The following is a 43775-nucleotide window of genomic DNA, read 5'->3' on the forward strand; positions in this document are numbered from 1 at the left end:
CCTGTTCTCATCCTGTGATGATGTCCTGATGTAAAGGATGTAATACGAGCCCAAAACTATGCGTTACTCCCTAAGGCAGCTGGAAGTCTTTCTGGCTGCGGCCCACTTTGAAAATATCACACGTGCCGCGGAGCACCTTGCCATGTCTCAGTCAGCGGCCAGCAGTTCGCTGAGGGATTTGGAGCAACAATTCGATATACAGCTGTTTGACCGGGTTGGTAAGCGTCTGCAGCTGAATGAATTGGGCAGGGTGCTGCGTCCCAAAGCCGAAGCCTTACTGGATCGGGCGCAGGCGTTTGAGCGGGACTTGAGTCAGCATCAGGATCTGGGGCTGCTGAAAGTGGGGGCCACTCTGACCATAGGTAATTATCTGGCCGTGGAAATGATGGCGAGTTTTATGAGCGATCATGAAGGCGCCGATGTCCAGCTCAAAGTGGCCAACACCGAAGCCATTGCCCGAATGGTGGAAAACTACGAGTTGGATATAGGGCTGATCGAAGGGGAGTTGCAGCACCCGGATCTGGATGTGATTCAGTGGCGGGAGGACGACCTGGCGGTATTTTGTGCTCCAACTCATCCATGGGCGAGTAAGACAGAACTGTCGGATGAAGATTTACTGGAAGCTCAGTGGGTTGTCCGGGAATCGGGGTCAGGCACGCGTCAGGCGTTCGACAGGGCAATGCAAGGGCTGTTAGGTGATTTGCACTTGCGGCATGAGCTGCAGCATACGGAAGCGATAAAAAGGGCGGTGGAAGCCGGCTTGGGTATTGGTTGTCTGTCTGAAATTGCATTGAGGGACGCGTTCAAGCGAGGCAGTCTGGTACCTCTGAGCGTTCCTCAGAGAAACTTCCATCGCCGGTTTTACATCATTTTGCACAAACAGAAATATCGCGGCCCGGGTATCGATCTGTGGCTAGAGCACTGCGAGTCTTATACCGAGGGCTGAATCAGCCCAGCTCAACCTTGCGCTGATTGTAGAACGTAATCAGGTCGTCGATGGCGGTTTGGTCGTATGGCTTCAGACCGCTGAGTACCATGCGCTTTTCACCGTGGCCGATAACCGTATTACCCTCTTTAAAATCGAACTTGAGGCAGGCGTTGCCGCGCTTGCCGTTCACATCCAGCTGGGAGTGGGTCAGCTCAAGGGTCGGATTTTGAAATTCCAGTGTTTCCAGTTCCAGAGACATGGATTGATAGATCACCAGAGGGCGGGCAGGGTTTACCATCACGCCTTCTTTTTCCCACATCGGAACCAGTACGTGGGGAAAGGTTTTGCCTGAAAACGCCACATACTCTTCGGTCAGACGGGAAATAATGGTTTTATCCACGCATTTCTCACCTTCTGACCAGATAGACAAATAGGTTTTGTCGTTGGTGTCACGGATATCGATATGCCCATCAGGGTTGTCGGCATAGTGCAGATTAACGCCATCACTGACCATATCTGAAAAAGTGATGTGCATTTTCTGGGACAGGCCCAGTTGGTGCAGGCCGACGGCAAAGAGCAGGTCGCCAGGTACGCAGAAGCGTGAGGCGTCTTCATCGTGAATTGGGTTGAAATCGTCAGCGATTTGCTTGGCAAAGGTACAGGCCTGGCTACGGCTGAAGCTGAATTCATTTTGTGAAGGGGTAAAAAACTGCTCTAATTGCATAAGGTCTGTTCGCGGCCTGTTTCGACGGGGGCGGATTCTAGCAGGGAACTGCAGAAAACTGAATTGATATTGCAGAACATGGGATACATCCTGGGCTCGGGGTAATGTCGGAAAGACCGCTTTGTGAAGTGGGTTTGGGGCCAGAATGGTGGTACCTTAGCCGCCGGTCATAAGGCAGATCAGTGTGATTGGGAGCCTATGTGGCCGAAGTTACTATCCATTGGAACAGAATTATGAAAGATATCGAGATATACATCCGCGAGCCGGTGTTGAAACGGGTGTTGGGCTGGATTAAAAGTGTCCTGGGCCCTCTGGAAGAGTTGCCGGTGGATAAGAGCCAAAAAGGGGTCAGGATGTTTCGTGCGACAGAGTGTCAGCCGGTGATGCCTATCATGATTCAGACGGGCATTGAGGGCGGTCCCTATGTGGGCATTTGGTTTGACTCCGGGGAAACACCCTGGGGCAGTGATGTCGACTGTGCGAGAGCTGCGTTTGAGGCGTTTGGTTTACCGGTGCAGTGTGATCCTGGGCCTGAATACGATAATCAGGACGACTTTTTCCGTATCGATGACAAGGGCGAGAGTATTGTGCGTCTGAAAGATGGTTTGCTGGGTGTTAAGTAACAGGGTGAGATAAGTTGAATGGATGATTTAATTGAAGAGCTGCACACCGTGGCGGAAGAGGTTCCTGTACCGCTGGAACTGCCGGAACACGATCAGGTCGTCGACGCACAGGAGCAAATTCTGATGCCTCTGCCGCGTGATTTTCGCGAGTTTCTGATGACCTGCAGCGACGTGGTTTACGGTACGCTGGAGCCTGTGACGGTGGCAGATCCATCCTCACACACCTATTTGCCAGAAGTGACATCGACGGCTTGGTCGATGGGGATGCCGCGTGAAATGGTGGCCGTCTGTGAATCCCGGGATGGGTACTTTTGTGTTGCCCAGGATGGTGAAATCAAGCTCTGGTCTGAACAGGGATTTGATGAAGAGGTGTGGGAGAATATTTGGTACTGGGTACGGGACGTCTGGCTGGAAAGTTGAGAGTCTGGATCAGGCATTAAAAAAGGCAGCCAATGGCTGCCTTTTTTGTGACTTAAATTTTAATCGCTACTGAAACTATCAGTCAGTCACCACCGCCACGCGAATCGCATCCAGCCGTAACTGAGCGCTTTGCAGGTACTGCAGACTGGCATCCTTCAGGTTTTGCAGGTGCTGAATTTCTTCCTTGCGAATGTTTGGATTCACTTTTGCCAGCGCTGTTAAGCGCGACAATTCGTGATCGTAATGTTGTGACATCCGCTGGCAAGCTTTCTCAATCATCTCGGCTTGCAGTTCTTCGGCTTTACCTTCCAGATGGTTAACGATCTGATCAATGTTTTCACGAGCGTGTTGTACCAGCTGCTTGGCTACAGGCTTTTTAACGCTTTGCCCCAATTTGTTGAAATGCTCTGAGGTGATGATGCCTTCCAGAGCTTTGAAATTATTGTCGGCGACAAAACGGGTGCAGCTGCTGTCGAGAAAGCGTTGCAGCTGCAAAGATTTCGGGCCGGGGCAGCTGAACTGGAACAGACTTTCCACCAACAGACTGCCGGGTTTCAGCGGTGGCAATCTGAGCGTACAGATGGCGGTGTTGCCGCGTTCGCTGCTGAGTACCATGTCCATCACGCCGCTGACCATCGGGTGTTCCCAGGTCAGGTATTGCATGTCTTCACGGCTTAGAGCTTGCTGACGGTTGTAGGTGGCAGTAATGCCTTCGTCAGGCAGCCCGGGAAAGTGCTGAGTTTGCATATGATCCGATGGGTGGGCGACAAAGGCTGCTTCGCTATGACGCTCATGATCGACACCGAAGATATCAAACACATTGTCCATGTATTGGGGCAGGCGGTTATCGTCGTCCAAATCTTGCAGCTCTTCGACCAGCTTGCGAGACACATCGATTTTGCAGGAGTTGAGTTCCAGTAAGCGATCACGGCCTTGTTTGAGCTCATCCAGTAGCGCTTGGGCGCGCTCGCGGGTGGCTTCGATCAACGGTTCGATATCCTTGGAGGCGAACAGTACCTGATCCAGTTGATCGGCAAACTCTTCGTAAACGGTCTGGCCGATGGGGCAGACCTGTTCAAAACAGTTCAATCCCTCGTGATACCAGCGCAGCAGGGTGTTTTCACGGCTGCCTTCTTTGTAGGGAACGTGAATCTCAACAGTCTCCGTTTGACCGATACGATCCAGGCGGCCAATACGTTGCTCGATCAGGTCCGGATTCAGTGGCAGATCAAACATCACCAGATGATGCGCGAACTGGAAGTTGCGGCCTTCACTGCCGATTTCCGAGCACACCAGTACCTGAGCGCCATCTTCCATGTCAGCAAAATAGGCGGCGGCACGATCTCGCTCCAGCAGGCTTAGGCCTTCATAGAAGGCTGCGCTGCGAACACCGCCGCGCAGGTTCAGGTGTGTTTCAAGATCCAGTGCGGTTTCGGCGGTGGAGCAAATGATCAGTACTTTCTCGCGGCGGTGTTGTTTTAACCATTGCACCAGCCATTGCACGCGTTCGGCGTCGGCAAAGCCCAGCGAGGGCTCGCCGCTGTCTTCCAGGGCGTGAGCGTGCAATTGTCGTTCAGGGAAGCCACTGACGGCCGCACGGGTATTGCGGAAAAGAACGCGCCCAGTGCCGTGACGATCCAGCAACTGATTGACCAGATGCGTACGTGAGTCGGCAGTATCTTCCCGAAGGGTGTCAAGGCTATCAGCACCCAGACGTTGCTCCAGTTGTTCTGTGAGGGCTTTGTCTTCCAGCAGACTGTCTGTCTTCTCAAAAGACAGCAGTTTTTGCACCAGTTGATTCACTGGCTGCAATTGTTGCTGTTCCTGCTTGAAAGTTTCCAGATCGTAATAGCGATCCGGATCCAGCAGGCGCAGTCGTGCAAAGTGACTATCAATGCCCAGTTGTTCGGGGGTTGCCGTCAGCAGGAGCAGGCCGCGGGTGATCCGAGCCAGCTGTTCAATGCTGTCGTAGGCTGGACATTGGCTGTCAGGGTGCCACTGAAGGTGGTGAGCTTCATCCACCACCAGCAGATCCCAGTCACAGCTCAGCGCCTGCTGCAGACGAGTTTCGTTCTCGGTGAGCAGGGGCAGGCTGCAAAGGATCAGTTGAGCCGTTTCAAATGGGTTTTCCATCTCAGGAAGATCCATTTCGAAGGGATCTTCATCCAGAAAATCTTCGTCCCCGAAAGATTCCAAAGCCTGACAGCGCTCTTCGTCCAGCAAGGTGAATGACAGGTTGAAGCGTCGCAGCATCTCGACCAGCCATTGGTGGGTGAGGGATTCAGGTACGGCAATCAAGACCCGCTGACTCAGACCCTTGATCAGCTGTTGATGGATGATCAGGCCGGCTTCGATGGTTTTCCCCAGACCGACTTCGTCTGCCAACAGGACGCGGGGTGCAAAGCGTTGACCCACTTCATCGGCGATGTAGAGTTGATGGTCAAGCAGTTGAACCCGGGGGCCGATCAGTCCGGTGGTATTCAATGATGCGAGATGTTGCTGGTGCAGCAGGGTGTCGTTTCGCAGCCTGAAATCGCGGATGCGGTCAATTTGTCCAGCGAACAGACGATCCTGAGGTTTGTTAAATTGCACAAAGCAATCCAGCTCTATCTCGCCCCAGGAGATAGGCTCCTGTTCTGCACTCAGGCCATGGTACGAGAGGTAGCCCGCGTCTTCGCTGATGCTTTCAATCAGCAGGGTGTTACCGTCGAGGTCTTTGATGTTCTCGCCAATACGGTATTGAACCCGGGTCAGGGGCGCATTGTTTTTGGCGTAAATACGTTGTTCGCCTGCGGCAGGAAAACTCAGGGTGACATATCGATGATCGGTTTCACTGACAATGCCCAGCCCCAGTTCGGGCTCGGTGTTGCTGATCCAGCGCTGTCCGGTAATAAAATTCCCTGTGATTAAATCTGACAAAAGTAGACCTCGTTGACGTCGTCGATGTTGGCTGTGTAAGTGTTGATTATCTTCTGGTGATAACATTTCTGGCGAAAGGCGCGCGGCTTAAGTTTAGCGGATTACGCTGAACCGGGACGGTTTGTTCATTAGCCGTCTTGCTGCGAATGCAATATTAAGCTGTTAGCGGCTCACAACGGCGCCTTTGCCCATCCCCTCATAGGCTTTGACCGTGATTTTGTCATCGGGGTGTTGTTGCTTCAGTTGATCCGCCAGGTGGTCGGCAATTAATTCTACGGTGGTATCTGTGTCAATCAGATAACAGCAGGCTTCCGGCATGATGAGTTCAAAGGCACCCTGGGATGTGCTGTAGGCAAAGCGAATTCGCAGGCTATCCTGCTCGATGATGTCTTCCCGAGTGCCGATGTAGATGTCGTTAAAGCGTTGCGCCCATTGGGCTTCGAGATCCTGAGCGGGCTGGTCGTTGCGCCATATTCGAATCTGGGAGCGATGTCCGTGGGCGATGCGCTGACAATTACCATCGTGCTTTTTCAAGCCGTGGCTGTAGTGGTAAAAGTCACCGGCGATGGTTTCGTGCTGAAAATCCAGGGCCAGGCTTTCCAGAGAGTCAGGCAGTAGCGATCGCAGTTGAGCTTTACTCCACTCGCTAACGGATTCAGGCGTGATTTCCTCGGCATCGACCAAAGCAATGGCCTGGCGCGGCGAAGAGCATGTCAGGGTTTGATCGCCAAACTGCCAACTGAGCTCAATCTGATCGCCATTCTCCCGCAACTCCAGGTTTGGGGAGTTAACTGGCACCGCCAGACGGTGGTCGATTTCGTCATCCAACCAGTTGCGCAGTGTCTTTTTCACGACCCCAAAATCACAGACCATGCCCTGTTGATCGAGGCTGCCTTCCAGTTGAGTACTGGCCAGCCAGGTTTCACCGAGCAGCCCCCGTTGAGGGTGTAGGTAGCTGAAATCTACATTGGTGAGGTTGTCGACGAATAGATGCATGGTGTCGTGTGCTTGTGCTGCTGAGTAAGAACGGGGCATTTTACCTGAGCATTGGCTGGCAAGCTAATGAGATTCAGGGGTTGTGGTTGGAGCTCTTCGAGTAACCGTTCTCGGAAAGCTCTTCGTGTTAGTATGGCCGTTTTTCAGCAAGCCGTATGTGCAAAAGCAGGTTCACAAGGTGATGGATAGCGCAAAAATTCAATTGGAGCCGAGTTGGTTGGCGGTGTTGGGTGACGAGTTTCAGTTGCCGTATATGCAAACCCTGAAGCAGTTTCTGGTGCAGGCGAAGCAGTCGGGGAAGGTGATTTTCCCGGCGGGTGGGCAAATTTTTAATGCGTTGAATACAACGCCTTTTGATGCTGTGAAAGTGGTGATTCTGGGGCAGGATCCTTACCACGGTCCGGGGCAGGCTCACGGTTTGAGCTTTTCGGTACCGCCGGGCGTGAAAACTCCTCCGTCACTGCGCAATATCTACAAAGAAATTGAGCGGGATCTGGGGTTGCCGATTCCGGCGCATGGTTGTCTGCAAAGCTGGGCGGAGCAGGGGGTGCTGTTGCTCAATGCAACCTTGACGGTAGAGCAGGCGCAGGCCGGTTCTCATCAGAAGCGTGGTTGGGAGCAGTTTACCGATCGGGTTGTTCAATCGCTGAGCGAGCAGCGATCCGGATTGGTGTTTTTGCTGTGGGGCAGTTACGCACAGAAAAAAGGGCGAGTGATAGATCGTTCAAAACACTGTGTGCTTGAGTCGGTCCACCCATCCCCCTTGTCGGCCCATCGGGGTTTTCTCGGATGTGGCCATTTCTCCAGTGCCAATCACTACCTGCAGCAGCAGGGGCTAGCGCCGATTGATTGGTCCGTCCCGCCGCTCTGAGGGTTCCTGGACAGCAGTCCGTGTCTCGCCTGTTGGTGGAGGCGGAATTGTGGGGGCGGAATTTAAGACATAAGTTGAACGGCAGCTTCGACTTCCTCGCTCAAATCTTCAATCTGTTCATCTTGCACATCCGGGTTCAGCCCCAGCCGTGCAAAGGAGGTTACCTTGGAGTAATCCACCTGGCCCATTGGATGGCTGGTGCCCATATAGCTCTGCAGCATGGCCACGGTAACGACGTCGGCGTAGTCAGTGGATTCCAGTTGGCGGTCAAATTGTTTGTATTGGCTCGGAATTTTGCGCAACGGCTCCGGGAACTCCCACTTTTCCAGAATCTGATCGCCAATGCGTGAATGCAGGGCTTCAATCACCTTATCCAAAGTAAAGCTGTCTCGTAACAGGCTAGGGTTTTCTTCCGCGTAGGTGAGAATGGGCAACACACCGATGCGGTGTATCAAACCAGCCAATGTGGCCTGATCCGGGCGTAAGTTGGTGAAGTGTTTACAGAGCACGTGGGAGATGCCAGCAATTTCGCCGGAGCGGCTCCAGGTGTCACGAAGGCGTTTGTCGACGATATCCGACGTGGCCTGAAACATCTGTTCCATGGCCAGACCTGTGGCGATATTGCAGGTGTATTCGATGCCAAGACGCATAAGCGCCATTTTCAGATCTTCGATTTTCTTGGGGGCTCGCAGTAGGGGACTGTTAGCGATTTTGATGATCCGCGCTGTCATGCCCGCGTCGTTAACTATGACCGCTGCCAGTTGATCGAGGTCGGCCTCAGGGTCTTCGGCAATTTCGCGGATTTGCAGGGCCACTTCAGGCAGTGTCGGCAGGACCAGACTGTCTGATTTGATGGCTTCCAGCAGACCCTGGAGTACGGTATTGGCGATCTGATTCATAAACACTTCCTTGGGCAAATTCAATTCGCATACCCGCAGGTATCGGGTATGTAAATGGTGTTGAGGGGAAGTGCGATGGGCCCTGCAGTGAAGCTGGGCCATATGGTCGAGTCGTCGCGGGTGGACTTATTCGACCGAGTACGGTTGCGGTAGAGGCTCCAGGTCATCTTCCGAACCGGATGGATCCCGTTCCAGTGACAGATTGCCAGCTTCAAAGGCTTCCTGTGTGATTACGGCCAGCAGGTAGGTGCGTCCTTCCGATATTACGGCGTTGACGACGTTACCGACACTTTGCTTTTCACCATCGCGTATTTTATCCCCAGAGTAGACATCGACACCGGGAGCGATTTCTTGAGAAGAATTTGACGCCAGCAGGTACATATGGCGTTTGAGCTTGCCCTTGTAATGCATCCTGGCCACAATTTCCTGACCGGTATAGCAGCCTTTCTTGAAGTTGACCCCGTCAATGGTGGGAGCTTGCAGGTTTAGCAGTTGTGGCAAAAATTCCTCGACGGTACTTTCTCTGACCCAGCCGCGACCTGACTGGATGTCTTCCAGTTGCCAGAGACTGGTATCGTCGCTGACACTGACGTCGGCAAAGGGGGAGGGTAATTCTGTCTCTGCAAGCAGCCAGCACTCAACGCGGTCGTCGTTGAGTTTCAGAAAGATACCGTGGCTGTTCTGAATCACGGTCTGCTCTGCGGAAAAAGACAGCCCGAGGTGTTGTTTCAGCCAATCCTCAGAACCTTTGCCTTGTACACCAATGCATGAGTATTGGTCGCTGATGTCCGCCAGCTTGGTCTTGGAGAAGACGATGTATTTCCCCAGAGATGCCTGCAGAGGCGCCTGAGTGTCTTTGGGCAGGCGTATTAGCAGGGTTTCTCCATCCACTCGTACGGTGTCGAAATTCGCAACCATGCGCCCTTTGGGCGTGCAGTGGGCGTTGTGCTGCCAGGTTTGCGGCGTGCAGCCGTTGACATCATTGGTGACCTGGCCCTGCAAAAACTTATTGGTGTCCGGCCCCTGAAGTTGCAACAGGCTGGTTTGAGGTAAGGCGATAAAAATGGGTGTTTCCGAGTTCATAAAGATTCTTATAAAGAATAGGGAAATTTGCGCAAGCTTATCACAAGAAAGAGTGAGTTCTAGGGTGTCATGATCGCGACATGGCAGCGAATCGGGCTTTGTGGCTCGCATGCGGTCCCTGTCTGGCGGTATAATCCGCCTCCAATTTCTGAACATCGATGTAAGTGGGTTATTTCATGGACAAAAATCGTCTGTTTTGGGCCAGCCGCCGTGGCATGCTGGAGTTGGATCTGGTGCTGCAGCCATTTCTGGAGAATGTCTATGATAGCCTGCCGCAAGAAGACAAAGAGCGTTACTGGGCACTGATGGATTGCGAAGATCAGGATATGTTTAACTGGTTTATCCATCGTCACCAGCCCGAAGACCCTGAAATACAACGGATTGTGGGTATTGTGCGTGCAAACACCGGAATGCAGGTCGACTCTTAACCATACGGTTCAAGTCTCATCCAATAAGGCTCAGATGTTGCCTGTAGGCGCTGGGCCTGTCTCTTCTTTTTACTTCACCACTGGGCGGTCAAGATTAGCGTTAATCTTGACCGCCCTGGCGTCATTGTTGGCTCTGGTGAGTGTCAGTTTGTCTTCTTTGTCGATGCCTTGGCTGGGTTTATGGTTGGCCGGGCTTCTGGTAATCAGTGTGCTTGGCTATCTTTCCTTCAAATCTCAGCCGAACTTGCATTGGCAGGTGGTTCGGGGGCAGTGTTTTTTACTGGATGGGCAGGGGCTAGAGGGGAGTGGTGCGAGTGGTGTAGGTGCCAGCCGTCATCCAGTGATATTGGAGCGTGGCTGGCAGCTGTCCCCTTGGCTGGTGCAATTGCGCTATCGCAGACAGGGGCAAAAGCGATGGCACTGGCAGTTAGTGTGGCCGGACAGTGCAACGCCTGAGACCAGGCGTTTGCTGCGTTCGCATGAGGCATTTGGTAGAGCGGGAACAGATTTCCACGACGAGTCGTCCTAGACCAGTGCTCTTAGCAGGCAAGCCATCTTGTTAAACCGGCCATCTTGGTCGACAGGCAACCTCAGCTGCGTACGAAGATTTCCTGACCTGCAAAATTGGTGGGAACCAGTATGGTATCCCGTGCCACTGACGAGGTATCCGGGTAATCCAGTGAGTAGTGCAGTCCGCGGCTTTCCTTTCGCTGCATGGCCGAACGGATGATCAGCTCGGCTACCATGGCCAGATTACGCAGCTCAATCAGGTCGTTACCCACCTGATAGTTGCTGTAATACTCCTGAATTTCTTTCTGCAGCAGTTTGATCCGATGAGTCGCTCGCTCCAGACGCTTGCGGGTGCGGACGATGCCCACGTAATCCCACATAAAGCGGCGCAACTCATCCCAGTTGTGAGAGATCACCACGTCTTCGTCGGAGTTGGTCACCCGGGTGGAATCCCAGGGCTTAGCCGGTTCTGGGAGTGGTATGCTGTCCAGGGTGCCACGAATATGTTCCGCGGTGGCCTGGGCGTAAACAATGCACTCCAGCAGGGAATTACTCGCCATGCGGTTTGCGCCGTGCAGGCCAGTGAACGAGGTCTCGCCAATGGCGTACAGCTGATCGAGATCCGTTTGGCCGTGGTTGTTCACCACTACGCCACCACAGGTGTAATGCGCAGCTGGAACCACAGGGATTGCCTGCTTGGTGATGTCGATACCAAAGTCCAGACAGCGGGCTTTCACGGTCGGGAAATGCTCACCGATAAAGTCGGCGGGTTTGTGGCTGATGTCCAGATACAGGCAGTCGCTACCCAGCCGCTTCATCTCGTGGTCGATGGCGCGGGCTACGATGTCCCTTGGAGCCAGTTCGCCTCTGGAATCGAAGCGATCCATGAATCTTTCGCCGCTGGGCAGTTTCAGGTGAGCGCCTTCGCCTCGCAAGGCCTCAGTAACCAGAAAAGAGCCCGCTTTGGGGTGGTACAGGCAAGTAGGGTGGAACTGGTTAAATTCCATGTTGCCGATGCGGCAACCTGCGCGCCAGGCCATGGCAATGCCATCACCGCTGGCACTGTCAGGGTTGCTTGAGTACAAATAGACCTTGCTGGCGCCGCCAGTGGCCAAAATAACGGCTCTGGCCTGGAATAGGTCGACGCAGTCTTGCTGGCGGTTGTAGACATAAGCGCCGCTGCAGCGAACCTTGCCGGTGGAGGTGTCTGGTTGTGTAATCAGATCGACGGCAATGTGGTGCTCGAATACGTCCAGATTCTCATTCGCGGTAACCCGATCAATCAGGGTGCTGTGTACGGCTTTACCGGTGGCGTCAGCGCTGTGAATGATGCGACGGTGGGTGTGGCCGCCTTCCTGTGTCAGGTGGTAATCAGAGCTTGAGCCATCCTGCAGCTTGGTGAAGGAAACCCCTTGGTCGATCAGCCATTCAATGGCGGCTTTGCCGCGCTCGACGGTAAACCGAACGCTGTCTTCGTGGCAGAGACCAGCCCCGGCATTCAGGGTGTCGGCTACGTGGGCCTCGGTGGTGTCGTTATCGTCCAAAACCGCGGCGATACCACCCTGGGCAAACCAGGTGGAGCCCTCATTAAGAGCGCCTTTGCTGAGAACGGCTACTTTAGCGTTTTCGGCCAGACTGAGAGCCAAAGTGAGACCCGCAGCTCCGCTGCCAATAATCAAAACATCATGTTGGTGGTGACGACTACGCATAATTACAGCCTGAGACCTGAGCTTGCTTGGAAAAGGCGGGTAGTATATACAGGCATGACGCGAGGTGGTATTGCCTTTTATGCCGCATAAAGCGGCATAAAGTACGGTATACTTGCCCGAACTGAGTTAAATATGAACATAGTGTATCTTATTTGAATGTTTGACAGGTTGTCGTGTAATTCTTTATTAGATTTGATGTGAACTTCTGGCAGGCGTTGTAGTCTGCTTTCCATCAGTCTTCTTATTCTTTCGGTCTGTGGCTGTTGGTAATGATAGATTAAGGTAATGATAGATAAGATATCGTCAACTAACCGCAGACTGGTATATCAAGATCAACGAACTGGGTGTCTCGACGTTGTTGCCCCGCTGAAAGTGATTAGAACGCCAATTTTGGCGTTCATCTACAGAATGGATGTTCATCTACAGAGTAGTTGTCGTTCATGATGAGTTCAGGACGATAGGTCACAATCGGCGAAAATGAGAGGTATTGGAGAACGGAATGACAGCGCAACGTGCGCCAGAAACAGATCAGCAGTTGGTGGAACGGGTTCAAAAGGGCGATAAGCGAGCTTTCGATTTATTGGTCCTGAAATACCAGCACAAAATGATATCGGTGGTGGGGCGTTATATTCACGACTCTCACGAAGTTTATGATGTGGTGCAGGAGGCATTTATTAAGGCCTACCGCGCATTGGGGAACTTCCGTGGCGATAGCCAGTTTTATACCTGGCTGTATCGTATCGCCATTAATACCGCAAAAAACTATTTGGTATCCCGCGGCCGCCGGCCGCCGGCGACCGATGTGGATGTTGGCGACGCAGAATATTATTCCGGCAGTGATTTGCTGAAAGATGTGGACACCCCGGAAAATAATCTGTTTCGCGATGAGCTCAAGGCTGAAGTGGACCGTGCCATCAGAGAATTACCGGAGGATTTGCGCACAGCGGTGACTCTGCGTGAGCTTGAAGGCCTCAGCTACGAAGAGATTGCCGATGTGATGGGGTGTCCTGTCGGGACTGTCCGTTCGCGAATCTTCCGCGCGCGGGATGCCATTGATAAATGCATTGATCCGCTGATTGACAAAAATTAGTCAAATTTACCGCGTAAAAGATGAATGAAGTGTGAACTTTCTCCGGATCGATGAGTCATAGAGCCGTGACCATTGAAAAGATTACAACGTATTTTGTAATCTGAGCTTCCAAATTCGGAAGTGGTCTGGAAAAGTTTAGACAAAGCTCGGTGGTTTAGGGCTTTGTTTTTGTTAGCGGTATAAGACTTAGGTTGTGGTTTTTAAGACCTATTAGGTTGTGGTTTTTAAGACCTAGTAGAATTAAGACCTAGTCGTATGAAGTAATTGGTTCCTTTTGAGTGTCATCTGCCTCCGCAGGTGACGTGGTGAAAGTACGAATTAAGAGTGAAATGATCAACATGGCAGAACACTTGAATCATAAACAGCGTGCAGCAGGCATGCCAGAGTCCGTATCGGCACTGGTCGATGGGGAAGTCTCTGAAATGGAGCTTCACCGAGTTTTGAAAGCCTCTGAAACCGATGAGGGTGTTCGTGACACCTGGAGTCGATACCAGTTGATCAGCGCTTCCCTGCGTAATGACACCCCCTCGAATCCCATGATTGATCTGTCTGCCGCCATTCGTGAATCGATTGACGCAGAAGAGACTCATCAGCCCGTAGCTCAGCCAGTATCCGGATCTTCCTGGATTCGCAGAGTGGGTCAGAATGTCGGCAAACTTGGCGTGGCGGCCTCTGTTGCAGCGGTCATGGTTGTCACGTCTCAAATGGTTGATCTCTCCGGTAATCCCGGTTCTCAGGTGGCCGAGGTGGCTGATAACACTTCTTCGGCAGTTAAGACCTCCGAGGATCTATTGACTCCAAACCCTTCGCTACCTGCCGGATTTGGCGGCCCGTCTCTCGGTGCCAGAACTGTCAGCTCTCACCCTCAAATGCCAGTTCAACAGGCTGAAACCCATTACTATCCGGTAGTGAAACGTGCTCAGGGCGCTTACTCTGATAATCCTGCTCCGGAAGTGCAAGCCTACCTGCAGCGAGTTATGGAAGTTCATGCTGCCCACGCAGCGCTGAACAGCAGCCGTGGAATGCTCCCGTATGCTCGAGTGCCCGCTGAAATTAGCGAGTAACCTCGCTGAACGTGAACATGGCAGTCTCGGCCATGTTCTGGATGCAGTGCTCTGATTCTGGTTTCTGGATATAGTGATGTAAAAGTGGGGTGGTGTTGCCAGGTATTCATGTTTCATTGATACTTGGCTCCCTCACTTATTTACCCTTATCACCTTATTAGGAGGCATAAAGTCAGTGTCTGACCGGTTGTTAACGATGCGTCCCCGTTTGTTTGTGCCTGTATTGCTTCCTCGAATCCTTTCTTTTTTGCTATTGACGTCTTTTGTGGCGATCTCCGTGGTTTCCCCGCGGGTAGGTGCCGCGCAGGAGTCTGTGGCAGTTTCAGGCCTTTTGTCAGAAATGTCCCGCGCCCTGCGGGAGATGGATTACCGCGGTCTGTTCACTTATGAATTTGGTGGGGCGCTACAGACGTTACGTGTCACTCACCGGGTGATGGACGGAGAAGAGTACGAAAACGTCGAGTTTTTGAATGGTCCTTCCCGTCGGGTAGAGCGTAACGGTCGTCAGGTGGAGTGCTTGTCTCCTGCAGATGAGGTTCTGCGAGGCTTACTGCCGTCGCTTAACAGTGAGCTGACCCAAAACTATGAAGGGCTGCAGCAACACTATCAGTTTTATATCCGCGACGATGAGCGTATCGCAGGACGTCTGGCCACAGTGCTTCAGATTGTGCCTCGCGATGATTATCGTTACGGCTACACGCTATCCATTGATAAAAAAACCTCTCTGCCACTGGGCTCAATGACTTTCACGTCGAGACGTAAAGTGCTGGAGCGATTGCAGTTTGCCAGTCTCGATCTGGATGTAGACGACAGCTGGGTGGGGGCTGTGGGTGCAACAACGGACATTCAGCGTCCCGAAATTGAGCCCTGCGACACGGAGCAGCAACAAATGCCGTGGACCTTAGGCTGGCTGCCTGCGGGCTTTGTCTCTGCGGGGAATTCGACTCTGCCAGATGTCGGAGATGTGCAGCTGTACACCGATGGTTTGTCAGCGTTTTCCGTGTTTCTGGAGCCGATGGGCAAAAATGTCGCTGCCCAGGGCAAGGCGCAGCGGGGCGCAACCGTTGCTTACATGCAGCAACATGTTTTTAATGGCAAGCCGTACACCGTGACAGTCGTTGGTGAGATTCCTGCCGTTACTGCTCAGCGAATAGCGGGGTCGTTACGCTGGGGGCAATCTGAGCCTCTGCAAACACTCCCAACTCAACAACCACCTTCGTAACTCTTCACAGGAAAGCCAGGTGATTACTGAAACCGGCCGTATTGTGGCCATCGATAAACAATGTTTATGGGTTGAAACGATTCAGCGTTCAACGTGTGAATCCTGTTCGGCTGAAAAAGGCTGTGGGCAAAGTTTAGTGGCCAAGTGGGGGGGTAAAACAAGTTTTATCCGGGTGTTGCTGGAAGGGCGCGATCCGTCTGTTTATCAATTGCATGATGAAATTACTGTGGGTATTCCTGAGGCCGTCGTGGCTAACGGGTCGCTGTTGGTGTATTTGACACCTCTGGTCGCGATGATGGCTGCTGTGTTTTTCGCTGAGTTTGCAGGCTTGCCGGAAGTTGGCGTGATTGGTTTGGCTGCATTGGGGCTTTTGCTGGGCGGTGGTGCAGTGCGTTGGCACAGTTATCGGTATCGTAATGATCGTCGGGTTCAGCCGGTATTGATGGATGACGTTGAACCGGTACAGTGGTCACCGGAAGCTTCTCGAAAAGAGGGCTGATAACGCGACTAGACAGTTTAGCGTGGCCACAAGACGATTTAGAACTGTGAAAAGACAATTTATAACAATAATACCCTTCAGGGTGCGAAAGTTTGGCTGTGTCGACTCCGGATATTATCCGGGCGGTGATGCAGCTTAATAAGATCTTGGTTCTTCTGATAAAGGAAATTGTTGATGAAGTTATTACGCTTTTGCATGCCAGTTATGTTGCTGGTGATGAGTGTTGGAACTCAGGCTCTCAGTGGTTTACCTGAATTTACCGACTTGATTGAATCTGCCTCACCGGCAGTCGTTAAAATTAATACCGTTGAGCGAATCAACAGCCGTCGAGGTCAGTTGGTGTTGCCTCAGGGGCGGCAAGATATTCCCGACATATTTCGCCATCTGTTCGAGCAACAGAATCGTCCTCAGCGCAACGTGCAGTCGATGGGTTCAGGTTTTATTGTCTCGGAAGATGGTTATATCCTGACCAACAATCATGTTATTGATGGGGCTGATGAGATTCAGGTACGCCTGAGTGATCGCCGAGAATACAGTGCGAAAGTCATTGGCACGGATGAACGATCGGATTTGGCGTTGCTGAAAATCGAGGATTCGGGACTGCCAACGCTGAAATTTGCCAAAGATGATGACTTGAAAGTCGGTCAGTGGGTGTTGGCGATTGGTTCTCCATTCGGGCTGGAGTTCTCGGCCAGTGCAGGTATCGTCAGCGCGATTGGGCGCAGTATCCCCAGTGAGAAGCACGAAAACTATGTGCCCTTTATTCAGACAGACGTCGCAATCAATCCGGGTAATTCCGGGGGGCCGTTATTTAACCTGGATGGCCAGGTGGTGGGGATTAACTCTCAGATTTATACCCGCTCGGGCGGTTCGATCGGTCTCTCTTTTGCCATTCCCAGCAGTGTTGCCCGCGAAGTCGTGGAGCAGCTCAAGGAAAAAGGGCGGGTTGACCGCGGATGGCTGGGTGTCGTGATTCAGGAGGTCGATCGGGATCTGGCTGCGTCGTTCGGTTTGAAGAAGCCAATGGGGGCACTGGTTGCACAAATGGATCCAGAGGGGCCGGCAGCCAAGGCGGGTTTACAAGTAGGGGATGTCATTACCCGTTTTGATGGCACCACGATTAACCGTTCTGGGGATCTTCCGCACGCAGTAGGCGTTACAGCTCCAGGGGATGAAGTGCCTGTCGAGTTGATGCGCGAAGGCAAAAAGAAACGTATTGCCGTCACCGTTGGAACGCTGGGTGGCGATGATATCGAAGTTACCCGCAACGAGCCGCAAGTGGATGGTGGCCGGTTGGGTCTGGTTGTCGAGAAGCTCGACCCCCAGATGATGCAGGATTGGCAGTTGCCTGGTGGTGTTGTGGTGGAACAGGTTGTTCCCGGGCAACCGGGTGCAAAGTCCGGATTGAATCCGGGGGATGTGATTGTGCAGCTGGGTTATAACGCCATCAATACTGAGGATGACTACCGAAAAGTCGTCGCTGCTCTACCGGCAAACAGCCTGCTTCCGATTCGCATATACCGGCATGGGCGAGCGCTGTTTAGGACCATCTCCATTCCGAAGTGAATCAGCCTTAAGATCGGTACATTTGAGGCGCTGTCATGGCGCCTTAAATGTAAATACGGTAGACTTCCCTCCCTTTTGACTTGGCTCAGAATAACCGCTTGAGCGGTTAACCCGAAGCTGTGTTTCTGGCCAAGTTTGACTTATTTATTGACGAGTAGTTGACCATATTGTGACCGATCTTAGCCATATACGAAATTTCTCCATCATTGCCCACATTGACCACGGTAAATCGACCATTGCGGATCGTTTTATCCAGGTGTGTGGTGGTTTGACAGAGCGTGAAATGGCCGCTCAGGTTCTCGACTCCATGGATATCGAGCGTGAGCGAGGCATTACCATTAAGGCCCAGAGTGTGACACTGGATTACACTGCTCGTGATGGTAAAACCTACCAGTTGAACTTTATTGATACGCCAGGGCACGTGGACTTCTCTTATGAAGTGTCGCGCTCTCTAAGTGCGTGTGAAGGGGCTCTACTGGTGGTTGATGCTGCTCAGGGGGTTGAAGCTCAATCCGTCGCAAACTGCTATACCGCCATTGAGCAGGGTCTTGAAGTCATTCCAGTACTCAATAAAATCGATTTGCCCCAGGCAGAGCCGGATCGTGTTGCTCAGGAAATTGAAGAGATTATCGGCATTGATGCCACAGAGGCTGTGCACTGCAGTGCCAAATCCGGCATGGGTGTTGATGATGTACTGGAAGAGTTGGTCCGTCTGGTACCGCCACCGGTAGGGGATGTGGATGCGCCCTTGCAGGCACTGATCATTGACTCCTGGTTTGATAACTATCTGGGTGTTGTGTCACTGGTGCGTGTCCGTCAGGGTACCCTGAAAGTCAAAGACAAAATCATCACCAAGTCCATTGGTAAATCCCAAATCGTCGACAGTGTCGGTGTTTTCACGCCCAAGCGTAAAGAAACGAAGGTGCTTCGGGCTGGTGAAGTGGGCTTTATCGTGGCCGGTATCAAAGACATTCATGGTGCACCGGTGGGGGATACGATCACTCACGCCTCCTCGCCGGATGTCGAGCCTGTACCTGGTTTTCAGAAGGTCAAACCACAGGTTTACGCAGGTCTGTTCCCTGTCAGCTCTGATGATTACGAGGCGTTTCGTGAAGCGCTTTCCAAGCTGACGTTAAACGATGCTTCTTTGTTCTACGAGCCCGAAAGTTCTGATGCTCTGGGTTTTGGTTTCCGTTGTGGTTTCCTGGGTATGTTGCACATGGAAATCATCCAGGAACGACTTGAGCGGGAATACAATCTTGATCTCATTACAACGGCGCCGACGGTTGTTTATCAGGTTGAGAAAACCGATGGCGAAGTCGTTTACGTAGACAATCCCTCAAAATTGCCCGACATCGGCCTGATCGAAGAAATGCGCGAGCCGATTGTGCAAGCTAACATTCTTGTGCCTCAAGAGCATCTGGGTGCTGTTATTACACTCTGTATCGAGAAACGTGGCGTACAGAAAGACATGCAATACATGGGTAATCAGGTCGCTGTGACCTACGAATTGCCCATGAACGAAGTGGTATTGGACTTTTTTGATCGTCTCAAATCGGTGAGTCGTGGTTTTGCTTCACTGGATTACAGTTTTGACCGCTTTGAGTCGGCCAAACTGGTACGCCTGGATGTGTTGATCAATGGTGAAAAAGTGGACGCGCTGGCGTTGATTGTTCACCGTGATAATGCACCTTACAAAGGCCGCGCTCTTGCTGACAAAATGAAAGAGCTGATCCCTCGTCAGATGTTTGATGTGGCGATTCAGGCGGCCATTGGTGGTCAGGTTATTGCCCGAACTACCGTTAAGGCTCTGCGTAAAAACGTGACAGCAAAATGTTACGGTGGCGATGTGTCCCGTAAGAAAAAGCTGCTGCAGAAGCAGAAAGAAGGTAAAAAACGAATGAAGCAGGTGGGCAGTGTGGAGATTCCACAGGAAGCTTTCCTGGCCGTGCTTAAAGTTGATGATTAAAGGATAAGGCCAGCTAAATGGATATTAATTTTCCTCTGATATTGGTGTTGCTGGTTTTTGGCAGCGGTATTGTGTGGTTGCTAGACAGTTTATTGTGGGCTCGTAAGCGTCAGGCTGCGGTTGCCGCTGTCGATGCTCAATTTGCTTCCACAGAGCTGGATGGTGCACGTCAACAAGAAGTGTACGAGCAGGCGAAAGCGACTGCCTCGAAAGAGCCTGTTATTGTTGAATACTCCAAATCATTTTTCCCGGTATTGTTTGTTGTTCTGGTGCTGCGTTCGTTTATTGCAGAGCCTTTCCAAATCCCGTCTGGTTCCATGATTCCCACCTTGAAAGTGGGTGACTTTATTCTGGTGAATAAGTTTACCTATGGCATCCGCCTGCCGGTGATCCGTACCAAGGTGTTTGACGTTAATGATCCTGAGCGCGGCGATGTGATGGTTTTCTTCCCCCCGCATAAGCCCGACACCTATTTTATTAAACGTATTGTGGGTATGCCGGGTGACCGGATTCAGTACAACAATAATGTGCTCTATGTTAATGGTGAAAAACAGCCACAGACACTGGTGGCCTCTTTACCTCCTTCTAACCCGGAATATCAGATTATGACTGAGAGTCTGGACGGCCTTGAGCATGCAATGCAAAAAGACATCGTACCCGGCATGCTCAGTCGTCAAGGCCAATGGGTGATTCCTGAGGGGCATTACTTCATGATGGGGGATAACCGGGATAACAGTTCAGACAGTCGAGTCTGGGGTCCCGTTTCCGAGGATGCCATCGTCGGTAAGGCCTTTGCTGTGTGGATGCATTGGGACTCGCTGTTCAGCATCCCGAGTTTTAGTGATGTGGGCAGTATTCAGTAGCATTGTGTATCTTACGATACGGATTATTTGTGTTAAGCAGTCGTGCATTTGATGCAAACAGAGCCTGACCATCTTGAGTCACGGCCCAGGGTGTTGAATACTCACTTTGGCAGCTAAATCGTCGGCAAATGGCAAGTGTCAGAGTCTTGGGGTTTGAACCAGGGCTAGCACTAAGGCGTGAAAAGCTTAACGAAATAGTCTAGTGGTTAAACCATTTGGGGAGATTAAAAGGTGCATTTAGCAAAATATCAGAAAGGTATGTCGGCAACGGGCTGGTTAATCATCTTGCTGGTTGTTGGTTTTACTTTGTTGTGTTTATTCCGGATGGTTCCGGCTTACGTTGATAATCGTTACATTCAGGAAGGGTTGCTCGATTTGTCTGAACAGGGAGACAAAATCGAGGAGATGTCGCCCAATGAGATACGCCGTCAGGTTGGCCGATTCTTTCAGATGAATAACGTGCGCAGCCAGTCCTCAAAGTCCATTGAGGTCGAGCGACTGCAGGAAAAAACACTGGTGCATATGAATTACGAAGTGCGTGTCCCCATTATCTACAATATTGATGTGGTGATGACGTTTAATAATACGTGGGATAGCTCACGCCCCTACGAATGTTGTAAACCTGAAGCGGGTACTGAATCTGAACGTGAATAGCATTACTCGACAAAGACTACTCCATCGAATTGGTTATCAATTTAAGGATGAAGCTCTGTTCGATTTGGCGCTGACTCATCGGAGTTGTGGCGCAAAAAATAACGAGCGTTTGGAGTTTCTCGGGGACTCCATACTAAACTTTGTGGTTGGGGAGTCGTTGTTTGAGCGCTTTCCTGAAGCGAAAGAAGGACAGCTCAGTCGCTTGCGTGCGCAAATGGTGAAAGGGGAAACTCTGGCCGAGATCGCCCGCGAGTTTGATCTGGGACCCTGTTTGAATCTGGGCGAGGGCGAGATGAAGAGTGGCGGCTTTCGTCGTGATTCTATTCTTGCGGATGCTGTAGAGGCCATCATTGGCGCTATTCATCTGGATCAGGGTATGGCCAGTGCTCGTGAAAGAGTGTTGGTGTGGTACCAGAGTCGACTGGATGCCTTGCAGTTGGAGACCAACCGCAAGGACCCTAAAACTGAGCTACAAGAGTACCTGCAGGCAAAAAAAGTCGCTTTACCAGAATATCGAGTGGTTGATGTCGGTGGTGAAGCGCATGCCCAGATGTTCACCGTTGAGTGCCATTCTCCTCTGCTGAAGAGCCCTACAGTTGCTACCGCAACCAGTCGCAGAGGCGCGGAGAAAACGGCCGCAGAAGAGGCGCTTAAACAATTGTTGGGAGTGTCAGAATGAGTGAGCAAGATCTGAGCCGCTGTGGTTACGTCGCGATTGTTGGTCGCCCAAACGTGGGTAAATCAACACTGCTGAATCATATTCTTGAGCAGAAAATCAGTATCACCTCACGCAAGCCCCAAACCACTCGTCATAATGTTCTGGGTATTAAAACGGAAGGCGCAGTGCAGGCTATTTACGTGGATACCCCAGGGTTGCATTTGCAGCATGCCAAAGCCATCAATCGCTACATGAACAAAGCGGCAACCACCGCTCTGCGTGATGTGGATGTGGTGGTTTTTCTGGTTGATCGACTGGCCTGGACTGACGAAGACGATATGGTGGTCAAACGCCTGCAGAACCTTGAATGTCCTATTATTTTGGCTATCAACAAAGTCGATCAACTGGAAGACAAGGGCGTTTTACTGCCTCATCTGGAAAAGCTATCTGAAAAGCTGCAAGTGGATGAAATTGTCCCGATTTCAGCTTTGAAAGGGGTCAATTTGGATGCTTTGCAGGAGCAGGTCGAAAAACGTTTGCCTGAAGGTATGCATTTCTTCCCGGAAGATCAGATTACGGATCGCAGCTCGCGGTTTCTTGCGGCAGAAATTATTCGTGAAAAAATCACCCGTCAGCTGGGGGATGAGCTTCCCTATCAAATGACGGTAGAGATTGAAGAGTTCTCACACGACGGCACTATCATTCATATTGGCGCGCTGATCCTGGTTGAACGGGATGGGCAGAAGCGTATTCTGATTGGCGACAAGGGTGCCAGGATCAAGCAGATTGGCCAGCAGGCTCGAATTGATATGGAAGCCTTGTTTGATTGCAAAGTCATGCTGAAAACCTGGGTAAAGGTGAAATCCGGTTGGTCAGACGACGAGCGTGCTCTTCGCAGTCTGGGTTACGACGACGTTTAGTAGAGCAATCGCCATGCGCGTTGAGCTGCAGCCCGCTTATATTCTCCATAGCCGTCCTTTCCGTGATACCAGTCTGATTCTGGATTGTCTGACTGACGACTATGGCCGCTTGTCATTGATTGCCAAAGGGGCGCGTTCGGCAAAGTCTCGTCAGCGCCAGTTGTGTCAGCCGTTTGCGCCTTTGCTGTTGTCCTGGCAGGGGAAATCCTCTCTTAAAACGCTCACCTCAATCGAAAGCCGCCAATTACCTCTGGGTTTACAGGGGGAGTTTCTGTTCAGCGGTTTGTATCTGAATGAGTTACTTACGCGCCTGGTGCCCGAGCAGGACAGCTGTCCGGAAATCTATCAAAGTTATGAAACCGCGCTGCATCAGCTGGCCGAAAAAGAAACTCTGGAACCTGTGTTAAGGGCGTTCGAACTCAGAATGCTGGAAGATCTGGGTTATCACCTGGACTTGACTAGTGATGCCGACGGAGCTGAATTGCAGCCCAGTGTGGTTTACCAGTGGTGGCCGGAGCAGGGCTGGCGGATAGCCTCAGACACTATTACGGCTCAAAACTTCTCGGGTGCGCATTTGCTGGCTTTAAGAGATGCTGTCTTTCAAGATCCTGAAGTGTTGCGGTCGGCGAAGATTTTGACCCGTTTGCTGTTTAAGCCTCTGTTGGGAGATAGGCCTTTGCAGAGTCGCAAATTATTCCAGAAAACCCGTTAAGATAAGCTGTTGCAGTAAACGGTAAAGCTAATAAGGTCGCATGATGATTGTGGGTTTGGGAACAGACATCGTTGAAATATCGCGTATCGAGACAACGCTTGAGCGTCTCGGGGATGCGTTTGCCCGTCGTATTCTTTCAGAGCAGGAGTGGCAGTCTTACAGTGACAGTAATCGCCAGGTCGCTTTTCTGGCCAAACGTTTTTGCATCAAGGAGGCAGCGGCCAAGGCCTTGGGGACCGGTATTGGTCGCGGAATATCCTGGCAGCATATGTGGGTTGAGCACAATGAACAGGGTGCTCCGAAGCTGTGTTTTTCCGGAGGTGCTCTTGAGCGGTTTCAAGCGTTAGGAGGGCGACACACCCATATGAGTGTGTCCGATGAGCAGTCTTACGCAACGGCTACGGTGATCCTGGAAGCCGACTAGCTGTTCTATATCAGAGTGATTCCACAAGCAGATCTGCTATAGATAATACCGGTTAAACAGTTGCTTCTACCCGGTTACGCCCCAATTGCTTGGCTTTATAGAGTGCTGCGTCGGCACGTTGAAACAGCATGGAATCGGTGTTGTTGCGATTTAAGGTGCTGATACCAATACTGATTGTGGTTGATATCTGTGCACCGTAGCTTTCAATTCTCAGTGACTCCACATGCTGGCGGATGCGTTCAGCAATCACGTGTGCGCCATTCAGTGCGGTTTTATTAAGCAATACCACAAATTCTTCTCCACCATAACGAAAAACCAGGTCGGTACAGCGGGTCACAGCCTTAATACTCTGGGCTATCTGGCGGATAACGTCGTCGCCACTGCTGTGGCCGTAACGATCGTTTATGCTTTTAAAATGATCGATGTCGATAGCCAGCAGCGATAGAGGTTGCTTGTGACGAGCAGCCAGCTGCACTTCACGCTCATGAGCCTGATCCAGTGCAACACGATTTCCGACACCGGTCAGAGGGTCCCGCAGAGCGGACTGTAGAGCATCTCGATAGAGTAACGCGTTGCGCAGAGGGCAGACCAGCGTTGAGAGCAGGCTTTCAATCACTGCCATCTCGTGTTCATTAAAGCGTTTGCTGCGATGGAAGACTATTTCACCCAAGTCATCTTGTGCTGTATTCAGGCGATAATCCAGTTTGTGAGTATCGTCGGAGCCAAGAAGTGTTTGGCAGTCTTTTTGTTGATGAGTGTACTTTATCCCACTCAAAGGAATCAGTGTCTGAATTTGCTGGAAAAAGAGCTCCAGTACAATATTCAAATCCAGGCTGGTTTGCAGAGACTGGGTCAACCTACTGCGGACTTCAACGACATCGTCCTGATTGACTGGAAAGGACAGACGAATAATGTCTTCCTTACTGGTCTCGGCGTGGTGAGTCTGTCCTGTTAGTGTGGCCATATTAGTATCTACCCTGAACTGACTGGATGATCTCTCCAGTTCTTCGTTACAGATTTTTTGTGTTCCAGTGAGTGTTGTATGCAGAGTTAATATAGCTATTTCCGTGCCAGCTTTTTTTGTTTAAAAACATCTATAAATATCAGGTAGTTATGTAACATTCCTAATGATGGGTTTAGAGTTTAGGCAATTTTTTGTCGTTCAAAGCGGCAATGTCAGGGGCAGGTTGTTGCCGCTGACAAGAGTTTGACGTTGCAAATAGGGTAGTTTTCTATATCTCAAGGAGTCTGTGAACACGTGGTTTTTTCCTCTATCAATTCTTCGCTTTTCTGGTTGCCGGCTGTTGTGGTGAGTGTCGTGGCTCTCATCTGGGCGGCTCTGGCTGCTCCATGGCGACAGCTGATGTCAGAGAGTTACCGTCAACACGCTTTCTGGGCTGTGATTGTTGGCTTGGGTCTATTTTGGCAGCTGGAGGTCAACATCCTTCAGGTGATGGCATTGCATCCACTGTTGATGATGTCGGTGGTGATGGTGTTTGGCTGCGCTCTGGGATTGTGGGTGGGCGGTCTGGCCTTGATGGTAGGCCAGCTGTTTAATCCGGAGCCTTGGTCTATGTTGGGGTTGCAGTTTTGTCTGGACGTCTTAGTGCCAGGTTTGGCTGCCGCGTTAGTGCTGAAGGTGATCGACCGATTGCCATTTCGCAATTTGTTTGTGTATATGCTGGGCGGTGGCTTTCTGGGCGGAATGTTTACTGTGCAGTGTATGGCGGTATCCAGCTGGTTGTACGTCTGGCTACTGGGGCCGGAACCATTGCTGGTGATCGTCTCAGATCATTACTATTTGACGCTGTTGATGATGTTTCCGGAGGGGTTTATGAACGGGGCCATCATGAGTACGTTGACGGTGCTGGCCCCTGATTTGGTGAAAACGTACGACGACCATCGCTATTTGGACGATGATAAGCCGGAGTAAGGGTTCGGAGGCCCTAATCCCTGATTGATATACAAAGACATCATATCTCTTCGGCTGCCGGTAGTGTGACGACGATTGTCAGGCCCCGTGTTGAGTTGTTTCGGGCTTTAATCGTGCCGCCATGATGCAGAACCGTTCTTTTGGCTATCGCCAGCCCCAGACCGAAACCTCCACTCTTACGATCACGGGCTTCGTCGGTTCGGAAAAAGGGCTCAAAGATGTCATCCAGATGTTTGTCATCAACCCCCGGGCCGCAGTCGGTGACGGAGATTTGCGGGTTGTTTTGGGAGGAGTACTCAAGAGCAATGGTCACCGTGGAGTCACTCTCTGTGTATCGTATTGCGTTGCGAATGATGTTGTCGAACACCCCAACCAGTGTATTGCCACGGGTGTTTACCAATACTTCGGGCAAGTTGTTGGTCAGGTTTAACGAAACCTGCTTAAGACTGGCTTCATCCTGAGATTCATTAACGATGGTGGTGACGAGACTGCTGAGCTCAACCACATCGTTCAGCTCCCAGGACTCCTGTTCTGTAACGGGGAGTGAGAGGATGTCTGAAATGACATCGTTCAGATAGTCGGCCGCCGCTTTAATTCGATCCAGTTCGTCGGTAATTTCGCTATTGGCGCGCTGTTGAGCAATGGCCAAAGCCACTTGAAGTCGCGCGAGGGGAGAGCGCAGTTCGTGGGAAACGTCTTTAATCAGGCGCTTCTGTTCCAGCATACTCTTCTGAAGCTTAACCGCCATGTTATCGAAGGCTCGACCCAGTTCTGCAAGCTCACCCGGACGATCGCAGAACTCCTCTGCAATGTGAATATCCCAATTACCATCGGCAATTTGTTGAGTTGCATTCTTGAGGGTCTGAATATCCCGAGTGATGTAACGAGCCAGGTAGTAGCAGGCGGCACCACTGATTAGAATATCCAGTAACAGAATGTGCCAGAAGTTATGGATAAACAGGCGCCAACCCAAAATATTATTTTCCGGGGCGGCGACGATCAGGCGCAATTGAGTTCCATCCATCAGTTGAAATTGGCGGGCGTAAAAGTTTTCGCTGCCAATCCGTTTGCGGAAGAAGGGGCTTTGTTCATCGATGTGTCTGAGAAAGCGGAAAACCCGATCTGGTATTTCCCTGTTGAGAAGATCCTTGCCTTCGGTGTCGATCAGATAGACGTACTGAGTCGCCCATTCGGGCATGCTTTGCAGACCGTGGGTGACCTGTACCAAATCGTGATTGACGGCATCGCTGACAACTTCACGCATTAAGCGCCCACCGGGGCCGCTGTAATATTCTTCCTCCTGACTGGAGAGGTGTTTGTCTGGGCCAATGCTGAAAAAGTGCATGATGACATTGGATCCCAGCAGCATGGTGATCATCACCAGCCAGAAACCCAGAAAAACTTTGAAATATACGCGGCTTAATGAGAGGGGTAGTTTCATTTAGTGGGGGTCATTAAGGATGATTTCATTGGGGATGGCTTCATTGGCGAATCAGCATATACCCTGCGCCGCGGATATTGATGATTAGGTCTTTATTTGCGCCCAGAGCCGACAGTTTTTTACGGATATTGCTCACGTGTACATCAATACTGCGATCGTAAGGGGTTAATTTCCGATTCAATGCTTTTTCGGTCAAGACTTCTTTGCTGATGACGTCGCCCGCAGAGCGCATTAACAGCTCCAGAACAGTAAATTCAGCACCAGTGAGAGTGACCGGGTTTTCCTGAAAAAAAGCCGCGTGGCTTTTGACCTGTATAAACAGGTCGTCGACACGGATTTCATCGGACATGGGGGAGGGACTTTGCTCTGTTTCTGTCGTACGGCGCAATATGGCTCGCACGCGAGCAACCAGTTCTCTCGGATTGCAGGGCTTGGGGAGGTAATCGTCTGCGCCCATCTCCAGACCGACGATACGGTCTACAGCTTCTCCCTTGGCGGTCAGCATTAAAACGGGAGTTCGCTTGCTGTCACGGATCTTGCGTAAAGCTTCCAGACCGCTCAGTACCGGCATCATGACATCCAGAACAATCACGTCGTATTCGGTCTGCAGAGCCAGTTTTACACCTTCGCTGCCATCGTGGGCAAGGGTGACATCGAATCCTTCCGTCTGAAGATATTCTTTCAGCAGAAGGCAAAGTTCCTGATCATCATCAACAAGCAGTAAATTACTCATAGGGTTATGTCTTTAAAGTCCTGTGCTGTAGGTCGGCCTTGTGATTGGGTAAACCTTCTGTACAGCAAGTGTACACAAGGTCCCGCTGTCTACCTACGCGGGTTATTCTTTTCTACCATTGCAGAAGTTTGCATGACTGGCGTTTAGCTGTCACGGCATTCATTTAACGATAACCTTTCTTAACTCTGCAGGCATGTGAGTCAGAAAGACTGATGTAGAGAGGCTTTGGCCGCCATTAAACCCGGTTGCGCAGGCAGTCCATAACTGGGAAAATCGCATCCCCGTCAGGAATCTTAAAATTGAGGAAGCTCTGTGGCAGTAATTGGTCTGTTTTTCGGCAGTGATGAAGGCAATACGGAAAATGTGGCTCAGCGCATTCAGCAGCGCTTGGGTGATGATGCCGTGGATATTCACGATATTGCCGATGTAACCCAGTTGGAATTCGACGACTACGACAGGGTTTTGCTGGGTATCCCGACCTGGGATTTCGGTCAGATACAGTCGGACTGGGAAGAGTTTTGGGAAGATATCAGTGCTGTTGATTTCACCGGTAAAACTGTTGCTTTGTTTGGCTTGGGTGACCAGTTTGGTTACGGTGATTACTTTTTAGACGCCATGGGCATGTTGCATGATGTGATTGTGGCAAATGGCGCAAAAATCGTCGGTCATTGGGCGATTACAGGTTACGAATTCGATGAATCCAAAGCTTTGACGCCCGATGGCAAGTCCTTTGTGGGGCTGGCAATTGATGAAGATCAGCAGGAAGAACTGACGGCACAGCGTCTGAATGACTGGTGTCAGCAAGTGGTCCGTGAGATGGGACTGGATCTGGATGTCGAGCTACTTGACGATTGATGACTGACTAAGTCGGTTTGATCAAAAAAGCTGCTTATTTAAGCAGCTTTTTTTTGGTTTTATGCTTTTCAGCCAGGGCCCGTTTTATTTTAGCAAGCGACTGTCTTAGCAGGGGGCAGGCTGAGCAGGGGACAGTCTTAGCAAGGAGCCTCGGCGACAATCACTGCGCGTAACGGAGCCGGATGGCCCTCAGCGGTCAATGAGGAATCAACTGGATCAAGAAACTCCGGCAGTGAGTGAAACTTCATCCAGTCTGTAGAGCGCTGTTCCTCGGTAGAGGTTTGATTGATGTCTACCACTCGAGGATTGCGGTAGCCGCATTTGCGCATCCACGACAGTAAGGTATCGCAGCTTGGCAGGAACCACACATTGTTCATCTTTGCGTAACGGCCTTCCGGTACCAGCACTTCACCGAGTTTCCCGTCAATCACCAGTGTTTCAAGAACTACCTGACCACCGGGGCGCAGTGTGGCTTTCAGCTCCCGAAGATGATCCATCGGGGAGCGGCGATGGTACAGAACACCCATGGAAAAGGTGGTATCAAACGCTTGTAAATTGGCTGGAACCGCTTCAATACCCACGGGCAACAAATCTACTGGTGCCTTGCCGATAAAGTGTTTCAGCATGTGAAACTGCACCACAAAACGAGGCGACGGATCTATGCCAATCACTCGTTTTGCGCCTTCGCCGAGCATGCGCCAGCAGTGGTAGCCGTTGCCGCATCCCACATCCAGAATTGTGCGATGTTCCAGCGGCGCCAAGTGTGGCAGCACCCGATCCCACTTCCAGTCCGAATGCCATTCAGTGTCGATGTGCGTGCCGTGAATCTGAAAAGGGCCTTTGCGCCAGGGGATCAATTCTGCCAGCGCATCGTGTATATGTGTCTCTGTTTCGGCACCCAGCGGCGTGGAGGAGGAAAGCTCCACCGCATCGCGCAGATTAACCACATCGGTTGTCACCTCTGGTAGTTTATCGAGCGCCGACAGCCACTGGGGCAAATCGCCAAAGCGCTCGGAGCAGAGGCCTTCTGTGATCTGCTGGGGAAGCTGCGCCAGCCAAGGCTCAAGCTTGGTGTCTACCAGTGAACGCAGCAGATCGCTGTAATCAATACGAGGGTGAATATTCATAGAGGGATATCAGAAAGTGGGCTATTTGATGGCTATCATCGACGCGAAATTAAAGCACTGAAACCACACATCGCAACTGAGAAAGCCGACTTTCTTCATGCGTTGACGGTGAGTGTCGAGAGTTTCCGGAATCAATACATTTTCCAGAGCTGTCCGTTTTTGAGCGATCTCAAGATCGCTGTAACCGTTGGCCCGCTTGAAGTTGTGATAGAGATCGATCATTAATTGATCGTGCTGTTGATCCTGAAACACCACTTTTTCAGACAGAATCAGTACGCCGCCTGGGTTCAGGCCATCGTAAATACGCTGCAGGATGCGGTCGCGGCGCTCGGGACTGATAAATTGCAGGGTAAAGTTCAGCACCACGACTGAGGCGTTTTGAACGTCAACGTTCTCCAGGTCGTCACACATCAGCTCCACCGGGACTTCACCGCAATCTGCATCGAAAACGTCCTGGCAGCGATCAATCATCGCCTGCGAATTATCCACCCCAATAATCTGACAATCAGCCGCCTGAATCCGATGACGCATGGCCAGGCTAGCCGCTCCCAGAGAACAACCCAAGTCGTAACAGCGGCTGCCACTGGTGGCGTACTGTTCTGCCAGAGTTCCGATCATGGTGATGATGGTGGCATAGCCCGGCACAGAGCGCTTGATCATGTCCGGAAAGACATTGACCACATTCTGATCAAAGCTGAATCCTGCCACATCTCCCAGTGGGTTGGCGTAGATGTTATCTGCTGATGAGCTGGCCGTTTTTGAAGGTTTGGAATCAGGCATAGAGGGCATCTGGGGTTGAGGGCGGGGAACTGGCAGCGATTTTATAACGTGGCTTGAGTGCGGACAAGCCGCGACTTTGGGGGCACCTATAAGGTACAGTAGTTTACAGTCGAAATCGGTATCAGAAGTTAGTGAAAAGTAGTTTATGAAAATCTCAAATAATGTGGAATTACCCGATCATGAAATCGAATGGACAGCCATTCGAGCGCAGGGGGCGGGTGGCCAGAACGTCAATAAAGTCTCCTCAGCGGTGCATTTGCGTTTTGATGTAAAGGCATCGTCTTTGCCTGAGTTTTATAAAGAGCGTTTGTTACGGTGGTCTGATAGCCGAATTACCAGCGATGGTGTGGTGGTTATCAAGGCCCAACAGCACCGGACTCAGGAAAAGAATCGAGTGGATGCCTTGGAGCGCCTTAAGGCACTTATTCTGGCTGCAACAGTGGTGCACAAAACTCGTAAGGCGACCAGACCGTCTAAAAATTCGCAGAAGAAGCGCATGGACAAAAAGACACAGCGTGGACAGGTGAAAAAGATGAGAGGGCGTGTCGATCTGTAGAGGGTGGGTTTAGATAAGTGACGAAATGTGGGTAAGCAACAAACAGCTGCTGTCACTCACCCACAATAGGATCAATCTTTCAACGCTTCTCGCGGAGTATTGTCTTCCTGTTGCTCTTTGCTTGCCCGGGGAAAGAGCTTCTCGGAGACACCGATCACCGCAACGTAAAACAACGGAATAAAGAAGATCGCCAGGAAGGTTGCGCTCAGCATACCGCCAACCACACCAGTTCCGATCGCATGTTGGCTGCCCTGACCGGCACCTGTCGCCAGCGCCATTGGTAGAACCCCAAATGTAAATGCCAGCGAGGTCATGATAATTGGCCTAAGTCGCTGACGAGCGGCTTCAATGGCGGCTTCTTTGAGTGGACGACCTTCCTCTTCGTAGAGCGCACGAGCAAACTCCACAATCAGAATCGCATTCTTGGCCGCCAGTCCGACGGTTGTCAGTAGTCCGACCTGAAAGAAAATGTCATTGCTTAATCCGCGGGCGAGGGTGGCAATCACTGCGCCCAACACGCCCAGTGGAACGACCAGCATGACGGCGAAGGGAATTGACCAGCTTTCGTACAGTGCCGCAAGGCAAAGGAACACAACCAGCAACGACAGGGCGTACAGTATGGTCGTCATATCACCGGTCATGCGTTCTTCATAACTGATGCCGGTGTATTCCATGCCGATGCCTTGAGGCAATGACTGTGCGGCTTTCTCAAAAGCATCCATAACATCGCTGGTGGTGTAGCCGGGAGCGGGGTCACCCTGCATTTCCAGTGCAGGCACACCGTTGTAGCGCGCAAGCTGGTTCGGGCCATAACTCCAGCGACCATGACTGAACGCAGAGAAGGGGACCATTTCACCGTTCTTATTGCGAACAAACCATTTCGTCAGATCTTCAGGGGCAAGTCGTGAGCTGTTGTTGCCCTGGATGTAAACCCGCTTCACCCGTCCCTGATCGATAAAGTCGTTGACGTATTGAGAGGCCCAGGCTGCCGACATGGTGTTGTTGATGTCGGACAAACTGACTTGATAAGCCGAAGCCTTTTCGTCATCAATGATGATTTGGTATTGAGGTGAGTCGGCCATGCCTTTATTCGATACCCAGCTGACTCTCGGATCGCTCATGGCAGTTTCCACAAAAGCGTGCATCCCGGCTTGCATAGCATCATGGCCGAGACCAGCCCGGTCTTGCAGATACACATTCACACCCGTGGCGTTACCCATTTCCATGATGGCCGGCGGCACAATAGGAATAACTCGTGCGCTTTTAATGTTTTGGAACACACCCATCAGCCGTTTTTGAACACTGAAGATGTCAGTGTCTTCGCCTTCTCGTTCGCTCCAGGGTTTCAGTTGGACAAAAGCCATCCCCTGAGTTTGTCCGCGGCCAAAGAAGTTAAAACCGTTTACTGTAAAGACAGAGTTAACGACTCCGGACTCGTCTTTTAATAAGGTGTCCCGTGCCTGTGTGAGAGCGTCTTCAGTGGCTTCGGCACTGGCGTTGGCGGGCATTTGTACCATCACAAAGAGCGTACCCTGATCTTCGTCGGTAATGTAAGCGCCAGGAAGTTTGGAAAACAGGAGCCCCAATCCCACAACGAGTATTGCAAACACCAACAGGTAGCGGCGGGGGCGATTCAGGATGCCGGCGACACTTCGTTCATATTGGTTTGTGTTGCGCTCAAAGGTACGGTTAAACCAGCCAAAGAAACCTTTCTTTGGTTGATGATCACTGCCACCAGGGCGCAAAAGCATAGCGCACAGAGCCGGTGTGAATATCAGAGCGACCAGTACGGATAGAGCCATTGCTGCAACAATGGTGATGGAGAACTGTCGATAAATCACGCCAGCAGAGCCACCGAAGAAAGCCATCGGGATAAAGACGGCGGATAACACCAGACCGATGCCGATCAGAGCGCCCTGAATCTGCCCCATGGATTTTCGCGTCGCTTCTCGTGCGCTAAGGCCTTCTTCTTCCATCACGCGTTCGACGTTTTCCACCACCACAATGGCATCATCCACCAGCAGCCCAATGGCCAGTACCATGGCGTACATCGTTAGCACGTTGATGTTGAAGCCCAGGGTGTAAAGAATGCCCAATGTGCCCAGCAGCACTACCGGAACCGCCAGAGTTGGAATGATTGTGGCACGAAGGTTCTGTAAGAACAGGTACATCACCAGAAAGACCAGGATAAAGGCCTCGACCAGCGTGTGGATGACGGATTCAATGGATGCCCGAACCACAGGAGCGGTTTCGTAAGGGTAAACTGCCTTGACGCCTTCGGGGAAGAAGGGGGCCAACTCGTCGAGTTGTTGCTTGACCCGATCGACGGTTTCCAAAACGTTGCCACCGGTGGCCAGTCGTAAAGCCATAGCTGCGGCCGGTTTACCGTTGTATTTGGTCGTAATGGAAAAGTTCTCGCTGCCCAGCTCAACTTCAGCCACATCACTGAGTTTTACCTGTGAGCCATCCGCCTGAACCTTCAACAAAATGTTTTTGAATTCTTCCGGTGTCTGCAGTCGTGTTTTGCCAATCACCGTAGCGTTTAGCTGAACACCTTTTCGAGCAGGCAGCCCGCCAATCTGGCCGGCTGAAATCTGCACGTTTTGTGCTCGAATGGCGGTCGCCACATCGCTGGGGGTCAATTGATAGCTGAGCAGTTTGCCCGGGTCGAGCCAGATACGCATGGCGTACTGGGAGCCAAACAGGGTGAAGTCACCCACACCGGAGACCCGGGAAACCGGGTCTTTCAGATTGGAGGCAATGTAGTTGCCCAGATCGAAGTTGGACAGTTTGCCGCTTTCATCGATCAGGGCGACAACCAGCATAAAGTTACGCTGATACTTGGCAACCCGTATTCCCTGACGCTGGACCTCCTCGGGCAGCAGGGGCGTTGCCAACTGCAGTTTGTTTTGAATGTGAACCTGAGCGATATCCGGATCAGTGCCTTGCTCGAAGGTCACCAGGATCTGCATGCTGCCATCGGCCTGACTGGTGGATGACATAAAGCGCAAGCCATCCAAGCCATTCAGTTGCTGTTCAATCACCTGAACCACGGTGTCTTGCACGGTCTCTGCTGAGGCGCCGGGATAAGTCACACTGATCGAAATGGCGGGTGGAGCAATGTTGGGGTAGTGGCTGACTGGCAGGTTTTTTACCGCCAGGGCGCCGGCCAGCATGGTAATAATGGCCAGTACCCACGCGAAGATCGGGCGGTCAATAAAAAAGCTCGACACGATTTTGCTCCTTAGTGATTCACGGAGGTGAAATCGAGTATGGGATGAACGTTAGAGGCTTCGGTCACGGCTAATTTCACGCCGGGACGCATATTCAGCAGTCCTTCGGTAACAACCTCATCACCCTCCTTGAGGCCGCTGGTGACCCGCCACATATTGCCCACGGTGCGTTCAGTCACAATGGAGCGTCTCTCAGCCTTGCCCTGGTCATTGACGACCCAGACGGCAGGTTTGCCGGTGGCGTCTCTCTGAACCGCTTGTTGGGGAACCAGAATCACGTTGTCGTTGTAGCCCAGGCTCAGACGGCCATGGACAAACATACCCGGCAGCAAACGCCAGTCGGGGTTGGGTACTACGGCACGCAAGGTGACGGAGCCAGTATCCTGATCTACACCCACTTCAGAGAAGCGTAAAGCGCCTTCGTGTTCGTAGGCAGTGCCGTCTTCCAGCAGCAATACAATCTTGGCTTCTCCGTCAGCACTGCGCTTGATCTGACCGTTTTGAAATGCCTTTTGCAGTCTCAGCATTTCGCTGACCGGCTGGCGGATATCGACATAAATCGGGTCGATCTGCTGAATGGTCGCCAGTGCCTGGGTTTGCCCGCTGGTTACCAGAGCACCTTCGCTGACCGAGGAGCGCCCAATACGTCCGGTTACGGGAGCCACGACCTTGGTGTAGTCCAGATCAATCTTGGCGATATCCGATTCGGCTTTGGCCAGCTGCCAGGCGGCATCTGCATCATCATATTGCTGTTTGCTGACTGAGTTGCTTTGTAACAATTCTTTATAGCGATTGCGCAGTAATTCGGCGTTGCGCAGATTGGCTTGAGCCCGTTGATAGGTGGCCTGGTATTTTTGATCATCAATTTGATACAGCTGCTGGCCAATTTCGACGTTGGCGCCTTCAGTCAGCTGGCGTTCTTTGATGATGCCATCTACCTGTGGGCGTACTTCTGCCAATCGATAGGCGACGGTACGGCCTGGCAGGTCAGTGGTGATCTCAAGAGGTTGAGACTTGATGTTGTAGACGCCCACCGAAACAGTTTCGCTGCCCCGGTTTTGTTTTGGTTCTTCGCCACATGCAGTGATTAGAAGGCCCAGACCTAGTAATAAACAGGTGGGGTTGAAGTTGAAACTTCTCACGTATTGCCTCCGGAGATAAGACGTAGAGTGGCGAGGGTGCTGTTCATATTTCGATACAGTGTACTACAATACAAAACATTGATGAATGTCTAATGATACTTATCAACACATAGTAAAGAGATTTATTAACCAAAGGTAACACATTTGTGTGTAGGGTTAGTGACAGGCGGCTGTTTTGAGATTGCCAGGCTATAGAGCTGGCAGTGTTGTTTTGGCGCTTAATGAATGATTTGCCTAAAGCGTCCAGTGAGTTACAGGGTAAAGAGAGGTTATTGTGGGGCAGCAGGTTAAAAGTGGGTCCGAGGATGCCAAGCAGGGTATTCAGGTTATCGCCCGTTCGGCGGATATCCTTAGGCTTTTGGGTGAGAATCCGCAGGGGTTAAGTTTGGCTGAAATCGCGAAAGGGGTTGGTTTGCCACGTTCTACGGTACAGCGAATCGTGTGTGCGCTTCAGGCGGAATATATCGTTGAATCACTCGGTGGCAGTGGGGGCGTTCGTTTGGGGTCGGCCATCGGTAAGTTGTTTTACAAAACACAAAAAGACATCGTTCACATCACCAAGCCTTATCTGGAGGCCTTGTCTGAAGAGTTCTCGGAATCGGTGTATCTGGCGACACGCGTTGATATGCGCACCAGTGTTATAGACCGAGTCATTGCTGAGCGTCCCTTGCGGGTTGTTTTCCCGGTGGGTGATGGTGCTCCGGTATTTAACACGGCGGCAGGTAAATCACTGCTGGCAGAAATGACTCTTCAAGAGCGTGAGGCGCTTCTGGGTGGGGAATTACCGGTGTTTACTGAGAGAAGCCCGGGGCGTGATGAGCTGCTGGCACAGATTGAAGAGGTGTGCCGTACCGGTATTGCCAGAGACTTTGATGAATGTGAGGTTGGAGTTAGTGCCGTAGGTGTCAGCCTGAAGACGTATTTTGGTGTGTATTCGGCGGGTATAGTGCTGCCCTCGGCGCGCCTGCCCGCAACTCTGGATGCAATGGAAAATGCACTCTTAAAGCTAAAGTATGAGATTGAGGCGCAGGTGGGTTCTTAGTTGTCAGTGTTGATGTTGCCGGAAGTGTTCAGGTGCTTAGATACTCAGGTACTGGTGCGGGCATGATTAAGGCTGTGCTGCACCAGTTTTATAGCCGTGGGACTCAATAATCTCTCTTGCCTCATCGCTTACAATAAACGCCATAAGTGCTTGTGTGGCCTTACTTTTCTCTCCTTTCTTTAGCAGTACAGCGTCCTGACGGATTGGGTTGTACAGCTCGTGAGGGATAATCCAAGCCGATCCCTTATCTATTTTGCCGTCTCGGAGTATTTGGGATAGGGCGACAAATCCCAGTTCTGCGTTACCACTGCTCACAAATTGATAGGTTTGTGAGATGTTTTCCCCCTGAACCCATTTTTTCTGGGTGCTCTCCATCAGGTTCAGGTTTGTCAGCACTTCTACTGCTGCCTGACCGTATGGCGCGAGCCTGGGGTTGGCGAGAGCCAGCTTGTGGAACTCCCGATAGCCCAGTGTCTTTTCTTCCAGATTAACAAAATCATTTTTGGCTGACCAAAGAGCCAGACTGCCTTCGGCATAGGTGATGCGGCTGCCTTTGATGGCAAATTCTGTTTGTTCCAGAGCTATAGGTTTGCTTTGGTCGGCGGAGAAAAAAGCCTGGAACGGGGCTCCGTGGCTGATTTGCGCATAGAGCTTGCCAGATGCGCCAAAAGACAGCTTCACATCATGTCCGGTACTTTGTTCAAAGACCTGAATGACTTCTGTCATGGCTTTGGTGAAGTTCGAGGCCACTGCCACGTTTATGTCTTCGGCGTGCAAGGGAAGGCTGGTCATCAGTGAGCCGAGGAGAACGCAGCTCATGAAGTTTCTGAGTGATTGGGGTTTCCGTCGGTCCTGTTGAAGCTCTGATTTCACGGAGTCCTCCTAAAGCTGATCGTTTTTTGGTCGATAGTAGTTGAGTGAAGGCTCAGGCAGCCCGCTTACCTTTCGTTGAAGGCCATTATATAGCGGCGATCGTCTCCGGTATGCACTGAGCTTTCTACAAAAATTATCTGCTGTAGGGCTGTGGTGCAGAATCGTAGGGCTATGGTGCAGAATCAGAGAGTGAGGTGTAAATGACATATTTAAATTGGGGTTCAATGTTTAAGTTAAAAAGCGGGCTTGTGGGTTGTGCGTTACTGGCTTTGCCAGCGTCTGGGTTTTCTGCAGAAGTGATCGGCAAAAAACTGGAGTTGTACGGTGTTATGCATGGTTCGGTGGATTATCGGGATTCTGATGTACCTGAGGCTGTGGTTGATCGTGATTCCGATGACAAGTTCGTGTCTGACGATACGATTCTTTCGAGTAACTCCAGTCGCTTGGGGGTTAAGGGGGAGTGGAGTGTTACCGACGATTGGTCGCTGATCTATCAATGGGAGCATGGTCTGGATTTTACGGGTACCAAGAGCGATGCGTTTTCTCTGCGCAATAGTTTTGTTGGAGTTAAGAGTCCTTGGGGTGATGTATTGTTTGGGCGCTACGATACCGCTTTTAAAATGTTGGGCTCCAAATACTCTTTGATGAATGACACTGTCGCTGATCGTGGCGCTATTCTTGGGGCCAGCGCTCTGGGTGGGTCGCTGATCAATACCCGCGCAGATAAAGTGCTTATGTGGCGGAACAAGGTTCCGATGGGTCCCGGGTATTTTGATTGGGTGGCTCAATACTCTCAGGATTGCACCAAGCCGAGCAAGCACCGGGATAATAATGGCTGCAATCTGGCTGCCCTGGGGTTGCAGTGGAAAGGTGAGGTTTACTCGGTGGCGTTTGCTCATGATCACTGGGAAGACTTCTATGGCAGCGATATCGATGCCACCCGTCTTGCGGTGAGGGCTGCGAAAGGGGATGTAACGGTAAGTTTGATTGCTGATATCGTTCAGCAGGACTCTGAAACCGGTATCAACGCTCTGGATCGGGAAGCTTATGGTGCAAATGTGGCTTATAGGTTGGGTCCCTGGAATTTGATGGCTCAGAGCTTTGTGGTGACCGACTATGAAGACACCGACGATTCGGGTGCGCTCATGATGAGTGCGGGCGTCGAGCGCAAAGTAACTTCTGCGTTAAAAGGGTATTTGGTGTACACGCAGACTGACAATGACAGCAATGCTCGTTTTCAGGGTGTGGATGGTTCGCACGGTGAAGAGGTTGCGACCTTGTTGGGCGGAACTCCCAAGGCTTTGTCTTTGGGTTTTAAGTATGTTTTCTGATGGATATGTAGTCCTGAGATGACGGCCGCTGAAGACATTGTTATTGATAAACGTTCATAAGCATTGAGCGTTCACAGATAAAGCGGCGCCCATAAAAAAGCCCTGTCGATAAATCGACAGGGCTTTTTGTTTTCCGAAAGAGAAGGGTTGCGGGCGTGACCCGCAACAATCTTACTTCTTGTCTTTCTTCTCTTTTTCAGCAGCGATCACGCCTTCAGCAACGTTGGCTGGGCAAGGCATGTAGTGGCTGAACTCCATGGAGAACTGGCCGCGGCCAGAAGTCATGGTGCGCAGGCTGCCAATGTAGCCAAACATTTCTGACAGTGGAACGTCAGCCTTGATGCGGATGCCGGTAGCGCCTGGCTCCTGATCTTTGATCATGCCGCGACGACGGTTCAGGTCACCAATAACGTCACCTACGTGATCCTCAGGAGTGAATACATCAACCTTCATGATAGGCTCAATCAGCTGAGGACCGGCTTTAGGCATGGATTGACGGAAAGCACCTTTAGCAGCGATTTCAAACGCAACTGCAGAGGAGTCAACGGCGTGGAAGCCACCGTCGTACAGCTCAACTTCAACATCCAGAACCGGGAAGCCTGCCAGAGGACCTTCGGCCATCATGCCGGCAAAGCCTTTCTCGATGGCGGGGAAGAATTCCTTGGGTACGTTACCGCCCACAACAGTGGAGGTGAAGCTGAAGCCTGAACCTGGCTCACCTGGCTTGATGCGGTAGTCGATCTTACCAAACTGACCAGAACCACCAGACTGCTTCTTGTGCGTGTAGCTGTCTTCGATAAGTTGAGTGATGGTTTCGCGGTAAGCAACCTGTGGTTGACCCACTACTAGCTCAACGCCGTAAGTACGCTTGAGAATGTCGACTTTAATGTCCAGGTGCAGTTCGCCCATACCTTTCAGGATGGTTTCACCGGAGTCTTCGTCGGTTTCAACACGGAACGATGGATCTTCTGCAACCATTTTGCCGATTGCAATACCCATTTTCTCTGCGCCAGCCTTGTCTTTAGGGGCAACGGCGATAGAAATAACGGGATCCGGGAATACCATGGCTTCCAGAGTACATGGGTGCTTTGTGTCACACAGGGTGTGGCCGGTCTGAACGTTCTTCATGCCAACTACAGCGATAATGTCACCAGCCTGGGCGTGATCGATTTCGTTGCGGTCATCGGCCTGCATTTCTACCATACGACCAATACGCTCGGTCTTGCCGGTAAAGCTGTTCAGGATGGTGTCGCCTTTGTTCAGTACGCCTGAGTAGATGCGGATAAAGGTCAGGGCGCCAAAACGGTCGTCCATGATCTTAAACGCCAGTGCGCGCAGTGGCTCATCAGCGGAAACGATGGCTTTCTCGCCAGTTGGGTTACCTTCTTCGTCGGTCAGATCCTGTGGATCAACTTCGGTAGGGCTTGGCAGGTAATCAACAACAGCATCCAGAACCAGCTGCATACCTTTGTTTTTAAAGGCAGAGCCGCAGAAGGTTGGGAAGAAGGTCAGGTCACGAGTACCTTTACGGATACAGCGTTGCAGGTCTTCAACAGACGGCTCTTCGCCTTCCATGTACGCCATCAACAGGTCGTCGTCCACTTCAACAGCGGTTTCGATCAGTTGCTCGCGGTACATGTCGACATCGTCAACCATATCGGCAGGGATATCGGTAACTTCGTAGTTCTCTGGCTGACCGGAGTCATCCCAAACGTAGGCTTTGCGAGTCAGCAGGTCTACAACACCGGTAAACTGGTCTTCGCGGCCGATTGGCAGGGTCATGATCAGAGGGGTAGCGCCCAGTACTTTCTTAACTTGATCGGTAACGCGCAGGAAGTCAGCGCCGATACGGTCGAGCTTGTTAACAAAGATAATACGAGCAACTTCGGATTCGTTAGCGTAGCGCCAGTTGGTTTCTGACTGAGGCTCAACGCCACCAGAACCACAGAATACGCCAATACCGCCGTCCAGTACTTTCAGGGAGCGGTAAACTTCTACGGTGAAGTCAACGTGCCCCGGGGTGTCGATCACGTTCAGACGGTGACCTTTCCACTCACAGGTTACGGCAGCGGACTGAATGGTAATACCACGCTCAGCTTCCTGCTCCATGAAGTCGGTAGTTGATTCACCTTCGTGAACCTCACCAAGCTTATGGATTTTACCAGTCAGCTTCAGGATACGTTCGGTGGTGGTGGTTTTACCGGCGTCGACGTGGGCGAAGATGCCGATGTTTCTGTACTTAGATAAGTCTGTCATTAGTGGGTCTCGATTAGCCAGGGCCAAAATTAGCGCGGAATTGTACATGGAATTAGGGGTATGTAGAAGGGGTATTTCAAGAATCCCTTTGTGTTCTTTCGTGGAGGAAAGTAAACCGGGTTGTTATATCTAGAAAATACATTATAAGTAATTCATAACTATCTGATATTTAAGGGGGTGTCTTCTTGTCTTGGGTGTCAAAAAATGCCGGTTGAAGTCGTGCCTCATGTGCGGTTTATGAACAAAACAAGGCGGATGCGGTGGTCCAGGGCAGACAGGAAGGGTCGCTTAGGTATAATGCGGCGCTTTCTCTCGTATCCCCAGACAGGATTTCAGCGACTGAACAGGGGTGTTTGTTGATCGATTTAGCGGAAATATCAGCATTATGAATGCTCAGATTGTCTATGCCTTTGAGACCGGTCAAGCCGCCAATCGGTTTTTAAACCGGCTTAAGTCCGGCGATATGCCGAAGGTGAAGGCGCGCCTGCACAAGGGGTCCAATACCGTACAGGTGTCGTATTCTCTGAGTGAAAATCAGGGGTATGACAGTACCTGTGCGGAGCTGGATGATCTGGCAGCAAGTATGGATGGGGTTGAAGTGTCACACTCGTGACAGTCCGCCTTGTGTGATGAGTAAAGCCTATTTGTGGTTAAAAAAGTTCGTTTTGTGGCTAAAAGAGCTCGTTGGCCCTCCGATAACGCCCTTCGTAGTCAAATATACGATCCCGAATTGTCCAGAAACGACCATTTTTTCTGGCAATGACAAAATCCGGTGAGCGAAAGCGATGCTGTTCTCTAATCACGTCTTCCGGGTGTTTGGGGAAAAAACGCTCTTCCGGCAGTTTCAGGTGTTGCCGCACAAACTGGTGATAAAAACGGCCCTGCTGAGCCTGATTGGACAGAGCATAGATCTCGCTTAATTCAACGCCTTCTTCATCGTGATACACCACTTTCAGTCTTGGCTCTTTATCCTTGTTCAGGTGCTGGTGCAGGCTCATGCCTGCGCAGCGTATGACCTTGGCGTCGCGAAGCTTCAGGGCGTCCTTCAGTTTTTGATCCGGATCGACCAATAAATGATCACACTGATGGCATTGTCGTGCAGCAATGTCGTTTTCCGCGCCGCATTGCCCACATTCTTTAAAGCGGAAACGAAAATCACATTGTTGCAGTTGATGATCAGAATCCGAGTCGTCCTGCGGAATCAATCCCTGACAGCGACGTCCGTAGTGTTCAATGATGTCTCCGTCGTTGTCTGTTTTCCCCCAGAACTGATTGCTGTACTGGCAGAGCGGGCAGGAAACCTCAACGATGACGGAATCGCTGTCAGGTTTGGGGGCGGTGATGTCAGGCTGGTACAGATCATGAGTGTTACCGGCGTAATCCAGAATCAGGCAATCGGTTTTGCCCGGCGACAGTCGCAAGCCTCGGCCAATGATTTGCTGGTAGAGTCCAGCGGACTCCGTAGGCCGAAGCATGGCGATTAAATCCACATGAGGGGCATCAAATCCGGTGGTCAGTACGGAGACATTGACCAGATACTTGATCTGCTTCTGTTTGAAGGCCTGAATCACGCTATCCCGGGCTTTTGGGCGCATGTCGCCGATGATGATGGCAGACGACTCCGGGGGGAGGTAGGACAGGACTTCCTTGGCGTGTTTGACCGTGGCGGCAAAGATCATGACCCCTGAGCGGTCTTCGGCAAGATCAATCACTTGATCGACAATACGCGCGGTGGCTCGTTTGGCTCCCTGGAGTATTCGGTCCAGATCCTCTTCCCGGTAGTGCGTCCGATGATGATCTGTTCTCAGTTGTTCGAAGTCATACAGGGCAATGGGCGCATCCAACAGTCTGGGTGGTGTCAAAAAACCGGATTTGATCATGTATTGCAGTGGCAACTCAAAAATACAGGATTTAAACGGCGTCTCGTCGTCGGTACGCACCAATTTTCGAGGTAGATGTCGTTGATATACCCAGCCGCTGTCGAGGCGGTAAGGAGTGGCGGTGAGCCCGAGAACTTTCAGAGAGGCGTTGTGGGCTTTCAGGTGCCGGATGATTTTCTGGTATTCAGAGTTTTCATCCAGAGAAACGCGGTGGCACTCATCAATTACCAGTAAAGAGTACTCACGTTCAAATTCCTCCAGATTGCGTGCCACCGACTGAACACTGCCGAAAGTCACCTTCTCGACAGCTTCCTTGCGGTTGAGGCCAGCGGCGAAAATACTCGCATTAAAACCGTAGCTCTCATACTTTTGATGGTTTTGTACCACCAGCTCTTTGACGTGAGCCAGCACGAGCACTCGTCGATTGGCGAGTTTACCCAGCTCTGCGATGACCAGGCTTTTTCCTGCTCCCGTCGGTAACACAATAACAGCGCCTTCGCTGGTCTGACGAAAATGCTGAATCGTTGCTGTGACAGCTTCCCGTTGATAGGGACGGAGTGTGAAAGCTGTTGAAGGTTGAGATGAGGATGTCATTTGGTGGAGGGTGTCATTTAGTGAAAGTCGACGTTGCCTGTGCCTGAATGAAGATTATACGGGCAGAATCCGGCAATGATAACGTGTGTGAGGTACGCTTTTGGTCGGAGAGCGCTTCAGTACAATTTATTTTGCGGTTTTTGCCGTAAATTCTGTGTTTTGACCTAAAATGTCAGAAACAGGTAGGGAATATACCAATACGACAGCGGCTTGGCGTGGTTGGTCGTAAGGACTGCCATAATTGATCA

40 protein-coding genes are annotated in these 43775 nt (G+C 51.4%); 24 read left to right on the forward strand and 16 right to left on the reverse strand.

Translation table 11 applies throughout. The features are described 5' to 3' along the window. Positions 1 to 58 precede the first annotated feature (58 nt). Positions 59 to 946: a LysR substrate-binding domain-containing protein gene (locus ACTG33_RS03705; protein ID WP_439133838.1), complete on the forward strand. Its 888-nt coding sequence runs from the start codon at positions 59 to 61 to the stop codon at positions 944 to 946. 1 nt (position 947) lies between these two features. On the opposite strand, the gene ACTG33_RS03710 is transcribed toward ACTG33_RS03705, so the two are convergent. Then, positions 948 to 1652, reverse strand: a complete 705-nt coding sequence (locus ACTG33_RS03710; protein ID WP_439133839.1) for a DUF3581 family protein — start codon at positions 1650 to 1652, stop codon at positions 948 to 950. A gap of 200 nt (positions 1653 to 1852) precedes the next feature. On the opposite strand from ACTG33_RS03710, the gene ACTG33_RS03715 reads away from it, so the two are divergent. Both ACTG33_RS03715 and ACTG33_RS03720 read left to right on the forward strand, forming a co-directional pair. Beyond that, complete coding sequence (locus ACTG33_RS03715; protein ID WP_439133840.1) at positions 1853 to 2275, forward strand: hypothetical protein; 423 nt, start codon at positions 1853 to 1855, stop codon at positions 2273 to 2275. A gap of 18 nt (positions 2276 to 2293) precedes the next feature. Next, positions 2294 to 2695 carry an SMI1/KNR4 family protein gene (locus ACTG33_RS03720; RefSeq protein ID WP_439133841.1) on the forward strand — a complete coding sequence of 134 codons (402 nt, stop codon included), beginning with the start codon at positions 2294 to 2296 and terminating at the stop codon, positions 2693 to 2695. Positions 2696 to 2773: 78 nt separating this feature from the next. On the opposite strand, the gene rapA is transcribed toward ACTG33_RS03720, so the two are convergent. Both rapA and ACTG33_RS03730 read right to left on the reverse strand, forming a co-directional pair. Next, positions 2774 to 5614 carry an RNA polymerase-associated protein RapA gene (rapA, locus tag ACTG33_RS03725; protein ID WP_439133842.1) on the reverse strand — a complete coding sequence of 947 codons (2841 nt, stop codon included), beginning with the start codon at positions 5612 to 5614 and terminating at the stop codon, positions 2774 to 2776. A 162-nt stretch (positions 5615 to 5776) separates the two neighbouring features. Then, positions 5777 to 6610: a 6-carboxytetrahydropterin synthase gene (locus ACTG33_RS03730; protein ID WP_439133877.1), complete on the reverse strand. Its 834-nt coding sequence runs from the start codon at positions 6608 to 6610 to the stop codon at positions 5777 to 5779. Between the two features lie 181 nt (positions 6611 to 6791). On the opposite strand from ACTG33_RS03730, the gene ung reads away from it, so the two are divergent. Beyond that, on the forward strand, positions 6792 to 7481 hold the full coding sequence (gene ung / locus ACTG33_RS03735; protein WP_439133843.1) for a uracil-DNA glycosylase: 690 nt from the start codon (positions 6792 to 6794) through the stop codon (positions 7479 to 7481). A 62-nt stretch (positions 7482 to 7543) separates the two neighbouring features. On the opposite strand, the gene ACTG33_RS03740 is transcribed toward ung, so the two are convergent. Further along, on the reverse strand, positions 7544 to 8380 hold the full coding sequence (locus ACTG33_RS03740; protein ID WP_439133844.1) for an HDOD domain-containing protein: 837 nt from the start codon (positions 8378 to 8380) through the stop codon (positions 7544 to 7546). A 126-nt stretch (positions 8381 to 8506) separates the two neighbouring features. Beyond that, entirely contained in the window at positions 8507 to 9463 is a 957-nt protein-coding gene (gene ygfZ, locus ACTG33_RS03745; protein WP_439133845.1) for a CAF17-like 4Fe-4S cluster assembly/insertion protein YgfZ, read from the reverse strand. A gap of 176 nt (positions 9464 to 9639) precedes the next feature. Between ygfZ and ACTG33_RS03750 the strand changes: the two genes are divergently transcribed. Beyond that, positions 9640 to 9891 carry a succinate dehydrogenase assembly factor 2 gene (locus ACTG33_RS03750; RefSeq protein ID WP_439133846.1) on the forward strand — a complete coding sequence of 84 codons (252 nt, stop codon included), beginning with the start codon at positions 9640 to 9642 and terminating at the stop codon, positions 9889 to 9891. Positions 9892 to 9997: 106 nt separating this feature from the next. Further along, positions 9998 to 10420, forward strand: a complete 423-nt coding sequence (locus tag ACTG33_RS03755) for a hypothetical protein (RefSeq protein WP_439133847.1) — start codon at positions 9998 to 10000, stop codon at positions 10418 to 10420. Positions 10421 to 10481: 61 nt separating this feature from the next. Here ACTG33_RS03755 and nadB read toward each other — a convergent pair whose 3' ends face one another. Continuing rightward, positions 10482 to 12110: an L-aspartate oxidase gene (gene nadB / locus ACTG33_RS03760; RefSeq protein WP_439133848.1), complete on the reverse strand. Its 1629-nt coding sequence runs from the start codon at positions 12108 to 12110 to the stop codon at positions 10482 to 10484. A gap of 499 nt (positions 12111 to 12609) precedes the next feature. Here nadB and rpoE point away from each other — a divergent pair, with 499 nt between their 5' ends. The 12 genes from rpoE (at position 12610) to acpS (ending at position 23751) form a co-directional block, all read left to right on the forward strand. Beyond that, positions 12610 to 13200, forward strand: coding sequence for an RNA polymerase sigma factor RpoE (gene rpoE, locus ACTG33_RS03765; protein ID WP_439133849.1), 591 nt, complete (start codon positions 12610 to 12612; stop codon positions 13198 to 13200). A 305-nt stretch (positions 13201 to 13505) separates the two neighbouring features. After that, complete coding sequence (locus ACTG33_RS03770) at positions 13506 to 14264, forward strand: sigma-E factor negative regulatory protein (protein WP_439133850.1); 759 nt, start codon at positions 13506 to 13508, stop codon at positions 14262 to 14264. A gap of 175 nt (positions 14265 to 14439) precedes the next feature. After that, entirely contained in the window at positions 14440 to 15486 is a 1047-nt protein-coding gene (locus ACTG33_RS03775; protein WP_439133851.1) for a MucB/RseB C-terminal domain-containing protein, read from the forward strand. A 19-nt stretch (positions 15487 to 15505) separates the two neighbouring features. Next, positions 15506 to 15985, forward strand: a complete 480-nt coding sequence (locus tag ACTG33_RS03780) for a SoxR reducing system RseC family protein (RefSeq protein WP_439133852.1) — start codon at positions 15506 to 15508, stop codon at positions 15983 to 15985. 174 nt (positions 15986 to 16159) lie between these two features. Next, positions 16160 to 17551, forward strand: a complete 1392-nt coding sequence (locus tag ACTG33_RS03785) for a DegQ family serine endoprotease (RefSeq protein ID WP_439133853.1) — start codon at positions 16160 to 16162, stop codon at positions 17549 to 17551. 169 nt (positions 17552 to 17720) lie between these two features. Further along, entirely contained in the window at positions 17721 to 19520 is a 1800-nt protein-coding gene (lepA, locus tag ACTG33_RS03790) for a translation elongation factor 4 (protein WP_439133854.1), read from the forward strand. A gap of 17 nt (positions 19521 to 19537) precedes the next feature. Beyond that, positions 19538 to 20383: a signal peptidase I gene (lepB, locus tag ACTG33_RS03795; protein ID WP_439133855.1), complete on the forward strand. Its 846-nt coding sequence runs from the start codon at positions 19538 to 19540 to the stop codon at positions 20381 to 20383. Positions 20384 to 20614: 231 nt separating this feature from the next. Next, positions 20615 to 21037, forward strand: a complete 423-nt coding sequence (locus ACTG33_RS03800; protein ID WP_439133856.1) for a DUF4845 domain-containing protein — start codon at positions 20615 to 20617, stop codon at positions 21035 to 21037. Beyond that, the gene (gene rnc / locus ACTG33_RS03805; RefSeq protein WP_439133857.1) at positions 21030 to 21716 is read left to right on the forward strand and encodes a ribonuclease III; all 687 of its coding nucleotides are present in this window, start codon (positions 21030 to 21032) and stop codon (positions 21714 to 21716) included. Before ACTG33_RS03800 ends, rnc begins: the two co-directional genes overlap by 8 nt. Continuing rightward, entirely contained in the window at positions 21713 to 22615 is a 903-nt protein-coding gene (gene era, locus ACTG33_RS03810; RefSeq protein ID WP_439133858.1) for a GTPase Era, read from the forward strand. The genes rnc and era overlap by 4 nt, the downstream gene beginning before the upstream one ends. 13 nt (positions 22616 to 22628) lie before the next feature. Then, entirely contained in the window at positions 22629 to 23327 is a 699-nt protein-coding gene (gene recO, locus ACTG33_RS03815) for a DNA repair protein RecO (RefSeq protein ID WP_439133859.1), read from the forward strand. A 40-nt stretch (positions 23328 to 23367) separates the two neighbouring features. Further along, positions 23368 to 23751: a holo-ACP synthase gene (gene acpS, locus ACTG33_RS03820; protein ID WP_439133860.1), complete on the forward strand. Its 384-nt coding sequence runs from the start codon at positions 23368 to 23370 to the stop codon at positions 23749 to 23751. A 52-nt stretch (positions 23752 to 23803) separates the two neighbouring features. Here the strand turns inward: acpS and ACTG33_RS03825 are convergent, their stop codons facing one another. Then, entirely contained in the window at positions 23804 to 24715 is a 912-nt protein-coding gene (locus ACTG33_RS03825; RefSeq protein WP_439133861.1) for a GGDEF domain-containing protein, read from the reverse strand. A 294-nt stretch (positions 24716 to 25009) separates the two neighbouring features. On the opposite strand from ACTG33_RS03825, the gene ACTG33_RS03830 reads away from it, so the two are divergent. Next, a complete protein-coding gene (locus ACTG33_RS03830) occupies positions 25010 to 25684 on the forward strand; it encodes a hypothetical protein (protein WP_439133862.1) in 675 nt (224 codons plus the stop codon). A 40-nt stretch (positions 25685 to 25724) separates the two neighbouring features. Here the strand turns inward: ACTG33_RS03830 and ACTG33_RS03835 are convergent, their stop codons facing one another. Both ACTG33_RS03835 and ACTG33_RS03840 read right to left on the reverse strand, forming a co-directional pair. Continuing rightward, the gene (locus ACTG33_RS03835; RefSeq protein ID WP_439133863.1) at positions 25725 to 27125 is read right to left on the reverse strand and encodes an ATP-binding protein; all 1401 of its coding nucleotides are present in this window, start codon (positions 27123 to 27125) and stop codon (positions 25725 to 25727) included. A 40-nt stretch (positions 27126 to 27165) separates the two neighbouring features. After that, positions 27166 to 27858, reverse strand: a complete 693-nt coding sequence (locus ACTG33_RS03840) for a response regulator (protein WP_439133864.1) — start codon at positions 27856 to 27858, stop codon at positions 27166 to 27168. Positions 27859 to 28170: 312 nt separating this feature from the next. Here ACTG33_RS03840 and fldB point away from each other — a divergent pair, with 312 nt between their 5' ends. Further along, on the forward strand, positions 28171 to 28713 hold the full coding sequence (gene fldB / locus ACTG33_RS03845) for a flavodoxin FldB (protein WP_439133865.1): 543 nt from the start codon (positions 28171 to 28173) through the stop codon (positions 28711 to 28713). Positions 28714 to 28850: 137 nt separating this feature from the next. Here fldB and cmoB read toward each other — a convergent pair whose 3' ends face one another. Then, complete coding sequence (cmoB, locus tag ACTG33_RS03850; protein ID WP_439133866.1) at positions 28851 to 29840, reverse strand: tRNA 5-methoxyuridine(34)/uridine 5-oxyacetic acid(34) synthase CmoB; 990 nt, start codon at positions 29838 to 29840, stop codon at positions 28851 to 28853. 21 nt (positions 29841 to 29861) lie between these two features. Continuing rightward, the gene (gene cmoA / locus ACTG33_RS03855; protein WP_439133867.1) at positions 29862 to 30620 is read right to left on the reverse strand and encodes a carboxy-S-adenosyl-L-methionine synthase CmoA; all 759 of its coding nucleotides are present in this window, start codon (positions 30618 to 30620) and stop codon (positions 29862 to 29864) included. 145 nt (positions 30621 to 30765) lie between these two features. On the opposite strand from cmoA, the gene arfB reads away from it, so the two are divergent. Continuing rightward, entirely contained in the window at positions 30766 to 31176 is a 411-nt protein-coding gene (gene arfB / locus ACTG33_RS03860) for an alternative ribosome rescue aminoacyl-tRNA hydrolase ArfB (RefSeq protein WP_439133868.1), read from the forward strand. Positions 31177 to 31247: 71 nt separating this feature from the next. Here the strand turns inward: arfB and ACTG33_RS03865 are convergent, their stop codons facing one another. Beyond that, positions 31248 to 34409 carry an efflux RND transporter permease subunit gene (locus ACTG33_RS03865; protein ID WP_439133869.1) on the reverse strand — a complete coding sequence of 1054 codons (3162 nt, stop codon included), beginning with the start codon at positions 34407 to 34409 and terminating at the stop codon, positions 31248 to 31250. An 11-nt stretch (positions 34410 to 34420) separates the two neighbouring features. After that, positions 34421 to 35551 carry an efflux RND transporter periplasmic adaptor subunit gene (locus ACTG33_RS03870; protein ID WP_439133870.1) on the reverse strand — a complete coding sequence of 377 codons (1131 nt, stop codon included), beginning with the start codon at positions 35549 to 35551 and terminating at the stop codon, positions 34421 to 34423. A 274-nt stretch (positions 35552 to 35825) separates the two neighbouring features. On the opposite strand from ACTG33_RS03870, the gene ACTG33_RS03875 reads away from it, so the two are divergent. Beyond that, positions 35826 to 36593 (forward strand): IclR family transcriptional regulator, encoded by a 768-nt coding sequence (locus ACTG33_RS03875; RefSeq protein WP_439133871.1) that lies wholly within the window; start codon positions 35826 to 35828, stop codon positions 36591 to 36593. Between the two features lie 66 nt (positions 36594 to 36659). On the opposite strand, the gene modA is transcribed toward ACTG33_RS03875, so the two are convergent. Then, positions 36660 to 37412, reverse strand: a complete 753-nt coding sequence (gene modA, locus ACTG33_RS03880; RefSeq protein WP_439133872.1) for a molybdate ABC transporter substrate-binding protein — start codon at positions 37410 to 37412, stop codon at positions 36660 to 36662. A gap of 254 nt (positions 37413 to 37666) precedes the next feature. Here modA and ACTG33_RS03885 point away from each other — a divergent pair, with 254 nt between their 5' ends. After that, a complete protein-coding gene (locus ACTG33_RS03885; protein WP_439133873.1) occupies positions 37667 to 38797 on the forward strand; it encodes a porin in 1131 nt (376 codons plus the stop codon). Between the two features lie 171 nt (positions 38798 to 38968). Here ACTG33_RS03885 and fusA read toward each other — a convergent pair whose 3' ends face one another. Then, positions 38969 to 41053, reverse strand: coding sequence for an elongation factor G (gene fusA, locus ACTG33_RS03890; RefSeq protein WP_439133874.1), 2085 nt, complete (start codon positions 41051 to 41053; stop codon positions 38969 to 38971). 385 nt (positions 41054 to 41438) lie between these two features. Here fusA and ACTG33_RS03895 point away from each other — a divergent pair, with 385 nt between their 5' ends. Then, entirely contained in the window at positions 41439 to 41666 is a 228-nt protein-coding gene (locus ACTG33_RS03895) for a hypothetical protein (RefSeq protein ID WP_439133875.1), read from the forward strand. 58 nt (positions 41667 to 41724) lie between these two features. On the opposite strand, the gene ACTG33_RS03900 is transcribed toward ACTG33_RS03895, so the two are convergent. Further along, positions 41725 to 43527: a DEAD/DEAH box helicase gene (locus ACTG33_RS03900; RefSeq protein ID WP_439133876.1), complete on the reverse strand. Its 1803-nt coding sequence runs from the start codon at positions 43525 to 43527 to the stop codon at positions 41725 to 41727. Positions 43528 to 43775: the final 248 nt, after the last annotated feature.

It is taken from the genome of Pseudomaricurvus sp., assembly GCF_965662505.1.
In the GTDB taxonomy this organism is placed as follows: Bacteria; Pseudomonadota; Gammaproteobacteria; order Pseudomonadales; family Cellvibrionaceae; genus Pseudomaricurvus.

What these genes read in the sequence shown, in the direction of transcription:
- ACTG33_RS03705 (WP_439133838.1), top strand. Translation starts at nt 59, where the DNA reads ATGCGTTACTCCCTAAGGCAGCTGGAAGTCTTTCTGGCTGCGGCCCAC.
- ACTG33_RS03710 (WP_439133839.1), bottom strand. Translation starts at nt 1,652, where the DNA reads ATGCAATTAGAGCAGTTTTTTACCCCTTCACAAAATGAATTCAGCTTC.
- ACTG33_RS03720 (WP_439133841.1), top strand. Translation starts at nt 2,294, where the DNA reads ATGGATGATTTAATTGAAGAGCTGCACACCGTGGCGGAAGAGGTTCCT.
- ACTG33_RS03730 (WP_439133877.1), bottom strand. Translation starts at nt 6,610, where the DNA reads ATGCATCTATTCGTCGACAACCTCACCAATGTAGATTTCAGCTACCTA.
- ung (WP_439133843.1), top strand. Translation starts at nt 6,792, where the DNA reads ATGGATAGCGCAAAAATTCAATTGGAGCCGAGTTGGTTGGCGGTGTTG.
- ACTG33_RS03740 (WP_439133844.1), bottom strand. Translation starts at nt 8,380, where the DNA reads ATGAATCAGATCGCCAATACCGTACTCCAGGGTCTGCTGGAAGCCATC.
- ygfZ (WP_439133845.1), bottom strand. Translation starts at nt 9,463, where the DNA reads ATGAACTCGGAAACACCCATTTTTATCGCCTTACCTCAAACCAGCCTG.
- ACTG33_RS03750 (WP_439133846.1), top strand. Translation starts at nt 9,640, where the DNA reads ATGGACAAAAATCGTCTGTTTTGGGCCAGCCGCCGTGGCATGCTGGAG.
- nadB (WP_439133848.1), bottom strand. Translation starts at nt 12,110, where the DNA reads ATGCGTAGTCGTCACCACCAACATGATGTTTTGATTATTGGCAGCGGA.
- rpoE (WP_439133849.1), top strand. Translation starts at nt 12,610, where the DNA reads ATGACAGCGCAACGTGCGCCAGAAACAGATCAGCAGTTGGTGGAACGG.
- ACTG33_RS03785 (WP_439133853.1), top strand. Translation starts at nt 16,160, where the DNA reads ATGAAGTTATTACGCTTTTGCATGCCAGTTATGTTGCTGGTGATGAGT.
- lepB (WP_439133855.1), top strand. Translation starts at nt 19,538, where the DNA reads ATGGATATTAATTTTCCTCTGATATTGGTGTTGCTGGTTTTTGGCAGC.
- era (WP_439133858.1), top strand. Translation starts at nt 21,713, where the DNA reads ATGAGTGAGCAAGATCTGAGCCGCTGTGGTTACGTCGCGATTGTTGGT.
- recO (WP_439133859.1), top strand. Translation starts at nt 22,629, where the DNA reads ATGCGCGTTGAGCTGCAGCCCGCTTATATTCTCCATAGCCGTCCTTTC.
- acpS (WP_439133860.1), top strand. Translation starts at nt 23,368, where the DNA reads ATGATGATTGTGGGTTTGGGAACAGACATCGTTGAAATATCGCGTATC.
- ACTG33_RS03825 (WP_439133861.1), bottom strand. Translation starts at nt 24,715, where the DNA reads ATGGCCACACTAACAGGACAGACTCACCACGCCGAGACCAGTAAGGAA.
- ACTG33_RS03835 (WP_439133863.1), bottom strand. Translation starts at nt 27,125, where the DNA reads ATGAAACTACCCCTCTCATTAAGCCGCGTATATTTCAAAGTTTTTCTG.
- ACTG33_RS03840 (WP_439133864.1), bottom strand. Translation starts at nt 27,858, where the DNA reads ATGAGTAATTTACTGCTTGTTGATGATGATCAGGAACTTTGCCTTCTG.
- cmoB (WP_439133866.1), bottom strand. Translation starts at nt 29,840, where the DNA reads ATGAATATTCACCCTCGTATTGATTACAGCGATCTGCTGCGTTCACTG.
- cmoA (WP_439133867.1), bottom strand. Translation starts at nt 30,620, where the DNA reads ATGCCTGATTCCAAACCTTCAAAAACGGCCAGCTCATCAGCAGATAAC.
- arfB (WP_439133868.1), top strand. Translation starts at nt 30,766, where the DNA reads ATGAAAATCTCAAATAATGTGGAATTACCCGATCATGAAATCGAATGG.
- modA (WP_439133872.1), bottom strand. Translation starts at nt 37,412, where the DNA reads ATGAGCTGCGTTCTCCTCGGCTCACTGATGACCAGCCTTCCCTTGCAC.
- ACTG33_RS03885 (WP_439133873.1), top strand. Translation starts at nt 37,667, where the DNA reads ATGACATATTTAAATTGGGGTTCAATGTTTAAGTTAAAAAGCGGGCTT.
- fusA (WP_439133874.1), bottom strand. Translation starts at nt 41,053, where the DNA reads ATGACAGACTTATCTAAGTACAGAAACATCGGCATCTTCGCCCACGTC.
- ACTG33_RS03895 (WP_439133875.1), top strand. Translation starts at nt 41,439, where the DNA reads ATGAATGCTCAGATTGTCTATGCCTTTGAGACCGGTCAAGCCGCCAAT.
- ACTG33_RS03900 (WP_439133876.1), bottom strand. Translation starts at nt 43,527, where the DNA reads ATGACATCCTCATCTCAACCTTCAACAGCTTTCACACTCCGTCCCTAT.